The organism is Enterococcus asini ATCC 700915, from assembly GCF_000407365.1.
Classification (GTDB): Bacteria; Bacillota; Bacilli; order Lactobacillales; family Enterococcaceae; genus Enterococcus_C; species Enterococcus_C asini.
This window is the reverse complement of the sequence record NZ_ASVU01000001.1, coordinates 680,343-738,013: the sequence shown is the minus strand read 5'-3', so window position 1 is coordinate 738,013 and position 57,671 is coordinate 680,343. Positions and strand designations below refer to the sequence as shown.

The 57,671-nt window shown below is 45.3% G+C and carries 51 protein-coding genes, 1 pseudogene and 1 riboswitch (2 of these 53 cut by a window edge); of the genes and pseudogenes, 38 read left to right on the top strand and 14 right to left on the bottom strand.

Annotation, left to right across the window (positions count from 1 at the left end; genetic code table 11):
* Window positions 1-793 carry the 3' portion of a glycoside hydrolase family 88 protein gene (locus I579_RS03565; RefSeq protein WP_010755007.1) on the top strand. The gene continues 359 nt to the left of window position 1, outside the view, so only the last 793 of its 1,152 coding nucleotides appear in the window; its start codon lies beyond the left edge, outside the window; its stop codon occupies window positions 791-793.
* 11 nt (window positions 794-804) lie between these two features.
* The gene (locus tag I579_RS03560; protein WP_010755006.1) at window positions 805-2,580 is read left to right on the top strand and encodes a glycoside hydrolase family 35 protein; all 1,776 of its coding nucleotides are present in this window, start codon (window positions 805-807) and stop codon (window positions 2,578-2,580) included.
* An 18-nt stretch (window positions 2,581-2,598) separates the two neighbouring features.
* On the opposite strand, the gene I579_RS03555 is transcribed toward I579_RS03560, so the two are convergent.
* Window positions 2,599-3,306, bottom strand: a complete 708-nt coding sequence (locus I579_RS03555) for a GntR family transcriptional regulator (RefSeq protein ID WP_010755005.1) — start codon at window positions 3,304-3,306, stop codon at window positions 2,599-2,601.
* A 221-nt stretch (window positions 3,307-3,527) separates the two neighbouring features.
* Between I579_RS03555 and I579_RS12610 the strand changes: the two genes are divergently transcribed.
* The 6 genes from I579_RS12610 (at window position 3,528) to I579_RS03530 (ending at window position 7,653) form a co-directional block, all read left to right on the top strand.
* Complete coding sequence (locus tag I579_RS12610; RefSeq protein ID WP_010755004.1) at window positions 3,528-4,466, top strand: PTS sugar transporter subunit IIAB; 939 nt, start codon at window positions 3,528-3,530, stop codon at window positions 4,464-4,466.
* 16 nt (window positions 4,467-4,482) lie between these two features.
* Window positions 4,483-5,286 (top strand): PTS mannose/fructose/sorbose/N-acetylgalactosamine transporter subunit IIC, encoded by an 804-nt coding sequence (locus tag I579_RS03545; protein ID WP_010755003.1) that lies wholly within the window; start codon window positions 4,483-4,485, stop codon window positions 5,284-5,286.
* Complete coding sequence (locus tag I579_RS03540) at window positions 5,273-6,079, top strand: PTS system mannose/fructose/sorbose family transporter subunit IID (RefSeq protein ID WP_010755002.1); 807 nt, start codon at window positions 5,273-5,275, stop codon at window positions 6,077-6,079. Before I579_RS03545 ends, I579_RS03540 begins: the two co-directional genes overlap by 14 nt.
* A 301-nt stretch (window positions 6,080-6,380) precedes the next feature.
* A complete protein-coding gene (locus I579_RS12780; RefSeq protein WP_010755001.1) occupies window positions 6,381-6,554 on the top strand; it encodes a TetR family transcriptional regulator in 174 nt (57 codons plus the stop codon).
* Window positions 6,535-6,795, top strand: coding sequence for a hypothetical protein (locus tag I579_RS03535; RefSeq protein WP_143139877.1), 261 nt, complete (start codon window positions 6,535-6,537; stop codon window positions 6,793-6,795). The genes I579_RS12780 and I579_RS03535 overlap by 20 nt, the downstream gene beginning before the upstream one ends.
* 237 nt (window positions 6,796-7,032) lie before the next feature.
* Window positions 7,033-7,653 carry an FMN-dependent NADH-azoreductase gene (locus tag I579_RS03530; protein ID WP_010755000.1) on the top strand — a complete coding sequence of 207 codons (621 nt, stop codon included), beginning with the start codon at window positions 7,033-7,035 and terminating at the stop codon, window positions 7,651-7,653.
* 420 nt (window positions 7,654-8,073) lie between these two features.
* Here I579_RS03530 and I579_RS03525 read toward each other — a convergent pair whose 3' ends face one another.
* Window positions 8,074-9,237: an ROK family transcriptional regulator gene (locus tag I579_RS03525; protein WP_010754999.1), complete on the bottom strand. Its 1,164-nt coding sequence runs from the start codon at window positions 9,235-9,237 to the stop codon at window positions 8,074-8,076.
* Window positions 9,238-9,492: 255 nt separating this feature from the next.
* Here I579_RS03525 and xylA point away from each other — a divergent pair, with 255 nt between their 5' ends.
* The gene (gene xylA, locus I579_RS03520; protein ID WP_010754998.1) at window positions 9,493-10,800 is read left to right on the top strand and encodes a xylose isomerase; all 1,308 of its coding nucleotides are present in this window, start codon (window positions 9,493-9,495) and stop codon (window positions 10,798-10,800) included.
* Window positions 10,801-10,864: 64 nt separating this feature from the next.
* Window positions 10,865-12,346, top strand: coding sequence for a xylulokinase (gene xylB / locus I579_RS03515; RefSeq protein ID WP_010754997.1), 1,482 nt, complete (start codon window positions 10,865-10,867; stop codon window positions 12,344-12,346).
* Between the two features lie 66 nt (window positions 12,347-12,412).
* On the opposite strand, the gene I579_RS03510 is transcribed toward xylB, so the two are convergent.
* Window positions 12,413-13,258 carry an HAD family hydrolase gene (locus tag I579_RS03510; protein WP_010754996.1) on the bottom strand — a complete coding sequence of 282 codons (846 nt, stop codon included), beginning with the start codon at window positions 13,256-13,258 and terminating at the stop codon, window positions 12,413-12,415.
* A 170-nt stretch (window positions 13,259-13,428) separates the two neighbouring features.
* On the opposite strand from I579_RS03510, the gene I579_RS03505 reads away from it, so the two are divergent.
* The 5 genes and pseudogenes from I579_RS03505 (at window position 13,429) to I579_RS03485 (ending at window position 15,656) form a co-directional block, all read left to right on the top strand.
* Window positions 13,429-13,830, top strand: a complete 402-nt coding sequence (locus I579_RS03505) for a VOC family protein (RefSeq protein WP_010754995.1) — start codon at window positions 13,429-13,431, stop codon at window positions 13,828-13,830.
* Window positions 13,831-13,936: 106 nt separating this feature from the next.
* The gene (locus I579_RS03500) at window positions 13,937-14,335 is read left to right on the top strand and encodes a MerR family transcriptional regulator (protein ID WP_010754994.1); all 399 of its coding nucleotides are present in this window, start codon (window positions 13,937-13,939) and stop codon (window positions 14,333-14,335) included.
* Window positions 14,332-14,665 (top strand): annotated as a pseudogene (locus tag I579_RS03495) (carboxymuconolactone decarboxylase family protein). Before I579_RS03500 ends, I579_RS03495 begins: the two are co-directional and overlap by 4 nt.
* Window positions 14,658-15,053, top strand: coding sequence for a cupin domain-containing protein (locus tag I579_RS03490; RefSeq protein ID WP_010754992.1), 396 nt, complete (start codon window positions 14,658-14,660; stop codon window positions 15,051-15,053). The pseudogene I579_RS03495 and the gene I579_RS03490 overlap by 8 nt, the downstream one beginning before the upstream one ends.
* A gap of 9 nt (window positions 15,054-15,062) precedes the next feature.
* On the top strand, window positions 15,063-15,656 hold the full coding sequence (locus I579_RS03485) for a histidine phosphatase family protein (RefSeq protein ID WP_010754991.1): 594 nt from the start codon (window positions 15,063-15,065) through the stop codon (window positions 15,654-15,656).
* Between the two features lie 6 nt (window positions 15,657-15,662).
* Here I579_RS03485 and I579_RS03480 read toward each other — a convergent pair whose 3' ends face one another.
* Complete coding sequence (locus tag I579_RS03480; protein ID WP_010754990.1) at window positions 15,663-15,950, bottom strand: hypothetical protein; 288 nt, start codon at window positions 15,948-15,950, stop codon at window positions 15,663-15,665.
* Window positions 15,947-16,255: a hypothetical protein gene (locus tag I579_RS03475; RefSeq protein WP_010754989.1), complete on the bottom strand. Its 309-nt coding sequence runs from the start codon at window positions 16,253-16,255 to the stop codon at window positions 15,947-15,949. The genes I579_RS03480 and I579_RS03475 overlap by 4 nt, the downstream gene beginning before the upstream one ends.
* Window positions 16,256-16,407: 152 nt before the next feature.
* Window positions 16,408-16,507, top strand: a riboswitch (TPP riboswitch).
* Between the two features lie 56 nt (window positions 16,508-16,563).
* Here I579_RS03475 and thiT point away from each other — a divergent pair.
* Window positions 16,564-17,130, top strand: a complete 567-nt coding sequence (thiT, locus tag I579_RS03470) for an energy-coupled thiamine transporter ThiT (protein WP_010754988.1) — start codon at window positions 16,564-16,566, stop codon at window positions 17,128-17,130.
* A gap of 41 nt (window positions 17,131-17,171) precedes the next feature.
* Here thiT and I579_RS03465 read toward each other — a convergent pair whose 3' ends face one another.
* Complete coding sequence (locus I579_RS03465; RefSeq protein ID WP_010754987.1) at window positions 17,172-17,945, bottom strand: hypothetical protein; 774 nt, start codon at window positions 17,943-17,945, stop codon at window positions 17,172-17,174.
* Between the two features lie 281 nt (window positions 17,946-18,226).
* Between I579_RS03465 and I579_RS03460 the strand changes: the two genes are divergently transcribed.
* From I579_RS03460 to I579_RS03440, 5 genes are all read left to right on the top strand, one after another.
* A complete protein-coding gene (locus I579_RS03460; RefSeq protein ID WP_010754986.1) occupies window positions 18,227-18,937 on the top strand; it encodes a class A sortase in 711 nt (236 codons plus the stop codon).
* Between the two features lie 540 nt (window positions 18,938-19,477).
* Complete coding sequence (locus I579_RS03455; RefSeq protein WP_010754985.1) at window positions 19,478-19,945, top strand: CtsR family transcriptional regulator; 468 nt, start codon at window positions 19,478-19,480, stop codon at window positions 19,943-19,945.
* A gap of 5 nt (window positions 19,946-19,950) precedes the next feature.
* A complete protein-coding gene (locus I579_RS03450; RefSeq protein WP_010754984.1) occupies window positions 19,951-22,437 on the top strand; it encodes an ATP-dependent Clp protease ATP-binding subunit in 2,487 nt (828 codons plus the stop codon).
* A gap of 146 nt (window positions 22,438-22,583) precedes the next feature.
* Window positions 22,584-23,504: a peptidase U32 family protein gene (locus I579_RS03445; RefSeq protein WP_010754983.1), complete on the top strand. Its 921-nt coding sequence runs from the start codon at window positions 22,584-22,586 to the stop codon at window positions 23,502-23,504.
* Window positions 23,505-23,519: 15 nt separating this feature from the next.
* Window positions 23,520-24,770, top strand: coding sequence for a peptidase U32 family protein (locus I579_RS03440; RefSeq protein WP_010754982.1), 1,251 nt, complete (start codon window positions 23,520-23,522; stop codon window positions 24,768-24,770).
* A 134-nt stretch (window positions 24,771-24,904) separates the two neighbouring features.
* On the opposite strand, the gene I579_RS03435 is transcribed toward I579_RS03440, so the two are convergent.
* From I579_RS03435 to I579_RS03420, 4 genes are all read right to left on the bottom strand, one after another.
* Window positions 24,905-25,891, bottom strand: a complete 987-nt coding sequence (locus tag I579_RS03435) for a polyprenyl synthetase family protein (protein ID WP_010754981.1) — start codon at window positions 25,889-25,891, stop codon at window positions 24,905-24,907.
* A gap of 12 nt (window positions 25,892-25,903) precedes the next feature.
* Window positions 25,904-26,461, bottom strand: coding sequence for a Gx transporter family protein (locus tag I579_RS03430; protein ID WP_010754980.1), 558 nt, complete (start codon window positions 26,459-26,461; stop codon window positions 25,904-25,906).
* Window positions 26,462-26,473: 12 nt separating this feature from the next.
* Complete coding sequence (locus I579_RS03425; RefSeq protein WP_010754979.1) at window positions 26,474-26,896, bottom strand: NusG domain II-containing protein; 423 nt, start codon at window positions 26,894-26,896, stop codon at window positions 26,474-26,476.
* A 169-nt stretch (window positions 26,897-27,065) separates the two neighbouring features.
* The gene (locus I579_RS03420) at window positions 27,066-29,078 is read right to left on the bottom strand and encodes an NAD(P)/FAD-dependent oxidoreductase (protein WP_010754978.1); all 2,013 of its coding nucleotides are present in this window, start codon (window positions 29,076-29,078) and stop codon (window positions 27,066-27,068) included.
* Window positions 29,079-29,788: 710 nt separating this feature from the next.
* On the opposite strand from I579_RS03420, the gene pplA reads away from it, so the two are divergent.
* The 3 genes from pplA to menA all read left to right on the top strand — a co-directional run bounded on the left by pplA (window position 29,789) and on the right by menA (window position 32,904).
* Window positions 29,789-30,733, top strand: coding sequence for an extracellular electron transfer flavoprotein PplA (pplA, locus tag I579_RS03415; protein ID WP_010754977.1), 945 nt, complete (start codon window positions 29,789-29,791; stop codon window positions 30,731-30,733).
* A gap of 126 nt (window positions 30,734-30,859) precedes the next feature.
* Window positions 30,860-31,936: an FAD:protein FMN transferase gene (locus I579_RS03410; RefSeq protein ID WP_010754976.1), complete on the top strand. Its 1,077-nt coding sequence runs from the start codon at window positions 30,860-30,862 to the stop codon at window positions 31,934-31,936.
* A gap of 11 nt (window positions 31,937-31,947) precedes the next feature.
* Window positions 31,948-32,904, top strand: coding sequence for a 1,4-dihydroxy-2-naphthoate polyprenyltransferase (menA, locus tag I579_RS03405; RefSeq protein ID WP_010754975.1), 957 nt, complete (start codon window positions 31,948-31,950; stop codon window positions 32,902-32,904).
* Between the two features lie 39 nt (window positions 32,905-32,943).
* Here the strand turns inward: menA and I579_RS03400 are convergent, their stop codons facing one another.
* Window positions 32,944-33,903 (bottom strand): biotin--[acetyl-CoA-carboxylase] ligase, encoded by a 960-nt coding sequence (locus tag I579_RS03400; RefSeq protein WP_010754974.1) that lies wholly within the window; start codon window positions 33,901-33,903, stop codon window positions 32,944-32,946.
* A 140-nt stretch (window positions 33,904-34,043) separates the two neighbouring features.
* Between I579_RS03400 and I579_RS03395 the strand changes: the two genes are divergently transcribed.
* The 4 genes from I579_RS03395 (at window position 34,044) to gap (ending at window position 43,233) form a co-directional block, all read left to right on the top strand.
* Window positions 34,044-34,256: a zinc ribbon domain-containing protein gene (locus I579_RS03395; RefSeq protein WP_010754973.1), complete on the top strand. Its 213-nt coding sequence runs from the start codon at window positions 34,044-34,046 to the stop codon at window positions 34,254-34,256.
* Between the two features lie 400 nt (window positions 34,257-34,656).
* On the top strand, window positions 34,657-38,292 hold the full coding sequence (rpoB, locus tag I579_RS03390; RefSeq protein ID WP_010754972.1) for a DNA-directed RNA polymerase subunit beta: 3,636 nt from the start codon (window positions 34,657-34,659) through the stop codon (window positions 38,290-38,292).
* Window positions 38,293-38,374: 82 nt separating this feature from the next.
* Complete coding sequence (rpoC, locus tag I579_RS03385) at window positions 38,375-42,025, top strand: DNA-directed RNA polymerase subunit beta' (protein WP_010754971.1); 3,651 nt, start codon at window positions 38,375-38,377, stop codon at window positions 42,023-42,025.
* A 197-nt stretch (window positions 42,026-42,222) separates the two neighbouring features.
* Window positions 42,223-43,233: a type I glyceraldehyde-3-phosphate dehydrogenase gene (gap, locus tag I579_RS03380; protein WP_010754970.1), complete on the top strand. Its 1,011-nt coding sequence runs from the start codon at window positions 42,223-42,225 to the stop codon at window positions 43,231-43,233.
* An 80-nt stretch (window positions 43,234-43,313) separates the two neighbouring features.
* Here the strand turns inward: gap and I579_RS03375 are convergent, their stop codons facing one another.
* Window positions 43,314-44,237, bottom strand: a complete 924-nt coding sequence (locus I579_RS03375; protein ID WP_010754969.1) for a pectinesterase family protein — start codon at window positions 44,235-44,237, stop codon at window positions 43,314-43,316.
* A 9-nt stretch (window positions 44,238-44,246) separates the two neighbouring features.
* Window positions 44,247-45,563, bottom strand: coding sequence for a glycoside hydrolase family 28 protein (locus tag I579_RS03370; RefSeq protein ID WP_010754968.1), 1,317 nt, complete (start codon window positions 45,561-45,563; stop codon window positions 44,247-44,249).
* A 494-nt stretch (window positions 45,564-46,057) separates the two neighbouring features.
* Here I579_RS03370 and I579_RS03365 point away from each other — a divergent pair, with 494 nt between their 5' ends.
* The 6 genes from I579_RS03365 to I579_RS03340 all read left to right on the top strand — a co-directional run bounded on the left by I579_RS03365 (window position 46,058) and on the right by I579_RS03340 (window position 52,022).
* A complete protein-coding gene (locus I579_RS03365; RefSeq protein ID WP_010754967.1) occupies window positions 46,058-47,404 on the top strand; it encodes an ABC transporter substrate-binding protein in 1,347 nt (448 codons plus the stop codon).
* A gap of 123 nt (window positions 47,405-47,527) precedes the next feature.
* Window positions 47,528-48,409, top strand: a complete 882-nt coding sequence (locus I579_RS03360; RefSeq protein ID WP_010754966.1) for a carbohydrate ABC transporter permease — start codon at window positions 47,528-47,530, stop codon at window positions 48,407-48,409.
* A 12-nt stretch (window positions 48,410-48,421) separates the two neighbouring features.
* Entirely contained in the window at window positions 48,422-49,279 is an 858-nt protein-coding gene (locus tag I579_RS03355) for a carbohydrate ABC transporter permease (protein WP_010754965.1), read from the top strand.
* Window positions 49,280-49,284: 5 nt separating this feature from the next.
* Window positions 49,285-49,707, top strand: coding sequence for an RDD family protein (locus tag I579_RS03350; protein WP_010754964.1), 423 nt, complete (start codon window positions 49,285-49,287; stop codon window positions 49,705-49,707).
* A gap of 61 nt (window positions 49,708-49,768) precedes the next feature.
* A complete protein-coding gene (locus tag I579_RS03345; protein WP_010754963.1) occupies window positions 49,769-50,938 on the top strand; it encodes a glycoside hydrolase family 88/105 protein in 1,170 nt (389 codons plus the stop codon).
* A 199-nt stretch (window positions 50,939-51,137) separates the two neighbouring features.
* Complete coding sequence (locus I579_RS03340; protein WP_010754962.1) at window positions 51,138-52,022, top strand: helix-turn-helix transcriptional regulator; 885 nt, start codon at window positions 51,138-51,140, stop codon at window positions 52,020-52,022.
* 40 nt (window positions 52,023-52,062) lie between these two features.
* Here I579_RS03340 and I579_RS03335 read toward each other — a convergent pair whose 3' ends face one another.
* Entirely contained in the window at window positions 52,063-53,067 is a 1,005-nt protein-coding gene (locus I579_RS03335; protein ID WP_010754961.1) for a LacI family DNA-binding transcriptional regulator, read from the bottom strand.
* Window positions 53,068-53,341: 274 nt separating this feature from the next.
* Here I579_RS03335 and I579_RS03330 point away from each other — a divergent pair, with 274 nt between their 5' ends.
* From I579_RS03330 to I579_RS03315, 4 genes are all read left to right on the top strand, one after another.
* Complete coding sequence (locus I579_RS03330) at window positions 53,342-54,610, top strand: galactooligosaccharide ABC transporter substrate-binding protein GanS (protein WP_016249772.1); 1,269 nt, start codon at window positions 53,342-53,344, stop codon at window positions 54,608-54,610.
* An 81-nt stretch (window positions 54,611-54,691) separates the two neighbouring features.
* Window positions 54,692-55,978: a galactooligosaccharide ABC transporter permease GanP gene (locus I579_RS03325; RefSeq protein WP_010754959.1), complete on the top strand. Its 1,287-nt coding sequence runs from the start codon at window positions 54,692-54,694 to the stop codon at window positions 55,976-55,978.
* A gap of 3 nt (window positions 55,979-55,981) precedes the next feature.
* Window positions 55,982-56,839: a galactooligosaccharide ABC transporter permease GanQ gene (locus tag I579_RS03320; RefSeq protein ID WP_010754958.1), complete on the top strand. Its 858-nt coding sequence runs from the start codon at window positions 55,982-55,984 to the stop codon at window positions 56,837-56,839.
* 6 nt (window positions 56,840-56,845) lie between these two features.
* On the top strand, window positions 56,846-57,671 hold the 5' portion of the coding sequence (locus I579_RS03315; protein WP_010754957.1) for a beta-galactosidase. 1,214 nt of this gene lie beyond the right edge of the window; 826 of the gene's 2,040 nt are visible here — the first part of the coding sequence; it begins with the start codon at window positions 56,846-56,848; its stop codon lies beyond the right edge, outside the window.

The window sequence follows — 57,671 nt, the reverse complement described above, 5'->3', positions numbered from 1 at the left end:
CACTCATAAAGAAGCCTACAAAAATCAATTGCTACAAGCTGCAGACGTCCTGTTGGCTCGCTTCCAAGAAAAAGGCGGCTTTTTGCAAGCCTGGGGTAAGCTTAACGATCCTGGAGAATACCGCTTGATTATCGATTCTTTGATTAATTTGCCACTGTTGTTTAAAGCCAGTGAGCTTTCAGGCAACCCTCGTTATGCAGAAGTGGCCAAAGAGCACTACCACACCTTGATTAACACGGTGATTAAACCAGATGGAACTACTTATCACACGTATTATTTCGACCCTGCCACAGGGGCACCTAGTCATGGGGCCACTCATCAAGGCCACGGAGATCAATCTATCTGGGCCCGGGGTCAAAGCTGGGGCGTCTTGGGGATTCCCTTAAATGAACGGTATGTTCATAGCCAGCCTTATCCAAGTATTTATCGGCAAATCGTGGATGTCTTTTTGGCAAACTTGCCACAAGACTTAGTTCCTTATTGGGATTTTGATTTTAATGACGAACATCCTGCAGAAAAAGATAGCTCGGCTTTGGCCATTGCCGCTTGCGGTTTAATCGAAGCCAGCAAACAAGAGGCGTATCCTGATGTGCTAGCCTTGGCAAAAGGGATGGTGTATCAATTGGCCAGCCATTATTTTGCAGAAGAGGAAGAAAATGAAGGCTTATTGCTCCACGGGGTCTACGCTCACGGGGAAGGCAAAGGGGTGGACGAACCAAACCTTTGGGGAGATTACTTCTATTTTGAAGCGTTGACTCGCTTGTCGAATCCAGATTGGGAAATTTATTGGTAAGGAGAACATTCATGACAACCTTTGAAATAAAAGAAGATTTTATGCTGAATGGTCAGCCTTTTAAAATCATCAGCGGGGCGATTCATTACTTTCGCTTGCCTACGAGTCAGTGGGAAGACAGCCTGTACAATCTAAAAGCGCTGGGGGCAAATACCGTGGAGACTTACTTACCATGGAATATTCATGAGCCTGCTGAGGGTGTTTTTGATTTTGCTGGTATGAAAGATGTGGAGGCCTTTGTTTCCTTGGCGCAACGCTTAGGACTATGGGTGATTTTGCGACCTTCCGTTTACATTTGTGCGGAGTGGGAATTCGGTGGTCTACCGGCGTGGCTCTTAAAGGAAAGCGGCATTCGCTTGCGTTCCACCGATGAGCGCTTTATGAGTCGTGTGGCCAATTACTATCAAGAATTACTACCCCGTTTAGCGCCATTACAAGTGACCCAAGGCGGGCCGGTACTCATGATGCAAATCGAAAACGAGTATGGTTCTTACGGTATGGACAAGGAGTATTTGAAAGCTACCAAAGCACTAATGGAAGCCGGGGGCATTGAGGTGCCATTATTTACCTCAGATGGTGCGTGGGAAGAAGCGCTAGATGCCGGGACGTTAATCGACGAGGATGTCTTTGTTACAGGCAACTTCGGCAGTCGCTCCAAAGAAAATGCCGCAGTCTTGCAACAATACTTTGCCGACCATGGGAAAAAATGGCCTTTGATGTGTATGGAATACTGGGATGGCTGGTTTAATCGTTGGGGAGAACCGGTGATTAAGCGGGACCCGGCGGACTTAGCCATGGAAGTCAAAGAAATGCTAAAACTAGGTTCGGTGAATTTGTACATGTTCCACGGGGGGAGCAACTTTGGTTTTTACAACGGCTGTTCCGCCCGGGAAGAAAAAGATTTGCCCCAAGTGACTAGCTACGATTACGATGCCTTGTTAACCGAAGCAGGGGAGCCTACCGAAAAATACTATCTGGTACAACAAGCCATTAAAGAAGTGTGTCCCGATGTGTGGCAAGCAGAACCAAGAACGAAAACCTTGAAGAATCTGGGGCGTTATCCGATCAATAAGAGCGTGTCATTCTTCCAAACAAAAGAACAAATGATCACGCCAGTGGCCTCTGCTTATCCTCAAACCATGGAACAATTGGACGCCAACTACGGCTATCTTTTGTACGACATGGAGTTGAAAAATTATCAGCGGGAAAACAAATTGAAAATCGTGGAAGTCAGCGACCGCGTACAAGTTTTCGTGGATGGTCAATTACAAGAAGTGGCCACCACGGCTTTGGGGTCAGAAATGATGTTACAACCGGGCGACCAAGCGACCATGGAAGTAGCGGTATTGGTGGAAAACCAAGGCCGGGTAAACTATGGCTACAAGTTTAATAATCCTAGTCAAGCCAAGGGCATCCGTGGCGGAGTGATGCAAGATATTCACTTCCATCAAGGCTATCGCCACTATCCATTGACCTTAGACCCGGAACAAATCGATAAAATCGACTTTACTGCCGGGAAAAATCCGCAACAGCCATCGTTTTATGCCACTGATTTTACGTTAGAAGAAGTGGCCGATACCTTTATCGATTGCTCTGCTTATGGCAAAGGCGTGGTCTTAGTCAATGGCTTTAATCTCGGCCGCTATTGGAGTAAAGGGCCGATTCACAGCTTGTATTGTCCAAAAGACTTCTTGAAAGTCGGAGCAAATCAAATCGTGATCTTTGAAACTGAAGGGGTGGAATTAACCGCTGTAACCTTCTCAGAAACACCAATTTGTGACGAATAAAAAAATCGGAGTGGGAGCTTATTCAGCTTCCACTTCGATTTTTGTTTTAAAGTATTTCCAGTGTTTGTAACTAATGATATACTCGGCCACGCTACCATCAGGCAGATAGGTATGCTTCACTTGCTTCACGGCAGGCTCACGGAAGCTTAGGTGCAAGCGATTTAAGATCCGAGCGTCTTCAGGAAAGACGATTTCGTTGGTTTCCACCGAAGCCATGGTAAATAAATCGATGCCGAAATCTTTACGAATCCGTTCGTACACGCTGGCGTATTGCATAAGCTCCTTTTTCAAAGGTTGCTGCACCAGTTTTGGTGGCAAGTGGGTGATGTGAATCAAAAAAGGAACATCGCCGAAATAACGGACCCGGGTAATCCGGAAGTAGTGCTCTTGTGGGGTCAAGCCCAACTCTTTAAGAATCTCCGGCTCGTTTTCTTTTTCAATCGACAAAACTTCTACTCGTTCACTATCCAAGGAGTGCAATTCAATATCGGAGAATTTTACGCTTTGGGAGACCTTGGATTTCGAGACGAAGGTACCCTTGCCTTGGATCCGATAAAGATAACCCGCGGCAGTCAATTCATTTAGCGCTTTCACGGCGGTGATGGAGCTAACGGCGTATTTGCGCTTGATGTCCGACTCGGAATAAAATTTGTCTCCCGGTGTAAAAGTGTGGTTCTTGATTTCTGCTAATAAATCTTGTTTAATCTGTTCATATTTTGGTAACAAAGGGGTTCACCTCCCAATCAATCTGCTCTTTTAAGGATAACATGTCAAGTCAATGGAAGCAATTTCTCCAGGGGGGAAATTACAAAAATGCGGGTTTTTTGGAGAAATTATAATATATTAAGATGTTAGGTTTACCTGGGGGTTAAGATGTGGTATAGTGGGTTTGTTCAAAAGATGATATGTTAAGTTAACAAAGTGAAATGAATACGGGAGGGAAAATGATGGAAAACATCGTATTGGTCAGCCATGGCCAGATGGCAGCTGGTGTGAAAGCCACCCTAGAGATGATCGTAGGGAAGCAAGATCACGTATATGTCGTTTCATTAAAGCCAGACGGAGATGATCGTCAGTTCGAAGCCGATTTACAAGCAGAAATGAAAACCCTTAACGGCTCGACTTTAATCATTGCTGATCTGCTAGGAGGGACCCCGTGTAACGTGTCCCTGCGGAATTATTTGGAAGATGATCAGGTGGCAATCCTAGCGGGGATGTCGTTGCCTTTAGTAATTGAAGCAACCTTAAATACCCAAGCAACTCCTGCTGAATTGGTCAAAGCGGCCAAAGGAGCGGTGGCAGACGTGAAAGTAGAAATGTCAGCGACCACTGAGGAAGTGGTAGAAACTACGGCAGCTGCACCGGCAACAGATGATTTGGCTCAATACCAAGCTTATGCAGGGAAAGCCAATATCGTCAACGTCCGGATTGATGAACGTTTGATTCATGGTCAAGTGGCGGGAATCTGGTCCACTAGCTTGAATACTCAACGGATCATCGTGATTAACGACGAGGCGGCAAAGGATCCTTTGCAAAAATCTTCTTTGCGAATGGCAGCACCGTCCTCCATGCGCTTGTCCGTTTTAACCGTGGCAGAAGCAGCGAAAAATGTCCAAGCCGGCAAATACGGCGCTCAACGGATTTTTCTACTATTTAAAAACCCAACAGATGTCTTGCGCTACTTGGAAGCCGGTGGTGAGTTGACTACGGTAAACGTCGGCAACATGAGCTACAAAGAAGGCACCAGAGAAGTCACAAAGAGTATCCAAGTGACCGAAGCAGAAGAAGCGGTTTTTGAAGACATTGCCAAACGTCAAATCAAAATCACGGCACAACGAGTACCAAACGATCCAGTCGTAGATTTTATGGAAAAACTACGGAGCTAAGAAGGAGGAAGCAATCATGCATTTAGCAGTTTACCAAATTATTTTGATTACGATTTACTCGTATATTTCCATTAATGATTCATTTATTTCAAATACATTGACCCAACCAGCGATTGCCGGGATGGTTTCTGGTTTGATTATGGGGGACTTAGAACTTGGTTTGATGGTCGGTGGGACCTTACAGTTGATGCGTTTAGGGATTGCGGCCTTTGGGGGCGCTTCGGTACCGGATTACTTTACCGGGGCGGTTTTGGGGACAGTCTTTGCGGTTCTTTCCGGTAAAGGTGCGGAATACGGGATTGGGTTAGCAGTGCCTGTTTCGCTTTTGATGTTGCAACTAGACGTAGTCGCTCGTTTCTCCAATGTCTTCTTACTTCACCGGGTGGACAAAGCCATCGATGAAATGAAAGTTAATCGGATTCCTCGCTTGGTATTATCCGGTTCTGTATTGTGGGGCTTGTCTCGGGCGATTCCGATTTTGCTAATGCTTTTAGCAGGGGATGCTGTAGTAACTACCGTAACGGACAACATGCCGGAAGGGTTGATGAACGGTTTGAAAACAGCCGGTGGGGTTATGCCGGTAGTCGGGATTGGGATTTTGTTGCGCTATTTGCCAACCAAACAGTACATTCCTTTCCTATTGGTCGGATTCTTCTTGGCGGCTTACTTGCAAGTACCAATGCTTGGGGTTTCCATCGTTGGTGTCGTAGCCGCAATGTTGATCTTTGCAAAGGATAAAGAAAAAGCTAACGCAAGTGACGCTGCCCAAGTGACCACAAACGCAGGAACTTTTGAAGGAGGCATTGATGGTGATGAGTAATCAAAAGATCACGAAAAAAGACTTAAACCAAATCAGCTGGCGCTATATTTTAGGAAGTCAGTTAAACTGGAACTATGAACGGATGATGAGTTCTGGTTATCTATACGGGATTTTGCCAGTCTTGAAAAAATTGTACGGCCATGACGAAGCACAAATGCAAGACATGATGCGGGTCCACAATCAATTCTTTAATACCAATGCGATTTTTGGGAACTTGATCATGGGGATTGACGTGGCCATTGAAGAACAAGATGGCTACAAATCAAAAGACACCGTGGCCGCTTTGAAAACCGCTTTGATGGGTTCTTTGGCCGGTGTAGGGGATTCCTTGTTCCACGTTATTTGGGGCACGATCTTTGGTTCCATCGCCGGAACTTTGGCTCAAAGTGGTTCCATTATCGGTTGTGTCATCTGGATTATTGCCAACGTGGCATTGCTCTTCGGTCGGGCAGCGTTATTGCCACTGGGGTATAACCAAGGGGTAAAATTGGTTACGACTTTGAAGAACCAACTTTCCGCTTTCACTAATGCCGCTACGGTTTTAGGGGTTACCGTTATCGGTGCTTTGATTCCTTCCGTGGTAAAAGCTTCTGTACCTTTCGTTTACAAACACGACGGAGTGGAATTAGTCTTGCAAGATACATTGGATTCCATCTTGCCAGCTATGGTACCCGTTTTATTGGTTGCTTTGACATACTGGATGCTAGGCCAAAAGAAATTGAACTCAACTCGGGTAATCTTGATTATCTTAGTTCTTTCCATTGCTTTGAGTGCACTAGGTATCTTAGCGTAATCATAAATACAAACGTTCCAGGCGTTTATCCGCCTGGAACTTTTTGTGTTAATGGGAAAAAAACGTGATTTTTCATCAAGAAAGCCTTGAACTTTTATTGAAAAATGATGAATTTGGTTGAAATACTGAAGCTACCTAAGTAGAATAAAAGAGAAGGCCCCTGTGCTACTCATGGGAACATTTGAAAAAAGAGATGGAAAAGGGGCGCAAATGCATATTTACGTGTGAAGCAAGCGGGGCGGTAAAGCGATTTACCGGATTTTAAGAGCAAGCACGTGAGTTGAATCTTGGAGGGTGGCCTATGAGAAGAGTTGTGTACACGCGACGAATGATCTTGTCCCAGACGAAACGCTATATCATCCAAAATGGCTTTCGCAATGTTACCGCAAGAAATTTGGCTGCATATATGGAAATGAGTACGCAGCCTCTTTACAAACAGTTTGACTCCATTTTTTTTGACAAAGAAGCGAGATGACAGTGTCGCGGAATGTGTCAATCAGTGTTCCTACGAGCTGTTTAAATCTCTTTGTAATGTTGAGGAGAAGGAAGGCAATCCTGATTTAAAAGAAGCCCATGATGCCTTTTTAGCGCTTTTAATCGGAGCCACGGTTTGGCAAAAGCAACAAAAAAACCACCACGCATCAGTAGAACTAGGTAGTTTATTGCAACCTCAGCTAAACCAATTAGTCACAGTTAATGTGGAAAAAACGCACTAAGGCCATTGCTTGTGAGGGAAATCGCTACTGATTTCTAAAGGGCTGAAGCCGCCTTTTTAAGAGAAAAATAGCGTAAGAGTACCAGTTAAAGAGAATACCAGTGAAATCGGGCCCACAGCGGGTCCGATTTTTTTAGTGGGTATGTGAGCAGATTAGTTGAGCCCCTTTCGAAAATAGTGTACCTTACATTTTGTAAGTAAAACAAACTATCGATCAGAAAAAAAGGAGCGCAACAACATGAGCAATATTTTAGTCGTAAAAGCCAATAATCGTCCGGACGGTGTTTCTACTGCAATGTACAACACCTTTATGGAAAATATCGATCAAACAACCAATAATGTGACGACTTTCGATGTCTTCGCACAAGAAATGCCTTATATCGGCCAAGACTTATTCAACGCTTTTGCCAAAGGGGCAGAAGGAGAAGCGTTAACTACAAAAGAAGCAACTTTAATGGCAGTCCGCCAAGAAGCGATGGATAAATTCGCTGCCGCTGATGTGATCGTCTTCGCCTTCCCAATGTGGAACTTGTCCATTCCAGCCGCATTGCATACTTATATTGACTACATCTTCCAAGCTGGTTTCACTTTCTCTTACAATGCAGACGGCTCCATGAACCAACTGCTTAAAGATAAGAAAATCATCTTGTTAAACGCTCGGGGCGGGATTTACTCCGGCGATGCTAGCGTTATGGAAAACTCCGTTACGTATATGGAAAAAGTTTTCGGTGGCATGTTCGGCATGGAAATCACCGATGAAATCATCATCGAAGGCCACAATGCCGATCCAGCACAAACAGAAGCAATCGTGACTGCCGGTATGGAAAAAGTCGCTGCATTGGCAAAATCTATCAACTAAGCCAGACTTAGGGATTAAAAACAGGACTTTGTATAAGTAATTTTCAAGTAGTAAACAGCGAACGGGCTTAACTGTTATTAATAAAAAATATACAGATAAGGAAAATCTATGACATTCGTTGTGTCAGAGTCTGAAGAGAGAACATTACCATACGTGTAAAGAGAAAAAGTAGGGCTACGCTCCTTGCAGTCGCCTAGTACAGTTGAGCTAAGCAAAAACCGCTAAGTTCAACTAGCAATTACGCTGACTTAGCTTGATGTAATCAAGGTTAGTCAGCGTTTGAAATTTTTAGCAATGAAAAGAAGGCTGTCTTCCAATGTTTCTATTGGAAGATAGCCTTCTTTTGCTTGCGTCTCACGTTTGGTATTGTTCGGTTCGCAGGACGGTGACTCAACTACCGACACAGTCCGTTTTAGTTTTTTAGCTATTTGTTTCGGTGAAGCGGACTTGTTCGATGGCTAAAAAGTGTTGCAAGTTCAAGACCAAACCACCGAGTAAAGTCGCTTTTTCTTGCAGATGGCTGTTGCGTAAAATGACTTTTTTAGCGAAATGGCTGTGTAAAGAGTCCTGAAGTAGCGCAATCATTTCAGGGATTTCTCGGTATAGGGAACTGTTTAAGACGATGACCTTGGGATCGTAGTGAGCGATCAGATTGTTGATGCCGATGCTTAAGTAGCGGACGTTTTCCGCCACCACGGCTAAGGCATCTGCATCTTGATTGCGGTAGTACTCCCGCAGAATGATGGCATTGACATATTCCATGGCTTTAATCGTAGCAAAATGCTCGAAGCAGACTTTATTGGCAGCGTACATTTCCAGACAGCCGTGATTGCCACAGCGGCAAGGGGTACCATCTAAGACGACGATTTGGTGTCCAATTTCGCCGGCAACACCATGGGAGCCTACTTGCAGATGGCCGTTTTGTACGATTCCGGACCCAATCCCACTGTGCATGTTAACGCAAATCAGACTAGAGGAGGTGGACGTGAAGCTGTATTCCCCTAGGGCCGAGAGATTGGCTTCATTCTCAAAGTAAACTGGGTAGTCGGTCAGGCTTTCGGCTATTTGCCGGAAAGGGATCTGGTCTAAGTTATAGTGTGGGGTAAAGAGAATGTCCCCATGAAAAACTGGCCCGTGAACGGCGATAACCACTCCGACAACTCCATAGACGGTTTCGGGAGCTACTTTGCTAAAGGTATTGAAGATCTCTTGAAAATATGTTTGGATGGTATCTTCATTTAAAGGGATCGGCTTTTCTTGAATTATAGCAATCTCTTCCCCATCTAAGTAGCTTAGCAGACCATTAACATAGTTATAGCCGACATCGATGGCAATAGAAAGGCCTGCTTGTCCATTGAATTGGAGGTTAATGGGTTTTCGTCCCCCCACATTACTGGATTCACCAATACCGGTTTCAATCACCAATTGGTCTTCAATGAGTTTTTTGATGATGCCGGAAACGGTGGCTTTGGTAAGGCCTGTCAGGGTGGCCAGATCCGCCCGGGAGAGATTTTGTTGATTCATGATGTATTCCAAACACAGGGTTTCGTTCGCTGTGCGTGGGGAGTAGGCTAATAATGTCATAACCATCGATTCCTTCACGTTAATTTAGTTGATAAATTTACTTCTTTTATTGTATAGGGAATTGGCTTTTTTTGCCAGTCTTTTTTCTGAATGAAGAGAATAGCCGAAAATGCTACTCCTGGTAAGTTTAGCAAGGAATAAAAAAATTCTAGTTTTTCTCTTGACCTTTTGATTGTAAGCGACTACAATGTTCCTGTAGAGTTAGTTCGTAAAAAGAACGAACTAATAAAAACCTTTATTTAGGAGGAATTAGGAATGAGTTATTTTCCAAATGTAGCGAAGATTCAATATGAAGGAACCAAAACTAAAAATCCCTTTGCTTTTCGTCACTATAACCCTGAAGAAGTGGTTGCCGGCAAAACCATGAAGGAACATTTGCGTTTTGCAGTAGCCTACTGGCATACCATGACGCAAGATGGTAGCGATCCTTTTGGTAATCCTACAAACCAACGGACTTGGTTTGGCGCTACTGAAATGGAAACGGCACGCAATCGCGTAGAAGCTTTCTTTGAAATTCTGGAAAAACTAGGGGCAGAATACTTCTGCTTCCATGATGTAGATATCGCTCCTGAAGGGGACAGCTTGGAAGAATTCTATCAAAACTTAGATGAAATCACAGACTTGATTAAAGAACACATGGATCGTACTGGGATCAAATTGTTGTGGAATACCGCGAATATGTTTAGCCATCCCCGCTATGTAAATGGGGCAGCTTCTACGAATAATGCGGATGTCTTCGCTTATGCGGCAGCTCAAGTGAAAAAAGGTTTGGATATCTCTAAAAAACTCGGCGGTGAAAACTATGTCTTCTGGGGCGGTCGTGAAGGCTACGAAACCTTGTTGAATACTGACATGGGCTTTGAACAGGATAATATTGCTCGCTTATTCAAAATGGCGATTGCTTATGGTGAAAAAATCGGCCACAAACCACAATTCTTATTGGAACCAAAACCAAAAGAACCAAGCAAACACCAATACGACTTTGACGCAGCGACAACTTTGCAATTCATCCAAAAATATGGCTTAGAAGGCGACTTCAAGCTAAACTTGGAAGCAAACCATGCGACGCTAGCAGGGCATACCTTCGAGCACGAAATCGAAGTGGCACGAATCAATCATGCGCTAGGTTCACTGGATGCTAACCAAGGGGATGTGCTTTTAGGCTGGGATACAGACGAATTCCCAACAAATGTTTACGATGTGACCTTGGCCATGTACGGTGTCTTGGAAAATGGCGGGATTGCACCAGGGGGCATTAACTTTGACTCGAAAGTTCGTCGTTCCAGCTTTGAAATGGAAGACTTATTCTTGGCGCATATTGCCGGGATGGATACTTTTGCTCGGGGCTTGAAAGCAGCGGCAAAATTAAAAGAAGACCGTTTCTTCGATGATTTGAAAGAAAAACGCTATGCTAGCTTCCATGAAGGCATCGGTGAAAAGATCATCAGCGATCAAGAAGACTTGGAAAGCTTGACCGAATACGCGTTAGGTTTGAAAGACATCAAAGTCGAATCCAGTCATATTGAGTACGTGAAATCTTGCTTAAACGACTACTTGGTTTAAAAAAATAATGACAGAAGGAGGGTAAGCCTGGGTTTATCCTCCTTTTTTAAAGAGGTGGAATACTATGTACGTAATCGGACTTGACCTTGGGACTAGCGCATTGAAAGGACTTGTGGTCGATCAATCGGGAAAATTAGTGGCTGAAGCGACAGAAGGCTATCCTCTGTCCACGCCACAAGTGGGCTTTAGTGAACAAGATCCTAATGATTGGTTGCGGGCAGCCGATCAAGTGCTTACAGATTTAATCAAGCAACTACCAGAGTTGAAAGAACAACTGGTAGGAATTAGTTTTTCCGGTCAGATGCACAGTTTGGTCTTATTAGATGAAGCCAATCAACCATTACGGCCAGCGATTTTATGGAATGATGTGCGGACCACAGCGCAGTGTCAAGCTTTGACGGCGGAAATCGGGCCCATGGTTTTAGACCATACGAAAAATGTCATTTTAGAAGGCTTTACCTTGCCGAAAATCCGTTGGGTACAAGAAAACGAGCCGGAGATTTGGCAGCAAGTGAAGCAAATCCAATTGCCAAAAGACTACTTGCGCTTTTGGTTGACTGGGAAATTCCACATGGATTACTCCGATGCGGCGGGAACACTGCTATTAAATCAAGACACCCAAGAATGGGATCAAGAAATCTTAGAAGCTGTGAACATTGATCCGACGATTTTACCGCCACTGGTTGCTTCAACGGCAGTTGTAGGCACGGTGAAACCTGAGCTGGCAGAGTGCTTTGGCTTTACCCAAGCGGTCCAAGTGATTGCCGGTGGGGCGGACAACGCCTGTGCCGCAGTGGGGGCCGGAATTGTTGCACCAGGGGTTGGTATGTGTTCGATTGGGACGAGTGGTGTCTTTTTGCGCTATGAAGACAGCGCCGCAAAAGAGTACGCTGGGAAGTTGCATCTATTTGCCCATGCGGCGGAAGAAGTGGCGTATTCCATGGGGGTTACTTTAGCGGCGGGAAGCAGCTTGTCTTGGTTTAAGGATACCTTTGCCCCAGAAGCCTCCTTTGAAACCTTGCTAGGGGAGATTGCCAGTGTAGCGCCTGGGAGTGATGGTCTGCTCTTTACGCCATACATTGTTGGGGAACGGACCCCGTACAGCGATAGCAAGATTCGGGGAAGCTTTATCGGCATGGATATTCACCACCGGTTGTCCCATTTTGCCCGAAGCGTGCTAGAGGGGATTACTTTCTCTTTGAAAGATTCTCAAGAAATTATGGCTCAGGCCACCAATGAAGGTCTGGCAAAAATCGTCTCTGTAGGGGGCGGTGCGAAAAACAAAGAGTGGTTGCAAATGCAAGCCAACATCTTCAACACACCAATCACCACCTTGACTACGGAACAAGGACCGGGTATGGGAGCAGCCATGTTAGCTGCGGTAGGTTGCAATTGGTATCCGAATGTGGCCAGTTGTGCCGCGGATTTTGTCACTTATGCTGGAGAGTACCTACCAGATCCTACTGTGGTGGCCGCTTATGAAGAAGTTTACCGGCGTTATCGGATGGTTTATCCGGGAACAAAACCGATTTGTGATGCTTATTAAAAATGTTTCCCGTGAAACATTTTGCGAAAAAAAGGCGCTGAATCAAGGGTTGTAAGCCCCCTTGATTCAGCGCTTTGGTGTTTCTTGGTCCCGTTGCCGATGGTTTAAGGTCACTAATTTATCCACTAGTGCCATTTTTCGGAGAATCGTTTGGCAGATTTCATCTAGCTCGCTACCTGCTTCGTAATTAGCCGGGGTAATGAAGTCCACTCGCCGGTCGGTTAGAAGGTCCACGACTCGTTCTTTGTTCTCATAGACGGCAATGGATTGACCACCGTTGACTTTGACAAGCTTCATACAAGGGACATCCGTTAAGCCGTCGCCGATATAGATCATATTGCGAAACGGAATTCGGCGATCCCGATCTTCGAGAAATTCATTTAAGGCCTCGTCGTCGTTCATGGGCAAGACCCCTTTGTTAATGCGAAAGAGAAACTGGGTTTTGTTGGTGTAATTCACCGTTAAAGCGGGCCAGTCTGCGTTACCGGCTTCGTCGTAGTGAAATTCGCAAGCGTAGATTTTTTTGAATTCTCCATGAATCGGGGTGCCTTCGATGATTTCTGTCAAGCCACTGGAGATGATGTAGTGCTCGATTTCCAGACCCAGTTCGGCACCGAGGTCATTCATTCGTTTGAACCAAGTGGTGACACCGGGGAAGAGTTCCACGTCTTTGCCTAAAGCGACGAAATCTTCACGGCGTAAGGGCAGTCCTTTGGCATTAGCGGATTTAATCATATGGTACAAATAAGAGATGATGTGATCCATGTGTTCGGTTTCCGCCAAATGAGCCACTTGTTGCCAAAAGGTCGCGGCATCCACGCCGAGTTCGGGGATAAAGGAGTATTCCTGCATATCCCGAGTGCACAAGGTCCGATCAAAATCGTACATGAATGCGATGATTGGTTTTTTCATGGGAGAGCCTCCTTTTTGCCTATTATACACCAAGCTTCTCGCCAATCCGGGAAGAAAACCAGAGACTAACCAAAAAGCTTCACTTTTTCAAAAGATTGAGGCCGCCGAGTTGGTTAACTGGCATCTGAAGCGTTTTCGTGAGAAGATACAAGAAAGTGAGGTGAATAGTAATGGCGACGATGGTCTTTGCCAATTTTCCTGTTGCTGATTTACAGGCATCCACCGAATTTTACACGAAGCTGGGTTTTACGCAAAACAAAGACTATTCCGATGAACGGGCCAGTGGTATGGTTTGGGATGATCATTTTTGGGTGATGCTTTTGACCCGGGATTATTATCAGGAATTTATCGGATTACGCAGTGTGGTTGACCCTAGTAAGATGAGTGGGGCGCTAATCGCATTTAGTCTGGAAAGTGCCCAGGCGGTTCGGGATTTTGCCCAAGCAGCGAAGGATAATGGCGGTTCATACTACAAAGTCGAGTCAGGAATTTCAGAAGATGTGATGGTTGGTTTTGAAGTAGAGGACTTGGATGGAAATATCTTGGAGCCGACTTGGATGGCGAATCCATAAATAAGCAGTGCGATTGTCGAAAGGACACTTTCGGCAGTCGTTTTTTATTGCCTTGGAGTCGACTTCAAGGTTTATACTGAAAGGGTAAGTTAAAGGAGGCGGCAAGATGAATATCAAAGAGGTCAGTGAAAAATACGAAATTCCCGCTGATACGTTACGCTACTGGGAGCGCATTGGGGCGATTCCTCCGGTGCAGCGTTCTGCTTCTGGTTATCGTGATTATGATGAAGAGGATCAACAGTGGGTTTATTGGACCAACTGTATGCGTAAAGCCGGGGTTTCTCTGGAGCGGATTGTGGAGTATATCGATCTCTTTAAGGCAGGGGACCAGACGATTCCTACCCGAAAAGCTTTGCTAAAAGAGCAGTTGGCGGTAATCAAGGAACATCTGGCGGAGATTCAAAAGATGTATGATGCTTTGGATGAGAAAATCACCCACTATGAAGAGCACATGTTGGAGTACGAAGGAAAGCTAAAAATTCGAAAGGAAGAGACGCTTAAATGAAGAAAGTTACGGCAGGAAGAGAGCAATTAGGCGACTTTGCTCCTACCTTTTGTGGCGTTAAATGACGATGTTTTGTTCGGAGAAGTTTGGAGTCGCGAGTCCCAGCTGGATGCCCGGGATCGTAGCTTTGCGACGATTACCGCTTTAATGAGCATGGGAGCTTTTGAGCAGTTGCCTTTTCATTTACAAAAAGCGAAGGAAAATGGTCTAACCCAAGAGGAAGTTGCGGAATTAATCACCCAGTTGGCCTTTTACATTGGCTGGCCGAAAGCTTGGTCTGCTTTTGGAATTGCTAAGGAAGTCTATCAAGGAGGAGAGCAAAATGAATAAAGAAGCAGTTGATCAACTTTTTAAAGCTGGGGAGCCTAACCCCTATGGTGAATTCTTCACGGGTCAAACCTTTTTAACCAATCTTACGGACACGCCAGATGGGAGTGCAGGAATCGGGGTTGTGACCTTTGAACCAGGAGCGCGAAACAACTGGCATATTCACCATGATGGGTATCAGATTCTATTGGTTACCGGTGGACTGGGCTGGTACCAAGAAGCGGGCCAGCCTGCTCAGGCCCTTAAAAAAGGGGATGTCGCGGTGACCCATGATGGCGTTAAACATTGGCACGGAGCCCAGGCCGATAGTTGGTTTGAACACATTGCTATCACCGCTGGTACACCGGAATGGCTAGAAGCAGTGAGTGATGCGGAATACACGCAATTATAGGAGGAATCTATGAAACGACTTTATTTAACCCGTCATGGAGAAACCTTGTTCAACCAACTACATCGCATTCAAGGAGCTAGTGACTCGCCCTTAACCGAAAAAGGAATCGCTCAGGCAAAAGCCGCCAGAGGGTTGATAGCTGGGGTGGAATTTGACCATTATTACACCTCTACCCAGGAGCGGGCGGTGGACACATTGGAAATCATGACAGAGTACCAAAAGGACTACCGCCGATTAAAAGGCTTGAAGGAATTTGACTTCGGCGTTTTTGAAGGACAAAGCGAGCAGCTGAATCCTAAGGTTGATCCTACAACGGGCTATGGAGATTTCTTTGTGCAATACGGCGGTGAAAGTTCCCACGGAGTTGGTCAACGAATGAATGAGACGTTATTGCAAATCATGCAACAGCCGGATCATCAACAAGTCTTGGCCGTTTCTCACGGTGGGGCGATTTACAATTTTGCCCGGATTTGGTTGGACACACAAAAGGAATTAGGACATGGCTTTCGCAATTTAAGCACGATTGTGATGGATTTTGATCCTACAAAAGAGCAGTTTTTCTTTGTGAGATTGCTGACTTTGGCCGAGGTTGGTTTTGGGTAAGGGGACTTAATCGGTTTTAGAGGTACCTTTTTCAAGCTGGCAGTAGAGATTATGACTTCTGGGAAACTCTTTAGCGATTAGCTTTTTGAGTAACTTCAAGGCTTCCGACAAAGGTAAATTGGGATAAGTAGCATTCGTAAAGCCGGCTTCGATGATCGTCACCGTGTCTTCTTGTTTGATCAGCTTAATGTGACGGTCTTTTTTAAAAGACATTAGAAGAAGTTGCAAGGTATCCTTGTGTTTAAGCTGCTGTTTGGCCCAAGAGTGGGCGGCTTGTTTCGTGATTAGTTTCATGAAGAGCTCCTTAAAAAGCGCAAGACTTCGCGATCAAAATGGACTTTTCGTAATGTCTTCGTCAAATAGAGTGCTTGAATTTGATTGGACTCGTAACGATAAGCCAGCCGATAAAAATCAGCACCGATGTGCACTTTTAGTTCATAAAGATGTTGGCTACCGGCCACAGGCTTGATCTTGGGAGAGCGCTGCGCCACATAGATTGGCAATTTGGTTTGAATAAAGTCCAGAAGTTTGGTTTCTTCGGTGGGCTTTGTAAAAAAAGTGGCAATAAATGGGGTGTAACTGGTAGCAATAGTCGCCATCTGCATGGACTCCTTGTTCGTTTTTCTTCACTTTAGCACAGTTTGATACTTTTGGGCAGAATGATAGAAGCGTTTGAAACTTTTCAGAACGTTTCGCTTTTCAAAAAAATCTTTTATGCTATGATAGGAACGTATCAAAAATTAAATAGAATCCGATCACAAAGGGGAGCCATCTGGCTGAGAATGAGTAAACTCTAAACCCTCTGTACCTGTTTCGATCATGCGAACGTAGGAATTGTGACGAGTTAGAAGTAGCGATACTTCTCCTTTGTAGATTGTGATGGTTCTATAAGGAGGAGTATTTTTTTATGAATCGAAATTTACGTGTTTGGGTGGAAGGAACGATTATCGCGGCCATGGCCATGGCCTTGTCCTTTATTCCTTTGGATATCGGCCCGAGTTTGTCGATTTCCTTAGGTCAAATTCCCATCACCGTGTTTGCTTTGCGCCGGGGATGGAAGCCCGGAATTTTTGCGGCGGCGCTGTGGGGGTTGCTGCATTTTCCTGCGGGGAAAGTTTATTATTTAGCGGTGAGCCAAGTCTTGATTGAATACCCGATTGCCTTTGCTTTTGCTGGCTTTGCCGGATTGGCAGCCGTGAAATTACACCAAGCAATGCAAGCCGGGGACGATAAAAAAGCCCGCATGGCGATTGTGCAAGGAACCTTAAGCGGTGCGGGAGCCCGTTACTTCTGGCATTTCGTGGCCGGGGTGATCTTCTGGGGCGCCTATGCTGTTTGGGGCATGTCACCTTTTGTCTATTCATTGGTCACCAATGGCATCAGTGGGTTAGCCACAGCCTTAGTCTCTTTGTTTGTGGCATTACTGATCTATCAGACAAATCCCAAACTGTACCTTCCGAATGAACGGCCATAAAGACGACAAAAAACCCTGCTTTCCTTTGTGAAAGCAGGGTTTTAATTCGAGAAGAAGAGTAAGTCTTTTTCTGTATAATCCAAGCGCCATTGCCGATTGGTTTGATTGTAAATCAAGTGAGCGACTAAATACTCGTCGTCTTGCAAGAGATTGGTCTTGCGCAAGCCTGCATCGGCTACCAGATAGATGGGGATGCTGAGTTGACCATTTTCATTGGTGGCAGTTTCGAAGGAGAAAATAATTCCTTCTTGGAAGATGCCTTTCATTTCCTGTAATAAGGAAACTTTCAGTTTGTCCACCGGTGCCGACTTACGGAAGAAGGACTTACGGTCGTTGATCTTTTCTAGCACCATGTAGGTCAATTTATCGGCTAAAATCCGATAGTATTCGTCTAAGTAACGATAGTAAACCCGGGAAAGGTCATCTTGTAAATCAAAATAGACAAAGTTATTTTGCAATTTATAGAAGAACGGTGAGTGGAGTTGCGTCTTCATGTGACCAAAATACAACAGCTCTGAAATCTCTAAGGGAGTCAGTTCTTTTAGCATTGCCGGATCGGTAAAGTCGATCCATTTGACCGTTTCCGTGATTCGGTGGCGGGCCAGTGCTTCAAAGTATTGCTTAACCGCTTCTTCCCCTTTTAAAATCTTCATACCTGTGTGGGACTCGTATTCCCCATAGTCACTGGAAGGATCCAAGAGCAAGAGGTTCTTCGGTTGGTGCACGATTCCTTGATAGAAAGAAACAGGGTTAATCCCCCGGGACAAAACGGCGTTACTGGTGGTATCAATATGTACATAGACCATTTTTGGCATCCCGCTAAACCTCCCATTTTCTCATACTACTATCATACAATAAACTTGACCCTGAAGTTGTTTCGTTTCCTTTAAAATTGTATTACAGAAAAACGTTGCCATTGCAATATGGAGCGCAGATTTATGAAATAAAATGAAATTTTCAAGTTATTGTAGCAACGATTTTCAGTTTTTACAAGTATTCTTCTAGCAAAATTTTTCATAAATCTTGGCCGCTTTTTCCGATGCTTTTCTAAATATGGTAAACTATACCTAAGAGAAGGAAAGAGGAGCGCATTTCTATGAAAAAACGTCGCATTCGCCGCTATGTGGGCAATCTTTTATTAGTGCTACTATTCGTCCTTGGCTTGGCCTTGGTTTTTAATAATCAAATAAAAAATGTTGTGATGAAACACAATACCGAGCGCTATGCGGTGAACAAAGCCACGGCGGAAACCATCCAGGAAAATCAGCAGAAGGAAGAAACTTTTGATTTTGATGCGGTGGAATCCGCCAGTGCGCAAGCGGTGTTTCAAGCGCAATTGAATAATCGCCAACTACCCTTGGTGGGTGGGGTCGCGTTGCCAGCAGTGGCGATAAACTTGCCGATTTTTAAAGGCTTGTCCAATGAAGCCTTGCTTTGGGGGGCTGGGACTATGTGGCCCGACCAGGTAATGGGGGAAGGAAATTATTCCTTGGCCAGTCACCGGGGAGCGGACCCAGGGTATCTTTTTGAGGCTCTGGATCAAACCCAAGTGGGAGATCCGATTTATTTAACGGATTTGACGAATATCTATGTGTATCAGGCTACTTTAAATATTACGGTGGATCCTACAGAGACTCAGTATATCGATCCCGTGCCAGACAAGCAGTTGGTCACGTTGATTACTTGTAATGAGCTAGGGGGAAGTAAGCGAGTCGTCGTGCAAGGAGAATTAACCGCGGTTACTCCTGTGAATGAAGCTAGCGACGCAGAACTAGCCGCTTTCAATCTAGAACAAAAGACGTACTGAAAAAAGCAACTGGATCATTTGGGAAAAAATACTAAAAATGGCTGAGATATAAGTCATTTCTAAGTGATAAATAGCATACGTTTGACCAAAATAAAAAAACATACGGATGAGAAAAATTTGTATCAGAGTCCGAAGAGAGAACAGTACCATACGTGTAAAGAGTGTGGCTACGCTCCTTGCAGTCACCTAGTACAGTTGAACTAAGCAAAAATCGCTAAGTTCAACTAGCAATTACGCTGACTTGGCTTGATGAAATCAAGGTTAGTCAGCGTTTGAAATTTTTAGCAATGAAAAGAAGGCTATCTTCCAATGATTTTTAATGGAAGATAGCCTTCTTTTGCTTGCGTCTCACGTTTGGTATTGTTCAGTCGTAGGAGGGAGACACAACTATTGTCACAGCCTTTTTTCATTTTCCAAGAATCGTCTGTGGTTTTGCACGTAATTTTTGTTAGGGAAAGTTTTAGAAAAGGTCGTCCTTCTTTCCCAATCGGAAAACTTTCGGTATAATTAAGGTCAGTATTAGTCAAGGGAGGGCTGGCCGTGAGTAATCATAATACTTCTGATATTATTGAAGCGTACTTGAAGAAAATATTGGAAGACAGTGAGATAATTGAGATTAGAAGAACGGAAATGGCTGAGCAGTTTCAGTGTGTCCCTTCGCAAATCAATTATGTCATTAATACCCGTTTTACCATTCAACGGGGTTATGTAGTAGAGAGCAAACGAGGTGGCGGAGGCTACATTCGGATTGAGAAGATCAAGATTTCGGATAAACACCGCTTTTTAGAACAAGTGAACGAGCTGTTTGACGAGCGCTTGTCAGAAAAAGACGCCTTGGGTATCATCCAAAAGCTTTACGAAGAACAGATCGTAACGAAAAAAGAGGGCAATCTCTTATTGGCAACCTTAGCGAAAAATACGCTACGAGGCTTTGCGGAAGAAGAGCAGATCCGTGCTACCTTGCTCCACGCCATTTTAGAGCGCCTGAGCTATGAAGATAGGAAGTGACAGCCATGAATGAATTATTTACAGAGCGGGCAAAAGCCGTCTTGGCCATCGCCCAAGAGGAAGCGAAAACTTTTAAACACCAAGCAGTAGGTTCCGAACACTTGCTTTTAGCCTTGGTTATCGAACAAAACGGCATTGCCGGCAAAACCTTGCGGGAGATGAATGTCACCGAAAATGAAGTGCGGGAAGAAATCGAGCATTTGACAGGCTACGGGATGATTAAGAGTTATCCGGCGGGCGTTTATTTGCCTTACTCACCTCGAGCAAAGAAAATCTTTGCTTATGCGGGCGATGAAGCCAAACGCTTAAACGCGCCTCAAATCGGCACGGAGCACTTGCTTTTAGGTTTATTGCGGGACGATGAAATCCTCGCATCACGGATTATGACCAATTTAGGCTTAAGTTTGGCGAAAATGCGCCAATTAGTGAAAAAGAAAATGGGCGTCAACGAGCAAAAAGGTGCTGGCTTAGGTCGGCGTCGCCAAGGACAACAAGCGCCAAAATCTGGTACCCAACAAGGAACCCCAACGTTGGATAATTTGGCTCGGGACTTGACCAAATTGGCCCGGGAAAATCGCTTGGATCCTGTAGTCGGGCGGAGTAAAGAAGTCAAACGCTTGATTCAGATTTTAAGTCGGCGGACCAAGAACAATCCAGTCTTAGTCGGGGAACCCGGTGTGGGGAAAACGGCGATTGCGGAAGGTTTGGCCCAACGGATTATCCAAGGGGAAGTACCTGAGGATATGTTGGACAAGCGTTTGATGATGTTGGACATGGGGGCTTTAGTGGCCGGTACGAAATACCGGGGGGAATTCGAAGACCGCATGAAGAAAGTCATCGATGAAATCTATCACGATGGCCAAGTAATCCTCTTCATCGACGAGTTGCACACATTAATCGGTGCCGGGGGAGCAGAAGGCGCCATCGATGCTTCCAATATTCTAAAACCGGCTTTGGCCCGGGGAGAATTGCAAACCATCGGGGCTACCACATTAGATGAGTACCAAAAATATATCGAAAAAGATTCCGCTTTGGAACGGCGCTTTGCCCGGGTCCAAGTGGATGAACCCACCCCGGAAGAAGCCTTAGAAATCTTACAAGGCTTGCGTCCTCGTTATGAAGACCATCACGGGGTAGAGATTTCTGATGATGCTTTGAAAGCGGCGGTACAACTTTCCGTGCGCTATATCAACTCACGGCAACTGCCGGATAAGGCCATTGATTTAATGGACGAATCGGCGGCCAAAGTTCGTCTGGATAAAACTGATGAACCATCCGAAATCGCCGAATTGCGAGAGTCCATTACCAATCTGATGCATGAAAAAGAAGCGGCAATTCAAGATCAAGATTTTGAAATGGCGGCTCGCTTGCGTCAAAAAGAAAAACAATTAAGCCAACAATTGGCGGAACTATCCTTTACGGAAGCCAAAGAAGCCACAGGATTTGCAGATCAAGTGACGGCAGAAGATGTGGCTACGGTAGTTTCCCAGTGGACCGGCGTGCCTTTGCAACAAATGGAGAAAAAAGAAAGCGAACGGCTTTTGGAATTGGAAAGCATCTTGCATCAACGAGTAGTTGGCCAAGATGAAGCAGTCCAAGCCGTGGCCCGGGCAATTCGCCGGGCGCGCAGTGGTTTGAAAGATCCAGACCGGCCGATTGGTTCCTTCATGTTCTTAGGCCCAACCGGTGTCGGGAAAACCGAATTGGCGAAAACTCTAGCAGAAGCCATGTTTGGTTCCGAGGATTCCTTGGTGCGGGTGGACATGTCTGAGTTTATGGAAAAATACAGCACCAGTCGTTTGATTGGTTCGCCTCCTGGCTATGTAGGCTACGACGAAGGAGGTCAATTGACGGAGAAAATCCGCTCGAAACCTTACGCGGTCATCTTATTAGATGAAGTGGAAAAGGCCCATCCAGATGTCTTTAATATCCTTTTACAAGTCCTAGATGATGGGTATTTAACGGACTCGAAAGGCCGTAAAGTCGACTTCCGCAACACGATTTTGATCATGACTTCGAATATCGGGGCGACGCAGATTCGGGAAGAAAAGAATGTTGGTTTCAATGCCACGGACGTTACCCGGGATCACCGGAAAATGCAAAAACGCATTTTGGAAGAATTGAAGAAAGCCTTCCGTCCAGAGTTCTTGAACCGGATCGATGAAACCGTGGTCTTCCGTTCCTTGGATGAAGGAGAAATTCACCAAATCGTGAAGATCATGAGCAAAGCCATTATCAAACGCTTGGCTGAGCAAGATATTCGCTTGAAGATCACTCCGGCGGCTATCGATGTAATCGGCAAAGCCGGCTTCGATCCTGAATACGGAGCACGGCCGATTCGGCGGGCGTTGCAAAAAGAAGTGGAAGACCGCTTAAGTGAAGCACTGCTTTCTGGTCAGATTCATCTGGGAGATCAGGTGACGATTGGTGCTAAGAAAGGCAAGATTACCTTAACGGTGAAAGAAGAAGTCAAACCATTACAAAAGGTTTAAAAAGTCAGTCTCGCTGGTGACAGCGAGACTTTTTTTATGCTATTTTGCCAATGGTTCCAACTTTGAATTGCGTGTTTCCTGTGTTACGATAGGAAAGTTGAAATTCGACTTGCGAAAAAAGCAAGTTTTTGATAAGGAGTGAAGACATGATCGAGATCGTTGTCACTTGTGAAAGTATTCCCCAGGCGGAGGCCTTATTGGATAGTGGAGCGGATAGTTTGGTCTTTGGAGAAGCCACGTTTGGCTTGCGCTTGCCGGCCGATTTTTCTCGGGAAGAACAAACCAAACTAACGCAGCTGATTCATCAAAAAGGGAAAAAAGCGATTGTGGCCGTGAACGGCATCATGCATCCGGAAAAGATGAAATTAATTCCGGAATATTTGCGATTTCTAAAAGAAATCAATGTGGACCAAATCTTAGTGGGGGATCCAGGGATCATCCAAGTGATGAAGCAAAAGGAATTGGCCTTACCCTTCATCTACGCAGCGGAAACCTTGGTGACCAATGCCCGGCAAATTAACTTCTGGGGGAAAAAAGGTGCCACGGGAGCTGTTTTAGCCCGGGAAGTTCCTTTTGAAGAGATGGCAGTTATGGAACCGGCTTTAGAAATTCCCGTGGAAGTCCAAGTTTATGGGGCTACCTGCATCCATCAGTCCAAACGTCCCTTGTTGGAAAACTATTATCGCTACACCCGCCAAGAAGAGGGAGTCGCAAAGGAACGAGGCTTGTTTTTATCGGATCCCCAAGATGAAAACACTCATTACTCGATTTTTGAAGACGACCACGGCACCCATATTTTTGCCACCAATGACTTGTCACTGGTAAAAGAGCTGGGAGAATTGGCCCAAGCCGGCTTTACCACATGGAAATTAGATGGCATCTTTACCCCGGGAGCGGATTTTGTGGCGATTACCGCCTTGATCTATCAGGCGAAAGTTGCGATTGAAGCCGGGGAATGGACAGAAGCCTTAGCCCAAGAACTAGCCGAAGCAGTCGTTAGCCATCATCCTAAGGGCCGAGGTTTAGATACCGGTTTTTATTACGTCAATCCGAAGAAGATCAGATAAGGAGTCTTTTGAAGCATGGAAACACATACAGCATTGAAGCGTCCGGAAGTCTTAGCTCCTGCCGGTACGCTGGAAAAATTAAAAACAGCCATTCATTACGGGGCAGATGCCGTTTATATCGGGGGCAATGCCTATGGTCTGCGCAGTCGGGCGGGAAACTTTAGTCTGGAAGAAATGGCAGAAGGAGTGGCTTACGCTAAAGCCCATAACGCTAAGGTTTATGTAGCGGCCAATATGGTCACTCACGAAGGCAATCAAGAAGGAGCGGGAGAATTCTTCCGGCAAATCCGGGATGTGGGCATCTCTGCGGTGATCGTCTCTGACCCCGCTTTGATTGAAATCTGCATCACCGAAGCGCCGGGACTACCGGTACACCTTTCCACCCAGGCTTCAGCTACGAACTATGAAACATTGGAATTTTGGAAAGAAGAAGGCTTGGAACGGGTGGTTTTGGCTCGAGAAGTCTCCATGGAAGAAGTGGCGGAAATTCGCAAGCACACGGATATCCAGATTGAAGCCTTTGTCCATGGAGCCATGTGTATCTCGTATTCCGGGCGCTGCGTCTTGTCCAACCACATGTCCATGCGAGATGCCAATCGTGGAGGCTGTTCTCAGTCTTGTCGCTGGAAGTACGATCTTTTTGATATGCCTTTTGGTACGGAAGCCCATGAAAGCTTGACTGCAAAAGGCCAAGTCACAGAGCCATTCTCCATGAGTGCCGTGGATATGTCCATGATCGAACACATCCCTGACTTGATTCAAAACGGTGTGGACAGCCTGAAAATCGAAGGTCGCATGAAATCCATTCACTATGTCTCTACGGTGTCTAACGTCTACAAAGCCGCGGTGGACAGCTACATGGCAGACCCTGAACACTATCAGGTGAAAGAAGAGTGGATCGACGAGCTGTGGAAAGTCGCACAGCGGGAATTGTCCACGGGTTTTTATTACCACACACCGACCGATCAAGAACAACTCTTCGGCCCACGACGAAAAATCCCTCAATACACCTTTATCGGGGAAGTCATGGCCTATGATGATGCCACGAAAATCGCGACAGTACGGCAACGGAATCACTTTTCCGTGGGGGATGAAATCGAGTTTTACGGTCCCGGTTTCCAACACTTTACCCAAAGTGTGACAGAGATGAAAAATGATGAAGGTGAGTCTATCGATCGGGCGCCAAACCCTATGATGATTCTGACCATGCCAGTGGTCCAACCAGTTTCTGTGGGGGATATGATTCGGAAGAAGAAAGAAGCGTAAAGTTAGTTTTATAGAGTGACAGTGAGCGGCGAGTTCCTTTTCAGGATTCATCGCTCATTTTTTTATAATAAAAAACCTCCAACCAAGTAAGGAATCTTGGTTGGAGGTTTGTGAAATTTCACATAATAGTGGTTTTAATTTGTTCGCTGTAAGATCTGATTCGTCAATCTCCACAGTAATTCCCGGGTGTTTTGTTCGTCGTCAGGAAGCTTGCGGATGGCTTTCAGGGCTTTTTGCGTGTAGCGGCTTGCCTCTTTTTGAGCCTTCGTTACGCCACCGTATTCTTGCACCAATTGGTAGACGGTTTGAGTATCTTCATCAGTCATGGCTGCCTTTTTATCCAAGTAAGGGGCAAAGGCGCTGGCGTTTTGCTCCATGGCTAATAAGAGCGGGAGGGAGTACACGCCTTGGCGTACGTCCTCTAAAACTGGCTTACCAATCTGGCTTTCCGGTTGGGAGTAATCCAAGATGTCGTCGATAATTTGGAAGGCGATGCCGATGTTTAGGCCGATTTCGCCACATTGTTTGGCAAATTTTTCACTAGTGCCGCTTTCCAAGGCCCCCACGGTACAGCTCAAAGCGAAGAGCTCAGCGGTTTTGCCGGAGATATTGTCCAAGTATTCCGCTACGGTCATCTGTTGATCGTAACGGCGATCCATTTGGCCTAATTCCCCGTTCAGGATTTTTTCCATGCTGCGAGAGTTTAGCTGCAAACTGTGGAGCGAGCCAGCGTAATCGGCTAGTAGCTTGAAACAGCAGACAAAGAGATAGTCCCCGGCATAGACGGCCACGTCGTTTCCGAAGCTAGCGGCTACTGTGGGTAAGTTCCGGCGAGTGTCCGCTTTGTCCACGATGTCGTCATGGATCAAGGTCGCCGTGTGGAGCATCTCGATGGAAGCGGCCAGGGCGATGGCTTTTTGTCGGTCTTGTTCGGGACCAAAGCGGGAAAAAAGCAATTGATAAGCGGGGCGTAACAGTTTGCCTCCAGCGTGAATCATCTCTAAGACGGCCTTTTCCACGGGTTTATTTTTTAATTTGACGGTCTGCTCCATCAATGCCAAGGTCTCGGTGAGTTCGCTTTGCAAAGTGGGGTATTCTTGCCAAAGAGGATGAAGTTTCATGTGTGTACTCCTTTATTTCAAATGCCAGTGCTCTTTTGAGGAATGACGTTCATAGTCCAATTGGAATTTTTCTAAGGTGGTCACCCGGACGAGTAAGAAATTCGCCGCGATACCGATGGCAATGCCGGAAAGAATTCCTAAAAAGGATAAAATCGGCAAGTAGAGTAATACTTGCCAAGAACCAGCGATAACCGAAGCGGTGACTAGCTGGCCTACATTGTGGAGAAAGCCCCCGGTGGCACTGATACCGATGATGCTGACTCGCTTGGGACCCAGTTGCTTCACTATAAGCATACCAAAATAGCTGAGCATTGCGCCACTCATACTGTATAGAAAAGTGGAAGTCGTGCCACCTAAGAGGGTGGTCAAGATCAGGCGCAACCAAACCAATAGAAAACTATCTTTTTTCGGCATGGTGAAGAGGGCGATGATGGTGATCAGATTGGACAGGCCCAGCTTAGCGCCTGGTGCGAAGGCAAAAGGATAGGGAATCATATTCTCCAAAAGGCCGATTATGACGCCTTGAGCCACTAAGAGGGAGATAAAGATTAGCCGACGATTTTTATTCATAGGAAAACGGGCTTAGTAGATCAGCCCGTCATCGCCACCTCCTGTTCCATCTTGAATTTCTATGACGAGTTTATGAGGGAGACAAACGATGGTATCGCCGTCCTTTTCCGCCCAGCCTCGGCGAACACAGACCTGATCGCCACAGTCGGCCTCGGTAATGCGAACCTTATCACCGGCGATTTCGATGACATTGTAGTCCCCGTCTTCATTTTCGTAGCGATAGGTGTAACTCTTTTTGCCCTCCACTAAAGAAAAACGTTTGACTTCATCGCCATTAATGCGTAAAACCGCGATTTTACTTTCAGTGGTAGCCGGACTTTGCCGCGTGATCCCAAAGATGACCAAAGGCAGAAAGGACAACAGGCAAAGCAAGAGGATGATGGGGATATCCCATGGTCGTAAGCGACTATTTTTGACAAACTCTTTGAATTTCATGACCGTTCCTTTCATTTTGATCCCTTGTGAGGGAGCATTTTTGCATATTTTAGCACAAAACCGGGGAAAAAGCGGGTTTAGGGGTGTGGCAGTTTGCCAGCCGACTATCTCCCTAAAAATTTCCCCAAAAAGAAAATCCTAGGCTTGTGGCCTAGGATTTGTCGTTTGATTAGGCGTTTTTGTCGCCGTAGATTGATTTCGGTTTCCCGTACCACCAATTGCCTAGTTTCTTTTGAATCCAAGGAATAACCCAGCGATCCAAACCGACAGCACGACCGGAGCCGTTCATCAAGGCAAAGGCTACAGGGATGAACCAGATGTTAACCCAGAAGAACATCCCGGAAAGACAGAACATGACCACGAGAATGATCGTAGTTCCACTCATCAACCAAGTGAACAAACCAGCCATCAAGCAAAGGGCAATTCCGATTTCCACGAAGACCATGAATTTCTGGAAGAACATCGCCACGTCCATGTTTGGCATGAAGACTTTCATGATGCTAGAGAACCAGTCAGGCGCTTTATCCAAGACAGCCATTGGTTCTTCACCGTAAGCATAGCTCAAACCGAAGTGCGCTGCTTGAGCTGCGGCTTCTCCGGCACCATTTGTTGCGGCTTCCCCAGCACCAGAAGCGGCAGAAGCCACATCGGAAGTAGAAGCGACAGTCGAAGCAACAGTGGCAGAAGCACCACCCACGGCATCGGCAGCAGAAGAACCGGTAGAAGCAGTGGCACTCGCTGCATAATCCCAAGTCCATGGGAAGACAGAGTTACCAGTGAACCAAGAGCCTTCACCAAACCAAGTGCTTGGTTTCAAGACTTCGCCGTTACCAACGATTTTCTTGAAGGCTTCCACGAACCAAACTAAACCGTAGAAGATTCGTAGTGGCACGCTCCATAAGACGTTGCCATAGCGAGAGGAATGTCCCCGAGCCACGTTGCGGTCGTCTTTAATGTGGAAGAATTCGTGCATGATGTATTGGAACATATAATAACCAGAACGAATATCAAAGAAGTATTTCAAGTTGACAATGTGTTTCATGATCATGGCCATGAAGCCACTCAAGTGAATCTTGCCAAAGAGTTCAGCAACGCCCCACTTGGAACCGATGGAAACCATGAACCCTTGGTAGTTACTCTTGAATTTGTGTTTTTGGCCGTCGCCTTTAATAGCGGAGACCACGTTAGCCGCAGCACAGTGAGCAGTTTGTTCCGCTGCTTGCACGATTTGTGGCGTTGGTTTGTTAGGTTCTTCTTCGTAATAAGATTGGTCACCAATGATGTAGATGTTTTTATCTTCATATCCTTTGGCTTCCATGTATTCGTTGGCTACCAAACGTTGCCCCCGAGCACTTTCCAAACCAAAGTCTGCAGCATCACTAGTTGCTCGTACACCAGCGGACCAGATTAAGGTGTAGGTGTTAATAGTACTACCGTCTTTTAAGCTGATGTGATCTTCAGCTACTTCGGTGATCGGTGAGTTCAAGACCAATTCGACGTTTTTCTTTTCCAAATAGCGAACTGCTTTGTCAGCATCGTTACGGCTTAGCATGTTTAAAATCGTTGGCATTGCTTCCACGACTTTAAGGCTGAATTCGTCAGGATCGATTTTATTGTCTTTGGCTAAGCGTTCTTTCCACTCTACCAATTCCCCAATCATTTCGATACCAGTAAAGCCGGCGCCACAAACGACGAAAGTTAGCATTGCTTTACGAACTTCGGCATCTGGTTCTAAAGCAGCTTTTGCAACGGTGTCTTCAATGTGTTCCCGAATGCGTAAAGCATCTTCAAAGGACCAAATGGTGAAGCCGTGTTCTTTAACCCCAGGAGTACCGAAGTCATTTGGTTCGCCACCCATACCTAATAGTAAGTAATCAAAGGAATACGTACCAGTTTTGGTTTGAATAGTTTTCTTTTCTTTATCGATGCCGGTAACAGTGTCGGTTACCAGTTGGACGTTTTTATTGCGACCAAACAGATGTTGCAAATCGTATTGGATTGCTGTAGGTTCTACTCGGTGTCCTGCCACTTCATGCAATTCTGTCATCATCGTATGATAAGAATGACGGTCAATTAAAGTAATCTTGACATCGTGATCCTTTTTCAATTTCTTTGACATATACTTGGTAGCAGCCACTCCGGCATAACCAGCCCCGACAACGACGATGTTCTTGGTTGTCATTGTAAATCGCTCCTTAATAATAAAAAATATGGTTTGCTAATGATTACACAATCTTTATCATTATATAGATGTTTATAGCATTTGTCTAATAGTTCGACTATTTAGTGGCCACTTTTTTTAAGTTGTTTTAATTCGAAGGGTAGACCAATTTTTATGAGTGAGAAGGTGTTAAATCACGGTTTTGTTGAGAATAGTCTGACGATTGAATTGGTTGCTTTGTTATTTATAAATGAGTTTGTGAATTAATGGCGCACTTTTTATCCTTGATTTTATGAGATGAAAATGAGGGGATTATTTTTTTCGTAAGCAAATACCAAAAATGAAAACTTGTCTAGTAAAAAGAAAAGCTTGTTAGCAATCAACTAAAAACATCAGGTGGACAAGTGGAGAAGGTTGTTTGAATTTTATTGAGTTATTTAATTTATGCTGAAAGTAAAATCGATTGTGAATAAAAAATCAAATAGTGACATTTTGACAAAGAGAGGAGTACTTATAAAATCCAAGAGTTCCGTCTTTTGTAAAAGGTGGTTATTCTTTTTCAGTGGCTAGAAGCCTTGCTACATATATAGACCATTATCTGAACGGCATTTTTGTTATGGATTTTAGTTGACTTATTTTGAAAAAAAACTACAATGTTAATTGTATCACAGACTTTTTAACAAGCTCTGTCATCGGAAATGAAATTTTTGGAATGAAAAGGGGAAAAAATAATGAAAGCAAAGAAATTTGTTGCAGGCTTTACAGCATTGGCTTTTGCAGCCTTAGTATTGGGTGCATGTAGCTCAGATAACGGTAGTAGCAATTCTTCTGATTCTTCAGCTGCATCATCAGAAGTTGCAAGCTCATCTACAGCGGAATCTTCTACTGCTGAATCCGAAGCAAAAGTTGTTGCTGGGGAAGCAATGCAAGACGGTACCTACAAATTGGAAGAAAAAAATTACTCCAACGGTTACCGCGTAGTCTTCGAAATGACTGTTAAAGACGGTAAAATCACAGAATCTAAATACGACAATGTGAACGAAGAAGGCAAATCTAAAGCTGACGATACAGAATACGAAAAGAACATGAAAGACAAAGCCGGCATCGGACCTAAAGAATACATCGAACAATTCAACAAAGGTTTGGTCGAAACACAAAATCCATCTAGCATGGACGTTGTAACTGGTGCTACTCACTCTTTCGATTCTTTCCAAAACTATGCACAACAATTGATCCAAGCAGCTCAAGCTGGCAACACTGAAACAATCGAAATCGACAATGGTGCTGACTTGAAAGACGGTACTTACACTTTGACTGAAAAGAACGATAAGAACGGCTACCATGTAGACTTCTCTATCACTGTTAAAGACGGTAAGATTACTGAATCTAACTACGACAACAAAAATGCAGACGGCAAATCTAAAGCTGACGATACGGAATATGAAACAAGCATGAAAGACAAAGCCGGCATTGGACCTAAAGAATACATTGCACAATTCAACGAAGGTTTAGTGAAAGCAATGGGCGAAGAAGATGGTTCTCCAGCAAACATCGACGTTGTAACTGGTGCTACTCACAGCTACCATACTTTCATCATCTATGCTGAACAATTGCTTAATGCTGCTGAAAAAGGCGACACAACTCCAATTGTAGTAGACAACTTCGTTACTGAATAAGCAAAAAAAAGTTTTAAAATGAATAAAGGGGATGTTGCGGTCGACGCGACATCCTTTTCTTTTTGTTTGAATCAAGCTATGATACCACTAGCAAAAAGTAGAGTTTAAAGAGAAATGAGGATTAGGATGAAGAAAACGAAGATTTGGTTGGTGGCCTGTACCTTGGTCGCGGTCTTTTTATTGGCGGGCTGTAAACAGGATCAAAAGCCGCAAGCCGAACTGCGGGAAGAACCGTATTATCAAGAGAAATTTTTAATGGGGACGTATGTGCGGATTCGGGTGTATGACGAGGACAAAGAGGACGCTTTGAAACCTGCTTTTGATCGTATTAAAGAATTGGCGGACAAGATTACCATTAACCAAGAAGGCTCCGAGATAGATGCCATCAACGCCCAAGCTGGCGTGAAACCGGTGAAGGTAAGTGAGGATGTTTACTACTTATTGAAGACAGCCTACAAATATAGTGAAGAAACCAACGAAGCTTTTAACATGACCATTGGGGCGGTTACTCAGCTGTGGCGCATCGGTTTTGATGATGCCCGGAAACCGGAACAGTCAGAAATCGACAATGCCTTACAACACATTGACTACAAAAAAGTTGAATTCAACGACAAAGATAAGACAGTTTATCTCCAAGAAAAAGGTATGATCATCGACCTGGGCGCAGTCGCCAAGGGCTATATTGCAGATGAAGCGGTGAAAGTGCTGAAAGACAATGGTGTGACAGCGGCCATCGTGGACCTTGGAGGAAATGTTTTCGTCCTAGGGCACAGTCCTCGAGGCAACGATGAACCTTGGACGATTGGCATTCAAGATCCGAACCAAGCTCGGGGCACCGTGGTGGGAACGATTAAAGAGTCCAATAAAACCGTGGTGACTTCTGGGATTTACGAACGCTATTTGGAAGTCGATGGCAAGAAGTACCATCACTTGTTTGACTCGCGCACCGGTTATCCTTTCGACAATGATATCGCGGGGATTTCCATCGTGACGAATAAATCCATTGACGGAGACGCCCTGTCCACATCGGCCTATGCTATGGGAACAAAAGCGGGGCTGGAGTTTGTGGAAAGTTTAGGGGATGGCACCGAAGCGATTTTTGTCACGAAAGACGACAAAGTTTACCTGACCAAAGGCCTAGAGGATAATTTTGAAATCGGGGCAGATTCCGGCTATACCTTGGGCAACCGGGATGATTTGTAAGGAGGATTTCCATGAGTTTGCGATCTTTTTTTGACCTAGTGGAAATCAAGACGAAAATCGCCAGTTTCTTTCCTTTTGTGATTGGGTGTTTATTTTCACTGACTTATTTTGGTCAGTTTCACTGGCAGTACACCTTGTTATTCTTTGTGGGGATGCTGATTTTTGATATGACCACTACGGCGATTAACAATTACATGGACTATCAAAAAGCCCACTCAAAAACGTATAAATACGAAGAAAATGTTATTGGCAAAGATGGTCTTTCCGTGAATTTGGTTCGTGGGTTAATCCTGGCCATGATTGCGGTAACGGCATTAATTGGCCTGTATCTAAGCTGGCAGACAGGTTGGCTACTGTTGGTTATGGGACTGGCCTGTTGCTTTATCGGGGTCTTTTATACGGCGGGCCCGATTCCTTTGTCCCGGATGCCTCTGGGAGAAGTCTTCAGTGGGTTCACCATGGGGTTAGGAATTTTCGCCATGGTGGTGTACTTAAATACCTTTGACCAAGGAGCATTTTTCTTGAACTTAGATTTAGCTAGCGGGGAGTTTTCCTTAGTGGGCAATCTTTGGCAAGTGGCAGCCCTAGTCTTGGCCTCTTTACCTTTAGTTTTTATGATTGCCAATATCATGCTGGCTAATAACTTGCGGGACTTAGAGACGGATATTGAGAATCATCGCTATACCTTGGTCTACTATATCGGTCGCAAGGCGGGACTGAATCTCTTTTCGGCTTTAGTCTACGGGAGTTACCTGGCGATTTTAGTTGGGTTACTCACGCGGGTCTTTGACTGGCCGATTTTGGTAACCTTTTTGACCTTGCCAAAGCTACGACAAAATCTGGCACAGCACAAAGCAGAATTACCGGCACCACACAGTTTTGTGTATTCTCTAAAAAACATGGTGCTCTTTAATAGCAGCTATGCTGTCGGTTTAGCGGCCACTCTTTTGTGGCAATGGCTACGCTAAAAAAGACGCCTGAGAATTTTAAATTCTCAGGCGTCTTTTTTATTCGATGCGTTCTAAGCTGATTTCGCCGGAGTGCAAAGTGATCGGACCGCTTTCGGTTGCGACCACTAGCTGCCCCTCATCGGTAATGGCTTGGGCAATGCCTTGGTAGTGTTGTTTTTGTAAGGTGAAGCTGACTTGTTTGCCCAAGACAAAGGAACGCTTGCGGTACTCTTCCAAGTAGCCCATGTCCGGTAGTGCGGCTTCCAGAGCAAAAAATTCTTCCCAGATTTTTTGAATCAATTGATTCCGCGTGATTTTAGGTTCGAAATCAGGAAATAAAGAGGTGGCCTTAACTTGCAATTCTGCTGGAAATGACGCTTGGGGGATAGCGAAGTTAATCCCCATCCCGATACTTACCGAGGTAATCGTGCCGGATTCAAAATTGCTAGTGGCTTCGGACAAGATGCCCACGATTTTTTTGCCTTTTAGGTAAATGTCGTTGACCCATTTAATCTCACAGTACTCGCCGGCGAGTGCTTCAATGGCCCGACAAACCGCTACGGCTGCCAAGAGAGTATATTGAGGGAGTTCCCCGAATGTTTTATTTGGTGCCAAAAGCAAGGTCATGTAAATCCCTTGCCCCTTGGGAGAGAAAAACGAGCGGCCAAAGCGTCCGTGACCGGCGTTTTGGGTCTCGGCGATCAGTAAGCGTGGGGTGCTCTCACCGGCAGCAAAAGCTAGCTTGGCATCTTTCATGGTTGACTCGGAGGAAGGCTTGATCTCGATAGCTAAATCGGCGGGTAAACCGGGGGCGATTTCGTTTGCCGCCAAAACATCCGAGGGCAGGTAGCGATAACCGCTGGGGGTATGTTCAAAGCGGTAGCCGGCTTTTTCCAGCTCACGAATGGCTTTCCAAACAGCCGTACGGGAGACTTCTAGGGCTTGGGCAAGCTTTTCACCGGAGTAGATTTCCGGGGAGGCTTTGACTAAGGCGAGTAGTTTTTCTTTTGTGGACATAGCGTTCCCTTTCTTCATGCGAATTTCTTCTATCTGTCTAGTTTAGTCTACTGCTTGTGCCAAGGCAACATTTCATTCTTTAGACGGATGTCGTGCTAAACTCTTTTTAGTATGCTAAACAAAAAAGAGGAGGAGTTATCATGGAAAAACGTCAATATGTCTGCGAAAAATGCGGCAATACTCACTACACGGAAGATCGGATTCAAACTACCGGGGGCAACTTTGCCAAAGTCTTTGATGTACAAAACAAAAAATTCATCACGATTTCTTGTACTCAGTGTGGCTACACAGAGCTGTACCGAGCCCAAACATCTTCTGGGATGAACGTGTTGGATTTCTTAATGGGCAACTAATTTTTAAAATAAGGATGTTTTGAAAAACAGGCGGGCTTTTTAAGCACGCCTGTTTGCTTTCAAGGGGAAGACCATGAAAAGGTAAAGAAAGCCTTAATGAATGAGGCTTTTCATGAAAAGAAACAAGAGATTTCATTGACAAATGGCCGCTGAGTCTATATAATTTAGAAGCAAAAACTATCTGATTGACACAAGGAAGCAGGAACGATCTATTGTCCGTTTCGGCTCTAGCATAAGAAACAAAAGTAGTAAGACGACAAAAAAGACTTACTCACTTTTGGTTTTTTTTGTGCCCAAAAGCCGCAAAAAATGCTTTTTGTTACAGAAACTTAATCTTTGTCAAAGTTTTGTAACGAAACTCGGATAGCCTTTTTGAAAGAAATTTTGAGGGGTGAAGAGCTTGGCTGGACACGTAGTAGCATACGGGAAACATCGCGAACGTAGAAGTTTCGCACGTATCAGTGAAGTATTGGAATTACCGAATTTGATTGAGATTCAAACAGACTCTTACCAATGGTTTTTAGATGAAGGCTTGCGGGAAATGTTTGAAGACATCTTGCCAATCGACGACTTTAACGGCAACCTATCTTTGGAATTCGTAGACTATGAACTAAAAGAACCAAAGTACACAGTGACAGAAGCTCGGGCACATGATGCCAACTATTCTGCACCATTACACGTGACTTTGCGCTTGACCAACCGGGAAACCGGGGAAATCAAAGCCCAAGAAGTATTCTTTGGGGACTTCCCATTGATGACCGAACAAGGGACCTTTATCATCAACGGGGCAGAACGGGTTATCGTATCCCAGTTGGTTCGTTCCCCTGGGGTTTACTTCCATGGCAAAGTGGACAAAAACGGCAAAGAAGGATTTGGTTCTACCGTAATCCCGAACCGTGGGGCTTGGTTGGAAATGGAAACCGACGCCAAAGACATCTCGTATGTCCGCATTGACCGGACTCGTAAAATCCCATTGACCGTCTTGGTGCGGGCATTAGGGTTTGGCTCCGATGATACGATTTTTGAAATCTTCGGGGAAAGCGAATCTTTGCGCAACACCATCGAAAAAGACTTGCACAAAAACGCCAGCGACTCTCGGGTTGAAGAAGGCTTGAAAGACGTTTACGAACGGTTGCGTCCAGGTGAACCAAAAACTGCGGACAGCTCTCGTAACTTGTTAAACGCGCGCTTCTTTGATCCAAAACGTTACGACTTGGCAAACGTAGGTCGTTACAAAGTCAACAAAAAACTCGATTTAAAAACGCGTTTATTGAATCTGACTTTGGCAGAAACTTTGGTAGATCCTGAAACCGGAGAAATCTTGGTGGAAAAAGGGACCGTGTTGAATCACCAAACCATGGAAACTTTAGGGGCTTACATCGACAATGGCTTGAACTCTGTTACCTACTATCCTTCTGAAGACGGTGTTGTAACGGAACCAATGACGGTTCAAGTGATCAAGGTCTTCTCACCAATGGACCCAGAACGGGAAATTAACGTTATCGGCAATGGCTATCCAGATTCATCTGTGAAAACCATTCGTCCGGCTGACATCATTGCATCCATGAGCTACTTCTTGAACTTGATGGAAGGCATTGGCAATGTGGATGATATCGACCACTTGGGGAACCGCCGGATTCGTTCTGTTGGGGAATTGTTGCAAAACCAATTCCGTATCGGTTTGGCTCGGATGGAACGGGTAGTTCGGGAACGGATGTCCATTCAAGACACCGAAACCTTGACACCACAACAATTAATCAACATTCGTCCAGTAGTGGCAAGTATCAAAGAATTCTTTGGTTCTTCCCAGTTGTCTCAGTTCATGGACCAAACCAATCCACTAGGGGAATTGACCCACAAACGTCGGCTATCTGCCTTAGGGCCTGGTGGTTTGACCCGGGACCGTGCCGGCTATGAAGTCCGGGACGTTCACTATTCTCACTATGGTCGGATGTGTCCAATTGAAACGCCAGAAGGTCCGAATATCGGGTTGATCAACAGTTTGGCGTCATACGCGAAAGTCAACAAGTATGGTTTTATCGAAACGCCATATCGTCGGGTTGACCGGGCAACTGGTCGAGTTACCGATACGATTGACTATTTGACTGCCGATATCGAAGACCATTACGTAGTGGCCCAAGCAAACAGCCCGTTGAACGAAGACGGTACATTTGCAGAACCATTGGTAATGGCTCGGGCAACTTCTGAAAATATCGAAGTTTCGATCGATAAGATTGATTACATGGACGTTTCTCCTAAACAAGTAGTAGCCGTGGCCACCGCTTGTATCCCGTTCTTGGAAAACGATGACTCCAACCGGGCCTTGATGGGTGCGAACATGCAGCGACAAGCTGTGCCGTTGATCAATCCTAAATCTCCTTGGGTTGGGACTGGGATGGAATTCAAATCCGCCCATGACTCAGGGGCTGCTCTCCTTTGTAAAAATGCTGGGGTAGTAGAATACGTAGATGCTGCAGAAGTACGGGTTCGTCGGGAAGACGGTGCTTTGGATGTCTATGCAGTGACGAAATTCCGTCGTTCTAACTCCGGAACAAGTTACAACCAACGCCCATTGGTAACTTTAGGCGAAAAAGTTGATAAAGGCGATACATTAGCCGATGGACCTTCCATGGAACAAGGGGAATTGGCATTGGGCCAAAACGTCTTGGTCGCATTCATGACTTGGGAAGGGTACAACTATGAAGATGCCATCATCATGAGCCGTCGTTTGGTGAAAGATGATGTCTATACCTCCGTGCATATTGAAGAATACGAATCAGAAGCACGGGATACAAAATTAGGACCTGAAGAAATCACCCGGGAAATTCCAAACGTCGGGGAAGATGCTTTGAAAGACTTGGACGAAATGGGGATTATCCGCATTGGTGCCGAAGTCAAAGACGGGGATCTGTTAGTCGGTAAAGTGACACCAAAAGGGGTTACGGAACTGTCTGCAGAAGAACGCTTGCTTCATGCTATCTTTGGTGAAAAAGCTCGGGAAGTCCGGGATACCTCCTTGCGCGTGCCTCACGGCGGTGGTGGGATTGTCCATGACGTGAAGATCTTTACCCGTGAAGCTGGGGATGAATTGTCTCCAGGTGTGAACATGTTAGTTCGTGTTTATATCGTCCAAAAACGGAAAATCCATGAAGGGGATAAAATGGCCGGCCGTCACGGGAACAAAGGGGTTGTCTCCCGGATTATGCCGGAAGAAGATATGCCTTTCTTGCCAGACGGCACACCAGTGGATATCATGTTGAATCCATTAGGGGTACCATCACGGATGAACATCGGACAAGTATTGGAACTCCACTTAGGGATGGCTGCTCGTCAGTTGGGTATCCACGTGGCAACACCAGTCTTTGATGGTGCTACCGATGAAGACGTATGGGCAACTGTAAAAGAAGCCGGCATGGCCTCTGATGCGAAAACAATCTTGTACGATGGCCGTACCGGGGAACCATTTGATGGCCGTATCTCCGTTGGGGTAATGTACATGATTAAATTGGCCCACATGGTCGATGATAAACTCCATGCCCGTTCGATTGGACCTTACTCCTTGGTTACACAACAACCATTGGGTGGGAAAGCTCAATTCGGTGGACAACGTTTCGGGGAAATGGAAGTATGGGCACTGGAAGCTTACGGTGCTGCTTATACCTTGCAAGAAATCTTGACTTACAAGTCTGACGATGTAGTCGGTCGGGTGAAAACCTACGAAGCAATCGTCAAAGGGGAACCAATTCCAAAACCTGGTGTACCAGAATCCTTCCGGGTATTGGTAAAAGAATTGCAATCCCTAGGTTTGGATATGCGGGTCTTGGATATTGACGATGAAGAAATCGAATTGCGGGATATGGATGATGATGATGATTTGATCACCATCGATGCCTTAGAGAAATTCGCTCAACAACGCCAATCTGCCCAAGACTTGGAACAACAAGCCAAGGAGCAAGAACAAGCTGAAAAAGAACAAGTCTTGGATGCCATTCAAGCGGTGGAAGACCGTCAAGATACGGACGGCGTCGTAGATTAACAGTAGTAAAAGCCGGGCAAGGGGCCTCCCTTGCCGGCGCTACTCTTGATCTGACCATGAAATGAAATGGAGGGAACCCCTTTTGATCGATGTAAATAAATTCGAAAGTATGCAAATAGGTCTGGCTTCTCCCGAAAAAATCAGAAGCTGGTCTTACGGGGAAGTTAAAAAACCGGAGACCATTAACTATCGGACATTAAAGCCTGAACGCGAAGGCTTGTTTGACGAGCGTATTTTCGGCCCTACCAAAGACTGGGAATGTGCCTGTGGGAAGTACAAACGGATCCGTTATAAAGGAATCGTCTGTGACCGTTGTGGCGTAGAAGTCACCCGGGCAAAAGTACGTCGGGAACGGATGGGTCATATTGAATTGGCTGCACCTGTTTCTCACATTTGGTATTTCAAAGGGATCCCATCTCGGATGGGTCTCGTCTTAGATATGAGTCCTCGGGCATTGGAAGAAGTGATTTACTTTGCTTCTTACGTTGTTATTGAACCAGGGGATACAAGTTTAGAGAAGAAACAACTGTTAACCGAACGGGAATACCGGGAAAAACGGGAACAGTATGGCAATACCTTTAATGCGGCCATGGGTGCCGAAGCGATTAAACAACTCTTAGATAACGTGGACTTGGAAGCAGAAGTTGCGGAATTAAAAGAAGAGTTGAAGACTGCCTCTGGTCAAAAACGGACTCGGGCAATTCGTCGCTTGGATATCATGGAAGCTTTCCGTAAATCAGGCAACCAACCTGGTTGGATGGTAATGGATGTCATTCCAGTCATTCCTCCAGATTTGCGTCCAATGGTTCAATTGGAAGGTGGCCGTTTTGCAACTAGTGACTTGAACGATTTGTATCGTCGGGTAATCAACCGGAACAACCGTTTGAAACGTCTCTTGGACTTGAATGCACCAAACATCATCGTCCAAAATGAAAAACGGATGTTGCAAGAAGCTGTGGATGCTTTGATCGACAATGGTCGTCGGGGCCGTCCAGTAACTGGTCCAGGAAATCGCCCATTGAAATCTCTTTCTCACATGTTGAAAGGGAAACAAGGTCGTTTCCGTCAAAACTTACTCGGAAAACGGGTTGACTACTCTGGTCGTTCCGTTATCGTCGTAGGACCATTCTTGAAGATGTATCAATGTGGGTTGCCAAAAGAAATGGCAATCGAACTCTTCAAACCTTTCGTAATGAAAGAATTGGTTCAAAGAGAACTCGCTTCAAACATCAAGAACGCCAAACGGAAAATCGAACGGATGGAAGACGAAGTTTGGGATGTCTTAGAAGATGTTATCAAAGAACACCCAGTTCTTTTGAACCGGGCACCTACGCTTCACCGTTTAGGGATCCAAGCCTTTGAACCAGTCTTGGTAGAAGGCCGCGCGATTCGTTTGCACCCATTGGTTTGTGAAGCCTACAATGCCGATTTCGATGGGGACCAAATGGCGGTTCACGTACCGTTGAACGAAGAAGCACAAGCCGAAGCCCGGATGTTGATGCTAGCAGCACAAAACATCTTGAATCCAAAAGATGGTAAACCAGTTGTTACCCCATCTCAAGATATGGTCCTGGGGAACTACTACTTGACCATGGAAGAAGATGGCCGTGAAGGCGAAGGTATGTTGTTTAGAGATATGGATGAAGCCGTAACCGCATGGCGCAATGGCTATGTTCACTTGCACTCACGGATTGCAGTAGATCCTAAGAAATTAGGGGACAAACCATTTACCGAAGAACAACGCTCGAAATTAATGGTGACGACCGTGGGGAAAGTCATCTTTAACTCAATTATGCCTCAAGAATTCCCTTACTTGAATGAACCAACAGACTTCAACTTGACTGTCCAAACACCAGACAAGTACTTTGTTGAAGCAGGTACGGATATTCCAGCTTTCATCAAAGAACAAGAATTGGTAGGACCATTCAAGAAGAAAAACCTAGGAAATATCATTGCGGAAGTCTTCAAACGTTTCAAAGTAACGGAAACTTCAATGATGCTTGACCGGATGAAAGACTTAGGTTACAAACACTCCACTCATGCCGGGATTACCGTAGGGATTGCCGATATCATGGTACTTAGTGAAAAACATGACATCATCGAAAATGCCCACAAACAAGTGGATACTATTACGAAACAATTCCGTCGTGGTTTGATTACCGACGACGAACGGTATGAACGAGTTATTGCTGTCTGGAACGCTGCCAAGGATGAAATCCAACAAAAATTGATGGAATCCTTAGATGCGAAAAACCCAATCTTCATGATGTCCGATTCCGGTGCCCGGGGTAATATTTCCAACTTTACTCAGCTTGCTGGGATGCGTGGTTTGATGGCCGCGCCAAATGGCCGCATCATGGAATTGCCAATCATCTCTAACTTCCGTGAAGGCTTGTCCGTCTTGGAAATGTTTATCTCCACTCACGGGGCTCGTAAAGGGATGACCGATACCGCCTTGAAGACCGCCGATTCCGGTTACTTGACTCGTCGTTTAGTTGACGTAGCCCAAGACGTAATCATTCGGGAAGAAGATTGTGGTACGGACCGTGGTTTGGAAATTGCTGCCATTAAAGAAGGCAACGAAAATATTGAATCACTGGAAGAACGGTTGGTTGGGCGTTATACTCATAAATCCGTGATGCATCCAGAAACCGGTGAAGTCATCATTGGCAAAGATCAATTGATTACGGAAGATTTGGCGAAACAAATCGTAGCCGCTGGCATCGAAACAGTTTCCATTCGATCCGTCTTCACATGTAATACGAAACACGGCGTATGTAAACACTGCTACGGCCGTAACTTGGCAACTGGTAACGAAGTTGAAGTTGGGGAAGCAGTCGGAACGATCGCTGCCCAATCCATCGGGGAACCAGGGACTCAGTTGACCATGCGTACTTTCCATACCGGGGGGGTTGCCGGGGACGATATTACCCAAGGGCTTCCTCGTGTCCAAGAAATCTTCGAAGCACGGAATCCGAAAGGGCAAGCAGTCATTACCGAAGTTACCGGTGAAGTCATCGATATCTCTGAAGATGCTGCTACCCGTAGCAAAGAAGTAACCATTAAAGGGAAGACCGATACGCGGACGTATACCGTACCGTTCACCGCTCGTATGAAAGTGGCGGAAGGAGACTACATCCACCGAGGGGCTCCTTTGACAGAAGGGTCCATCGATCCAAAACAATTGCTTCAAGTACGGGATGTCTTGTCCGTAGAAAACTACTTGCTTCGTGAAGTTCAACGTGTTTACCGGATGCAAGGGGTAGAAATCGGCGACAAACATATCGAAGTAATGGTTCGTCAAATGTTGCGTAAAGTTCGAGTAATGGATCCAGGTGATTCCGAAATCTTGCCAGGAACCTTGTTGGACATCGCTGACTTTAAAGACCGCAACTACGATACTTTGGTTGCTGGTGGCGTACCGGCTACTTCTCGCCCAGTCCTTTTGGGGATTACCAAAGCTTCCTTGGAAACCAACAGCTTCCTATCTGCGGCTTCCTTCCAAGAAACCACTCGGGTCTTGACCGATGCGGCAATCCGCGGCAAGAAAGATCCACTCCTTGGTTTGAAGGAAAATGTTATCATCGGGAAGATCATTCCTGCTGGTACTGGGATGGCTCATTACCGGAACATGGAACCAAAAGAAGTCACTGTGGCTAGCGAAAATGTCTATAGCATCTCCGACATTGAAGCACAAATGGCAGCAGAAGACGCATTGAACGAACAAAACTAAGTCATTCAATTTGAAAAGCTCGCTCCTCTTGTAGGGGCGAGCTTTTTTTTGCGTTTCTAAAGGAATTTTGAAGGTGATAGTCAAAGAAGGGGACTTGCTGAGAATTCCTTCACAATACATATCTTTTGACTTTCTCGTCTAGGAATCGCAAAATAGTGAGTGTAATGGTTCCATACTTTAAAGGAGGTCAACAATTTATGACAGTAAAAGTAGGTATCAACGGTTTTGGACGGATTGGACGTTTGGCATTCCGTCGTATTCAAGAAGTTTCTGACGATATTGAAGTAGTGGCAATCAATGATTTGACTAGTCCTACCATGTTGGCACAATTATTACAATTCGACTCTACTCATGGTACATATCCTGGTACCGTAACAGCTACCGAAGATTCTATCGTAGTAGACGGCGAAGTGACTCGGGTTTATGCAGAACCAGATGCAAGCAAGATTCCTTGGGTGAAAGAAAACGGTGTGGACATCGTTTTGGAATGTACTGGTTTTTACACTTCTGAAGAAAAAGCTCAAGCTCACTTGGATGCTGGGGTAAAACGAGTAGTAATCTCCGCACCAGCTGGGGCAATGAAGACCATCGTGTACAACGTGAACGACGACACTTTGGATGCCAATGACCAGATTATTTCCGCTGGTTCTTGTACTACAAACTGCTTAGCACCAATGGCATACTTCTTGAACAATGAATTCGGGATTGAAGTCGGAACGATGACGACTGTTCACGCGTATACTTCTACTCAAATGTTGTTAGATGGCCCAGTTCGTGGCGGTAACTTGCGGGCTGCTCGTTCTGCTGCAGACAATACAATTCCTCACTCCACTGGGGCAGCTAAAGCAATCGGCTTGGTTATTCCAGAATTGAACGGCAAATTGCAAGGTCACGCACAACGGGTACCAGTGGTTGATGGTTCCTTGACTGAATTGGTTTCCATCTTGAAAACCAAAGTTACTGCTGATCAAGTTAACGAAGCAATCAAGAAACATACCGTGGACAACCCATCCTTTGGCTATGACGATCGGGAAATTGTTTCCGGGGATGTCATCGGTACTACTCAAGGTTCAATCTTTGACCCAACACAAACGGAAGTTACCACAGCCGGGGATTACCAATTGGTTAAAACCGTTGCTTGGTACGACAATGAATACGGCTTTACTTGCCAAATGATTCGTTTGTTGGAAAAATTTGCAAACTTGTAAGTCTCAATAAAGTCCTTATGAAGATCAAAAAAGACGCGCAACTCTTCTTGAGTTGCGCGTCTTTTGCTATCTTAGGTTAATCAGTCGTTACTTTCCGCTGTAGTAATCCAATCAGGACGCAGGGTAGTCGTATCCGGCGTACTGTCAATTTCCCGGTAATCCGTGGTAGTCTCGTTAGCCGGATTGTCCCAGTTGTCCCAACCACAAGGCGCGATATGATCTCCCAGGCGACAGTGTTTGAAAGTAGTCTTGGCAAAGGGGCGCCAAGGTCGCCCTAAAAAGACGTTGGTGACGCCATCATCGGCAGTTAAATAACAATTGTGAAATTCAAATCCGGTTTCTTGGCCTTCTGGGGTGGAGGCGGCGGTGATGTAACCTTGCTCGCTGGCCCGGCTGTGAATCTGGCAATGATCGAACCAAGCCTCGGCGCCTCCAAAGATAAAGTCGATGGTCCCGGAGATATAGCAGTTGCGATAAATCTGACAAGAATAGCTGATTTCCTTTTCAATCGGGGAAACAAAAGGAGTTCCGTCTTTTTGAAAAGGAGGTAAAGGTCCTGTGCACAAAGTATCTTGGTAGCCAAGCAAGCGACAGTTGGTCACCGTGGCATTACTGGCGTTGTTAAATAACGCTACTGCTTGTCCCGCTTGCTTGCCTGGACCAGCCGTATTTTCAATGGTCAGGTTGGTGAGCCGGACATTTTCCCCTTCGATAAAGCAGGTTGCCGTGCGAAAAGTTCCTCGCTCCTCGCCGCTCGGTAAGACTTCCAATGCACCGTGTCCGGCGGTGAGCCGCACGGAGCCCACGCCGGTAATGGTCACATTGGACAAGCGAGAAATCACTTGTCCGTGGTATTCCCCATCTAGGATGAAAATGGTTTTGGACAGCTCCTCGGGCAAGGTAGCCAGTGCATCAATCCCTTGTTGCAGGTCGCTAAAGTCACACTCTGGGGTTTGGCCTACGAGGATATCGGGTTTTTGATTGTTGCTATGTGGACTTGCCATACCGGTTTCCTACTTTCTCAAGATTTGTTCTTCGGTTAAAGGGACGTCGTCTGTTTGACAACGGCTAAATTCGATTTCTTGGGTATCTTCCAAAGTAAAGGCCGGCCCCTCCAAGTTTGCTAGACTGACTTGGTGGAAGCTGATTCCTTGGGCGAATCCTAGGATAAAACCGCGATTGTTCATGTGTTCGATCCCGGTCATCATGGCAGGAACCCCACCTTTAGAGTTTTCTGCCATGGAGATGGCGATATTATCAAAGGTGATTTCCGAGATGAAGCGTTCTGCCAGGCCATAGATAAAACCAGCCGCTCCTTGGACGTTTCTGGCAGTGATATTACTAAAGTGAATCCGCCGGAAATCCGGAGTGCGCTCATCGATCGGGTAAGCTCTCTTCTCCCAAACATAAGGCTCTTTGCCCCCGGGACCACAGAAATAGTAGAGGTTCATGATGAAAGGACAGATGACTTTGTCCATGACGATATTGGTCACCCGGATGTCTTCCACGGTCCCCCCACGACCGCGACGTGATTTCAAGCGAATCCCTCGGTCGGTCTCCTGAAAGACACAGTTGCTAATGGTTACGTTGCGAATATCCCCGCTCATTTCGCTACCAAGAACCACGCCTCCATGGCCATGCACCATGGTGCAGTTGGTAATGGTGAGATTTTCGCAGCTGACCCGCTCTTTAGTGCCTTCCGTGCCGGCTTTTACGGCGATGCAGTCGTCGCCTACATCGATATGACAGTTGCTAATGCGGACGTTTTTACAAGACTCTGGATCGATGCCGTCTGTATTTGGAGAGTCCGCCGGGTTTTTAATTTTAAGAGAATCGATGGTGATATTTTCACTTAATAAAGGATGAATCGTCCAACTTGGGGAATTCAAGCAACGGAAATCCCGTAAAGTGACATTTTCACAACGTTGGAAACTCACCAAAGTCGGCCGGGGATATGCCAAGTCTTCCGGATGATTGCGAAACAGGTGCCACCAGTCCGCCCCATTGCCTTCTAAAGTTCCAAAACCGGTAACGGCGATATTTTCCGCATCTTCTGCGTAGATACAAGCAGCATAGACTTCTTGTTTCACGCCTTCCCAGCGAGCGGTAATCACTTGGTAATCGGCAGGATCCGTAGAAAAAGACAAAACGCTACCGGCGGATAAATGCAATTCCACATTTGAACGCAGACGCAAGCCCCCGGTTAAGAAGCGACCACTGGGCACGACGACTTGTCCGCCTCCTTGGGCAAAACACTCGTCGATCGCTTGTTGAATAGCGCCTGTTGCCAGACCTGTTTCTGTTGCTCCGTAACTTGTAATGTTAAACATAATAACTAGTCCTTTCTATTTTATAATGTTCACGTGTGCGCGGAAGTTGATATAGCAACGATTCCACACGTTATTGAAATTGGTTCTTGTTATATAATAATGTTATTTTTAACGCTTCCCACCATAAAAAATGGAATAGTTTTCACTGCTAGTGTGCCTTAATTTTGAAAAGGTGTCAATACGAAATGGTTCAAAAAAGGCTTGATTTACTCAAAGGTAAATTTGAAACCGGTTGCTTGTGAATAAGGATACTTAAAGTAGAATGTACATATAAAAGGTTTTTTAAGATAAAAACATTGGTGAATTTGCACTTTATTGACTTAAAAGTGAATCCGAGAACAAAAGTCAATATAGTATAAAAATGCTGAATTTTTGAAACCTAATTGTCCATACTGTGAAGATTTATTGAATTTTGAAAAGGATGTTGTATATTGTAGGCAAGCGCATACAGGTTATGCGAAAAAAATAAGAGATTGTTTATTGGAGGTATTTTAATGAAAATGAAGAAAATGGCACAGTTGTTCACTGTTGGGTTAGTGTCTTCTGCTTTGCTTGCGGGTTGTGGATCCGGTTCGGGGGACAAAACTGACACAAGCACCGCAGCCAAAGAATTACCGACAGAAGATGTAACAATCAAATTTGCCTGGTGGGGCGCGGATAACCGTCATGAAGCAATGAAAAAAGTCGTTGACCTCTATGAAAAAGAAAATCCAAATGTCACAATCGATGTGGAATACGGCGCTTGGGATGGTTGGCAAGCGAAAACATTGACGCAGCTTTCTGGGAAAACGGAAGCCGACGTAATGCAAGTTAACTACAACTGGCTCTTCTCTTATGGGAAAGGCAAAAACGTCTTTTATGATTTGAACAAAGTGAAAAACTTCTTGGATTTAGACAATTGGGACGAAAAATACTTAGAAGCCATGCAAGTAGATGGGGAGCAAGCAGCGGTACCGCACGGGATGACCGGCCGGGTGCCAATGTACAACGAACAATTGTACAAAGACAACGGCTTAGAATTACCTACTACTTATGATGATTTATTGGAAGCAGGGAAAGTCATCGGCAAAGACAACACGGCTACTGGTGCAAACAACAAATACGCATTCGTGAACATGGGGAAAGTTTCCAAAGACTTGTTTATCGGTCAAATGCTCTTCAATGCCACTGGCAAAGTGATGCAAACAGATGGGAAAGTCAACTACACTGCGGAACAAGTCCAAGCAGTCTTGGAACAATACAAAGCTTTTGAAGACGCTGGCGCAATGCCAACCTTCGCACAAGACGGTTCCATCGAAACCAATGCAAACCCTGAATGGGTCAATGGTCAAGTAGGCGGTCTTTACGAATGGGCGAACTCTTTAGCACAATGGGCTGAGTCATTTAAAGGTGGCGAAGCGAAAGATGAATTGACAGTGGGCGCTTACTTGGAAGCAGAAGAAGGTACGAAACCAAATGTTTACGTGAAACCAAACTTCGGTTATGCCATCTCTCGTAACTCTAAGAACCCTGAAGTAGCAGCAGACTTCATTAACTTCTTGTTTACCAACGAAGAAGCCGTGAAAGAAACTGGCGACTCTCTAGGGATTTCTAGTAATAAAGTTACCTTAGATTTGCAAGAAAAGAACAACTTGCTTGAAGGTGTGGTAAAAGACGGTTACGCAATGTTGGATCAATACGAACAAACCGTAATGGACCCATACTTTGAAGATGAAAACGTACGGAACGAACGCTACACTGTTTTGGAAGCATTCCGGACTGGCAAACTTGATGCCAAGGAAGCAGCAGAACAATATATCTCCAAACAACAAGCTGCACTAGATAAATACTATACAGAGTAAACACTTGGGAAACAGGAGCGAGGCCCTGGGCTTTCGCTCCTTACCTCCCTTTAAAAAAGTAGGTTGCTAACCCGCCGCTCAGGTAGTTTTCAATCGAACGAAGATGAGGAGTTGTATCACCCAATGAAAAAAAAGAAAAACTATGTGATGTACCTGATGCTCTTGCCATGGTTGATCGGTTTTGTCGTTTTTAAAGTCTATCCGATCATTGCATCATTTTTCTATAGTCTGCAAGAGTATCCAATCTTAGGCGATCCTGAGTTTGTCGGGCTACAAAATTACATCGAAATATTTACGAAGGATGAGACGTTTCGTGCTTCACTTGTAGCGACATTGAAATACGTACTTATTGGAACGCCAGCCGTGATTGTGGTCTCATTCGTCGTCGCTGCAATTTTAAACTTTAAGCTAAAAGGGGTTAACTTCTTCCGGACAGCTTACTACATTCCTTCGATTTTAGGGGGGAACGTAGCGGTATCCATTCTGTGGACGATGCTCTTTGATGTCAATGGCCCAGTGAATACCATCTTAAGTGTCTTCACATTTGGTGGCGATGTGGCCATCAACTGGACCAAAGATCCAAGCTTTGCCATCTTTACGTTGATTATCTTGAAAACTTGGCAATTTGGTTCCACCATGTTGATTTTCTTGTCCGCCTTGCAAGGGGTCTCCAAATCCGTGTACGAAGCAGCGGAAATGGATGGTGCTAGCAAAGTGCGCCAGTTAGTCAGCATTACGATTCCAATCATTACACCGGTAATCTTGTTTAACGCTGTGAACGTCTTAGTGAAAGCCTTCCAAGAATTTAACTCTGCTTACTTGATTACCAAAGGGGGACCGAATAAGTCCACCTACTTCTTGAACTTGTACATTTACGATCAGGCCTTCCAAAACGGGAACTACGGTTTTGCCAGTGCCTTGACCTGGATTTTATTGGCCATTATTGGCGTCTTCACAATTATTATTTTCCGTAGCTCAAATCACTGGGTTTACTATAACGATTAGGAGGAAATGTAGATGGAAATGAGTAAGTCACGACGCAGAATTAATGAAATTATCCGCTACACTTTGTTAATCGTTGTAGGGATTATCTTGATCTATCCATTGCTGTGGATGGTAGGTTCGGCATTTAAACAGAACCGGGACATCTTTGGCACTTTGAATATCTTCCCGCCAAATGGTCGGGTGGTAACCACAAACTTTGCAGATGCTTGGCAGATTACCAGTGAACACACGATTTGGTATTACTTTGCCAATACGTTGAAATTCTTGGTTCCGAAAACTATCGCTACTTTGCTTTCATGTACATTGACTGCTTATGTAGTCGCGCGTAAGTCCTTTAAAGGGAAGAAATTTGTCTTTGGGGCAGTTATCGTAACCTTGCTAATGCCGGAATTGGCTTTCCGGATTCCATTGTACTTATTGTATCGGGAAGTTGGTTTGTTGGACACTTACGCAAGCTTGTACATCTCAGACATCTTTGCTAGTTCTTCCTTCTTTATCTTCATGATCATCCAATTTATGCGGACGATCCCGCGGGAGTTGGACGAAGCGGCGGTTATGGATGGTTGTAATGACTTCCAGATTCTTTGGAAAATCATCGTACCAGTTATCAAACCAATTTTGATTACGGTCTGCCTACTGTGCTTCATGTGGGGGATGAACGACTTCCAAGGACCATTGATTTATTTAAACAGTGCCGACAAGACGGTGCTATCCGTTATCTTGAAACAGCAACTAGATGGAGAAGCCATGGTCAACTACGGGCGGGTCTTTGCCGCTTCCGTGTTAGGTTTGTTACCGATGATCGCCTTGTTCTTCTCGGGTTCTCGTTACTTTGTTGATGGCGTTGCTAGCACTGGTGGTAAGGAGTAAGGAATATGGAAAACACCAAAAAAGTACAAGTCTCAATGATTGTTCAACGAGTCTTTGCGCAATTAATTGATTTTCTCTTAGGTATTTTGCTCTTGTTTGCCATCTTTGGCTTACTGATGCCACTTCTGGCAAAGGTTGTACCCAGTGATGTGATTCGAGGTGTGCTGGGATTAGGATTGTTTGTCTTTGGCTATTACGCTTTGCAGTATCCATTTATGCAAAACGGCCAGACCATTGGCAAAGGGTTTTATCATTTGAAAATCGTATCCACGGATGAAATTCGCAAGGACGTACCGGTAGCAGTGGTCGTCCAACGAGAAATCTTGTGCAAGTTGATGAGCTGTTTCTTTATCTGTGTGCCGGTCTTCTTCGGAAAAGCCGGGGGACATGAAGAAGCAACCCACACGAAATTGGTCCATTCCAAATAAAAATGAAGGGCTGTGCTTTTTGAGCGTGGCCCTTTTTATCTGAAAGTAGGGAGAAGGTTAGATGAATCAAACACAACAGGGTCAAAAGTTGGCACAAATTCGGACCTATCTCGATGAGTTGATGGAACGCTCCACACCGAGTCAACCCGTCTGGAACCAAGAAGCAGTCTTGGAAAACAAGCCACCGCAATGGAGTTACATCGACGGCTGTATGCTCATGGCGGTGCAAAAGCTCTATGAACTCACAGGGGAGCAAGCATACTTCGATTTCTTAGAGAACTTTATCGACTTTTACATCAATGAAGAAGGCGAAATTCTAGGCTACGACTATGAAGCCATGAACTCCGATTCGATTAATGAAGGCAAAGTCTTGTTCTTCTTGTACCAACACACAAACAAAGAAAAATACCGGAAAGCACTGGATCGCCTGTATCAACAAGTGCGTCATCAACCAAAGACGCCTGCCGGTAGCTTCTGGCACAAGGCGATTTATCCGAATCAAGTCTGGTTGGATGGGTTATACATGGTACAACCTTTCTATACCGCTTACGAATTGGCTTGGAACGAAGGGCAACAGTTACCAGAAATCATGTTGCAGTTTGCCAATGTGCAAAAACACATGAAAGACGACAAAACCGGCTTGCTGTACCACGCTTTCGACGAGTCGAAAAAAGCCTTCTGGGCCAATCCAGAAACCGGCTGTAGCGCCTCATTTTGGAGTCGTTCGTTGGGATGGTACGCCATGGCCTTAATTGACACGATTGAACTATTGCCACAAGTTTCTCCGGAAAAAGCGGTCTTAACGGAATACTTGGTGGAATTAGTTGCGGCCTTGGTGCCTTATCAAGAAGCAACAACTGGACTGTTCTATCAAGTGACAGACCAAGGAAGCCGGGCGGGGAATTACTTGGAAACTAGTGGCAGCTGTGCCATTGCTTACACGTTCTTAAAAGGAGCACGCTTAAATCTTTTGCCAACGGAATTTACCCAGCGAGGACAGCGTTTATTGGAAAACATCGTGGCTGAAAAACTAACTCACGACAATGACCAGTGGCGCTTGAAAGACATCTGTCTGGTGGCCGGTGTCGGGGGGATGAATGGCAAAGGGGACTATGAAAAACGTGATGGAACCTATGCTTACTACATCTCCGAACCGAAAGTCGACAATGACGCCAAAGGAATTGGCCCCTTGGTGTACGCTTACTGCGAATACGTGAAAAGCCAAAACTAGCCAATAGATACGTGTGAAATGAAGGAACCGTCTGATTCTGTCAGGCGGTTTTTTAGCGGTTGTGGCAGTTGCTTCTAGCGGGGATGCTGAACTAGTCAGAATTGGTCTATTCCTAATTAGGAGAAAAGGAGTTCCTTTTTCTTGGAGAAAATGCGGTTTTTAGGTGGTATAATGGAAGGTAGCGAAAGGAAGTGAGTCTATGCGTCACTTGGTTTATAGTGAGATGATGAATGGTCTAATCATCGAGCGGTGTACCCGAGATCAGGAATACAATATGATCAAGCACTGGCATCCAGAAGTGGAGTTTCAATTTTTTATTCGCGGGAAGCGGAAGTTCTTCGTGGACAACGAAAACTATGTTTGTTCGGAAGGCAGTCTTATCGTCATCGATTCCGAGCAGGTTCACAATACCTATTCTCACAAGGAACTCTTCCACGAGCGCATCTTGCTCTCCTTTGAAAAAGACAAGTTTGAACAGATTCTTTCGGCCATGGGCTTAGATCTCAATCACTTTTTCCTCCATCATCGAGGCTTGATCCAGATTCCCGAAGAAGATCGGGAATACGTGGAAAATCTGCTAGGGGATATTGCCGAAGAAGTCCATAAGAAACAACCGAATTATCAGCTAGTGGTTCACTTGCGCTTGGCGGAGTTTTTGATTTATTTGGAACGCATGCAACACAAGGGGAAAAAGGAACGGCAAAGTGGGGGTACCCATAGTCACGAACTGAACCAGACCGTCAACCAGGTTACTAGCTACATTCGGGCTCATTACAAAGAAGTGCATTCTTTAGACGAACTAGCTCAGGCCTTTTATTTGAACAAAAGCTATTTGAGCCGGATTTTCAAGAAAGCCACGGGTTATACCGTTACCGAGTACATCAATATTTACCGCATTCAAGAATCGCAAAAACTGCTAGAGGATACCGACATGTCCATTGCCGACGTGGCGCAAGCGGTGGGCTACGAAAACATGACCTATTACAATCGGGTCTTTAAAAAGTATGTGGAGACCTCTCCTTTGCAGTATCGGAAAAAACAGATTGCGTATAAGCAAGGCTTGCGAGAGAAGAATTATAATTAAAAAAGACTGCATCCCGCTTTTGGGAATGCAGTCTTTTTGTCTAGGCTTCGTCTTTAGGAATGAAACTCTTACGAATAATCAATTCGGAGCCTAACAGCACAGATTTGGTGATTTTACGAGGGTTGGTAAGTTGATCGGTAAGCAAGTAGATGGCGGTTTTGATCATCTCGGTGACATCGATGTCGTAGGTGGTCAAAGGCGGGGCCACATACTGGGCAATCTCATCGTTGTTAATGCTGATGATGGCCATGTCTTTCGGCAATTTCACGCCATACTCACTAAAGGCTTGCAAAGCGCCAATGGCCAGTGTATCCGAAGCAATCAAGCAAGCTTCCGGCAAGACAGGCAAGGTTTTGTACATCTCACTGGCTAGTTGGTAGCCTTCGTCGATACTGAAAAGCCCCTCGGTGAAGATGTACTTATCTTGTAAGAGGCCGTGGCGGCTCATAACTTCCCGGAAAGTCTTTTCCCGATTGTCCATTTCGTCTTGGCCGGTGACCGGATTGTGGTAGCGACCGCCGATAAAGCCGATTTCCGTAAACCCTTCTGCGATAAAACGCTCCACAGCATCTTGGGTGATGCTGTTGGTATCCGGGCGCACGGTGTCAAAAAGAGCAGGGCACGGATTTAATTCCAATAACACCCCTTTGAGATTCATCTGGTGAAGGGTGCTTAGCTCTTCTCTTGTGAGCTCGCCCACGCCGATAAAACCGGCGCAACCGCGGGCAGCTGTAAATAATTCGGCCCGCTCCGTAACAAAGTGCAGTTCCATATTGGCGACTTTGCCGTAATCTTTAAGGGCATTTTGCACCTTGGTGAAATACACATCTTGAATCACCTGAGGGCGACTTAAGAAGAAGGGTACGACGATTTTATACAGGGTTGTTTTTATTTTTGAACGATCATAGCCCATTGTTAAGGCGGTGGTGATGATCTTTTGCTTTGTCTCTGGCGTGATGGATAAGGATTCGTCGCCTTTAAAGAGGCGGGAGATGGTGGCTTGGGAGTAGCCGGAGACTTTCGAGATTTCTTTAATTGTGACCACAAGAACTCCTCCTAACGGTTGTCTTCCTCATTATAGGTCAAGTAAAGAATAAAGTAAATCTATTTACTTATTTCTGTTATAGTTATTTTCCTGGATGACTAGAAAAAGGTGAATACTCCCTGGTATTCGCTCGTAAGAATGGCTACTAACCGACTAATCTTCAAAAAATAGTGGGAAATACCAAAAAAAATCTAGTAAATGTATTTACAAATTAAGTAAAATAATTTATTATAAGAAATGTAGAGAGCGTTTACAAAAGAAAGGGCGATAAGAGATGAAAAAAAGAATGGCATTAGTTGGTTTAGGGATTGCTTTATTTTCATTAGCGGCTTGTGGGCCTAAAGGGAATACCACGGAGTCCGGGGATACGGCAGGGAAATCAAATAAAGACTACGATTTGCTTGTTTGGGAAGACCAATCGAAGGCAGACGGAATCGCGGATGCCGTAGCGGCCTTTGAAAAAGAACACGATGTCACCATTAAAGTCGTGGAAAAAGCCTATGCCCAACAAATTGAAAACTTGCGACTAGATGGCCCGGCTGGTACCGGTGCTGATGTCATCACGATTCCCGGGGACCAAATCGGAACTTCGGTAACGGAAGGTCTGTTGAAAGAATTGGATGTGGACCAAGCGACACAAGACATTTATACAGAGTCCGCTATGCAATCACAAATCGTGGATGGCAAAGTTTATGGTTTGCCAAAAGCAGTGGAAACGCAAATTCTCTTCTATAATAAAGACTTGATTCAGGAAAGTGAATTGCCTAAAACTTTAGGCGAGTGGCTGACCTATTCGAAAAAGATTACCGACAATGAAAAAGACAAATACGGTTTGATTTCTACATTGGACCAAATCTATTACGCGGAAGGCATCATGTCAGGTTATGGTGGCTACATCTTCGGTCAAAATGATGACGGCAGCTACAATCCAGACGATTTAGGAATCGACAATGCTGGTTCCATCGAAGGGGCCAATGTAATTAAAAAATTCTACGATGAAAGGGTGCTACCTTCTGGTTTAGTCGGGGAACAAGGAACCAACGTATTGGATTCATTGTTCACAGAGGGCAAAGCAGCAGCAGTTATTTCCGGTCCTTGGAGCTTGAGCCCGTATAAAGAAGCCGGCATCGATTACGGCGTAGCGGAATTGCCAATGCTAGACAATGGCAAACACATGGGTTCCTTTATCGGCGTGAAGAGCTACAATGTCAGCAGCTACTCGAAGAACGGTGACTTGGCCGAAGAATTTGTCGAATTCATCACCAATGAAGAAAATTCGAAACGACGTTATGAAGTGACGGCGGAAGTGCCAGCAGTGGCAGCACTAGCCGAAGACGAAGCGGTAACGGCCAGTGAAGGGGCAGCGGCGATTGCGGCTCAATCCCAATACGCGGTCTTAACACCAGGCATCACTGAAATGAACTCTGTTTGGGAACCGGTGGATGGAGCATTGCAAACCATCGCCACTGGGAAAGCCACTCCGGAAACTGCATTACCGGAAGCCGCGGCCCAAATCAAGTCTGCAATTGCTGCGACCAAGTAACACGTCTGTCGCTGTGGAAGGAAGAAGGGCTGGGCTGACAACACGTCTCCCGGCCCTTTCGTAAAAGAGGAGCGAAAGCAAATGGAAACAATGAGTCAATCAACGAATCAAAAACAGCGAGGAAGAAAAGCGGCCCTCTTCTCCCTGATTCCTGGACTGGGCCAGTTTTACAATCGCCAGTATGCCAAAGGTGGTTTGTTCTTATTCTTCTTTGTGGCATATATACTGGTTTTTAAAGACCTTTTCAACATGGGCTTGTGGGGCATCGTCACGTTAGGGGTTGAGGTTCCCCGGGATAATTCGATTTTTCTTTTGGCGGAAGGCTTGATTGCTTTAATCGTCATTGCATTTGGTATTTTCTTTTATTATTTGAATCTGCGAGACGCCTATAAAACCGGAGAATTAATCGGTATGGGACAAAAACCCCACACAATCAAGCAGTCTTATCAAGCATTGCTTGCGGAAGGCTATCCTTACTTAATCAGTAGCCCGGCATTTTTGTTATTGGTTTTCTCCGTGATTTTCCCGATTTTGTTCAGTGTAGCCTTGGCCTTTACCAACTATGACTTGTATCATTCGGCACCGGCAAATCTGGCAGACTGGGTTGGTTTAGAAACCTTCGCCAAAATCTTTACCGTGGACATTTGGCGCAGTACCTTCTTTGGGGTGATGGGCTGGACGGTAGTTTGGACATTAGTGGCGTCCACTTTGCAAGTTGCTATTGGGGTCTTTTTGGCCATCGTAGTACATCAAAAAGAATTGCGCTTTAAAAAATTCTTCCGCACCATTTTAGTTTTACCTTGGGCGGTTCCGGGCTTTGTCACCATCTTGATCTTCGCCGGACTCTTTAATGACAGCTTTGGAGCGGTGAACAATGTTATTTTGGATTTCTTCCGGATTTCCCCGATTCCTTGGTTAAACGATGCCAACTGGACTCGCTTGGCTCTATTAATCATCCAAGGTTGGCTAGGGTTTCCTTACATCTTTATCGTGACTACGGGAACCTTACAGTCGATTCCTGCTGACTTGTACGAAGCGGCGACCATCGACGGGGCATCCGTGATTCAGAAGTTCAAAAACATCACCTTGCCTTTGGTACTGTACTCCATGGCACCAATCATCATCACCCAATACACCTTTAACTTTAACAACTTTAATATCATCTACTTGTTCAATGCCGGTGGACCGGCTGTGCCCGGATCGACTGCTGGTGGGACGGACATTTTGGTCTCTTGGATTTACAAATTGACCATGCAAAACAGCCAATACGCCTTGGCAGCAGCCTTGACGATTCTCTTGTCCATCTTTGTAATCGCCATTGCCCTGTGGCAGTTTAGACGCACGAATTCATTCAAGGAGGAGGTCTAATCCATGGAAAAAACAGCGAGCATTAAAAGTCAACGACGCCTACGCATGACTTTGACCTACCTACTTTTGATTGCCATGGTGGTCATTATTGTCTATCCCTTACTATGGACGATTGGCGCGAGTTTCAATCCCGGCAATAGCTTGGTATCCACCAGTTTGATTCCGAAAAATCCGACGCTAGCTCACTACCAACGACTGTTTGCAGGAGAAGGCACGTTGCTTTACGGCCAATGGTATCTTAATTCCTTGAAAATTAGTTTCTTCACTATGATTCTAACCTTGGTTTCGGTGTCTTTCACCGCCTATGCTTTTTCCCGATTCCGCTTTACCGGTCGGAAAAATGGCCTTTTACTTTTCTTGTTGTTGCAGATGATTCCCCAATTTTCCGCTTTGATTGCCATCTTCGTCTTGGCTCAACTATTGGGTATGATCAATAGTCACTGGTTGCTGATTTTGATCTATGTTGGGGGCCAGATTCCCATGAACACCTACTTATTAAAAGGGTATTTTGATTCGATTCCCTTGGACTTAGATGAAAGTGCCAAACTAGACGGTGCTAGCAATACCCGGGTGTTCTGGCAGATTTTGATGCCTTTAGCGCGACCTATGTTAGCGGTAGTTGCCATGAACGGCTTTACCGGGCCACTAGGTGACTTCGCTTTGTCTTCTGTTTTATTGCGGAATCCAGAGTATTACACCTTACCCATTGGTTTGTACAAATTAGTCACCGATAAAATGGGGGCAAGTTACACGACCTTTGCAGCCGGGGCGATTTTAATCAGTATCCCGATTGCTGTAGTCTTTGTCTTATTGCAAAAGAACTTTGTCAGCGGCTTAACCGCTGGGGGAACGAAAGGATAGACTCACATGAATGCTTACAATCAGGAACCTCGTTTGCTACACGGCGGGGATTACAATCCGGACCAATGGCTGGATTATCCGGAGATTCTCAAAAAAGACTTGGAACTAATGAAAGAAGCCAAAATCAATACGGTGTCGCTAGGGATTTTTGCTTGGAGTGCTTTGGAGCCACGGGAAGGGGAGTTCCACTTTGAATGGCTGGACCAAATCATGGATGATGTGGCAGCTATGGGAGGCAATGTGATCCTCGCAACTCCTAGTGGTGCGCGGCCGGCTTGGCTGTCGGAAAAATATCCAGAAGTCTTGCGAACCAATGCCAATCGCCAAAAGATGCGCCATGGTGGCCGGCACAATCACTGCTTTTCTTCTCCGGTATACCGGGAAAAAGTGGCGCTGATTAACCGCAAGCTAGCGGAGCGCTATGGTCAGCATCCGGCGGTGATCATGTGGCATATCTCCAATGAATACGGGGGGGATTGTCACTGTGAGTATTGCCAAGCCAACTTCCGCAAGTGGTTACAAGCACGCTACGGAACGCTAGAAGCTTTAAATGAAGCTTGGTGGGGACCATTTTGGAGTCACAGTTTCTCCGATTGGTCGCAAGTGGAATCTCCGTCACCGATTGGGGAGTCGGCGGTTCACGGCTTGAATTTAGACTGGAAACGATTTGTCACGGATCAAACCATTGATTTCTTCGAACACGAAATCAAGGACATCCGCCACATTACCCCGGATATTCCGGTGACCACCAATTTTATGGCGGATACCATGGACTTGATTCCTTTCCAAAGCCTGAACTACGAGCGCTTTGCCAAACACGTGGACATCCTGA

Excerpts from the sequence above, each read along its gene's own strand:
- I579_RS03510 (WP_010754996.1), bottom strand. The coding sequence starts at position 13,258 with ATGAAAAAACCAATCATCGCATTCATGTACGATTTTGATCGGACCTTG.
- I579_RS03355 (WP_010754965.1), top strand. The coding sequence starts at position 48,422 with ATGGAAATGAGTAAGTCACGACGCAGAATTAATGAAATTATCCGCTAC.
- I579_RS03330 (WP_016249772.1), top strand. The coding sequence starts at position 53,342 with ATGAAAAAAAGAATGGCATTAGTTGGTTTAGGGATTGCTTTATTTTCA.
- I579_RS03325 (WP_010754959.1), top strand. The coding sequence starts at position 54,692 with ATGGAAACAATGAGTCAATCAACGAATCAAAAACAGCGAGGAAGAAAA.
- I579_RS03345 (WP_010754963.1), top strand. The coding sequence starts at position 49,769 with ATGAATCAAACACAACAGGGTCAAAAGTTGGCACAAATTCGGACCTAT.
- I579_RS12780 (WP_010755001.1), top strand. The coding sequence starts at position 6,381 with ATGAGAAGAGTTGTGTACACGCGACGAATGATCTTGTCCCAGACGAAA.
- I579_RS03505 (WP_010754995.1), top strand. The coding sequence starts at position 13,429 with ATGGCGACGATGGTCTTTGCCAATTTTCCTGTTGCTGATTTACAGGCA.
- xylA (WP_010754998.1), top strand. The coding sequence starts at position 9,493 with ATGAGTTATTTTCCAAATGTAGCGAAGATTCAATATGAAGGAACCAAA.
- I579_RS03340 (WP_010754962.1), top strand. The coding sequence starts at position 51,138 with ATGCGTCACTTGGTTTATAGTGAGATGATGAATGGTCTAATCATCGAG.
- xylB (WP_010754997.1), top strand. The coding sequence starts at position 10,865 with ATGTACGTAATCGGACTTGACCTTGGGACTAGCGCATTGAAAGGACTT.
- I579_RS03425 (WP_010754979.1), bottom strand. The coding sequence starts at position 26,896 with ATGAAATTCAAAGAGTTTGTCAAAAATAGTCGCTTACGACCATGGGAT.
- I579_RS03450 (WP_010754984.1), top strand. The coding sequence starts at position 19,951 with ATGAATGAATTATTTACAGAGCGGGCAAAAGCCGTCTTGGCCATCGCC.
- pplA (WP_010754977.1), top strand. The coding sequence starts at position 29,789 with ATGAAAGCAAAGAAATTTGTTGCAGGCTTTACAGCATTGGCTTTTGCA.
- I579_RS03435 (WP_010754981.1), bottom strand. The coding sequence starts at position 25,891 with ATGAAACTTCATCCTCTTTGGCAAGAATACCCCACTTTGCAAAGCGAA.
- I579_RS03320 (WP_010754958.1), top strand. The coding sequence starts at position 55,982 with ATGGAAAAAACAGCGAGCATTAAAAGTCAACGACGCCTACGCATGACT.
- I579_RS03430 (WP_010754980.1), bottom strand. The coding sequence starts at position 26,461 with ATGAATAAAAATCGTCGGCTAATCTTTATCTCCCTCTTAGTGGCTCAA.
- I579_RS03365 (WP_010754967.1), top strand. The coding sequence starts at position 46,058 with ATGAAAATGAAGAAAATGGCACAGTTGTTCACTGTTGGGTTAGTGTCT.
- I579_RS03440 (WP_010754982.1), top strand. The coding sequence starts at position 23,520 with ATGGAAACACATACAGCATTGAAGCGTCCGGAAGTCTTAGCTCCTGCC.
- I579_RS03445 (WP_010754983.1), top strand. The coding sequence starts at position 22,584 with ATGATCGAGATCGTTGTCACTTGTGAAAGTATTCCCCAGGCGGAGGCC.
- I579_RS03485 (WP_010754991.1), top strand. The coding sequence starts at position 15,063 with ATGAAACGACTTTATTTAACCCGTCATGGAGAAACCTTGTTCAACCAA.
- I579_RS03360 (WP_010754966.1), top strand. The coding sequence starts at position 47,528 with ATGAAAAAAAAGAAAAACTATGTGATGTACCTGATGCTCTTGCCATGG.
- menA (WP_010754975.1), top strand. The coding sequence starts at position 31,948 with ATGAGTTTGCGATCTTTTTTTGACCTAGTGGAAATCAAGACGAAAATC.
- I579_RS03560 (WP_010755006.1), top strand. The coding sequence starts at position 805 with ATGACAACCTTTGAAATAAAAGAAGATTTTATGCTGAATGGTCAGCCT.
- I579_RS03410 (WP_010754976.1), top strand. The coding sequence starts at position 30,860 with ATGAAGAAAACGAAGATTTGGTTGGTGGCCTGTACCTTGGTCGCGGTC.
- I579_RS03420 (WP_010754978.1), bottom strand. The coding sequence starts at position 29,078 with ATGACAACCAAGAACATCGTCGTTGTCGGGGCTGGTTATGCCGGAGTG.
- I579_RS03480 (WP_010754990.1), bottom strand. The coding sequence starts at position 15,950 with ATGAAACTAATCACGAAACAAGCCGCCCACTCTTGGGCCAAACAGCAG.
- I579_RS03530 (WP_010755000.1), top strand. The coding sequence starts at position 7,033 with ATGAGCAATATTTTAGTCGTAAAAGCCAATAATCGTCCGGACGGTGTT.
- I579_RS03545 (WP_010755003.1), top strand. The coding sequence starts at position 4,483 with ATGCATTTAGCAGTTTACCAAATTATTTTGATTACGATTTACTCGTAT.
- thiT (WP_010754988.1), top strand. The coding sequence starts at position 16,564 with ATGAATCGAAATTTACGTGTTTGGGTGGAAGGAACGATTATCGCGGCC.
- I579_RS03475 (WP_010754989.1), bottom strand. The coding sequence starts at position 16,255 with ATGGCGACTATTGCTACCAGTTACACCCCATTTATTGCCACTTTTTTT.
- I579_RS03465 (WP_010754987.1), bottom strand. The coding sequence starts at position 17,945 with ATGCCAAAAATGGTCTATGTACATATTGATACCACCAGTAACGCCGTT.
- I579_RS03490 (WP_010754992.1), top strand. The coding sequence starts at position 14,658 with ATGAATAAAGAAGCAGTTGATCAACTTTTTAAAGCTGGGGAGCCTAAC.
- gap (WP_010754970.1), top strand. The coding sequence starts at position 42,223 with ATGACAGTAAAAGTAGGTATCAACGGTTTTGGACGGATTGGACGTTTG.
- I579_RS12610 (WP_010755004.1), top strand. The coding sequence starts at position 3,528 with ATGGAAAACATCGTATTGGTCAGCCATGGCCAGATGGCAGCTGGTGTG.
- I579_RS03525 (WP_010754999.1), bottom strand. The coding sequence starts at position 9,237 with ATGACATTATTAGCCTACTCCCCACGCACAGCGAACGAAACCCTGTGT.
- I579_RS03540 (WP_010755002.1), top strand. The coding sequence starts at position 5,273 with ATGGTGATGAGTAATCAAAAGATCACGAAAAAAGACTTAAACCAAATC.
- I579_RS03500 (WP_010754994.1), top strand. The coding sequence starts at position 13,937 with ATGAATATCAAAGAGGTCAGTGAAAAATACGAAATTCCCGCTGATACG.
- I579_RS03370 (WP_010754968.1), bottom strand. The coding sequence starts at position 45,563 with ATGTTTAACATTACAAGTTACGGAGCAACAGAAACAGGTCTGGCAACA.
- I579_RS03375 (WP_010754969.1), bottom strand. The coding sequence starts at position 44,237 with ATGGCAAGTCCACATAGCAACAATCAAAAACCCGATATCCTCGTAGGC.
- I579_RS03460 (WP_010754986.1), top strand. The coding sequence starts at position 18,227 with ATGAAAAAACGTCGCATTCGCCGCTATGTGGGCAATCTTTTATTAGTG.
- I579_RS03395 (WP_010754973.1), top strand. The coding sequence starts at position 34,044 with ATGGAAAAACGTCAATATGTCTGCGAAAAATGCGGCAATACTCACTAC.
- I579_RS03400 (WP_010754974.1), bottom strand. The coding sequence starts at position 33,903 with ATGTCCACAAAAGAAAAACTACTCGCCTTAGTCAAAGCCTCCCCGGAA.
- I579_RS03350 (WP_010754964.1), top strand. The coding sequence starts at position 49,285 with ATGGAAAACACCAAAAAAGTACAAGTCTCAATGATTGTTCAACGAGTC.